The organism is Glutamicibacter sp. NPDC087831 (assembly GCF_044742845.1).
Taxonomy (GTDB): domain Bacteria; phylum Actinomycetota; class Actinomycetes; order Actinomycetales; family Micrococcaceae; genus Glutamicibacter.
Map to the genome: position 1 here is coordinate 227,235 of NZ_JBIUVH010000002.1, position 57,216 is coordinate 284,450.

A 57,216-nucleotide genomic window follows, 5' to 3' on the forward strand; every position below is an offset into this window, starting at 1 on the left:
GCCCAACCCGCGGCCACCGGAGACCACGCGTGCCGCGGAACGCAGCTCGGGACGGGTGGATGCCGTTTCGGCCGTTCTCAGTTCCTTGACCTCGACCTCCGGCTTGGCGCTGGCGGCTACCTCCAGCGGGATCGCGCTCGCCGGTTGGGCCTGGGCACGCTCTTCGATGCTGCCCACGCGCACGGTGATCACCGGCGCGCCGAAGGTCGGGGCGCTGTGGGTCGAATACGCGCCGCCGTAGATCGAGTGGGCTGCGATGATTCCCTGGTCATCACGCGAAACACCGAGCGCATCGACGCTCAGCGCCAAGCGGTGGCGCACCGCGAAGCGTGCGGCCACTTCGCGCGAAGCCAGGGTATGCCCCAGCAGCACGGCTTGTGGCTGGATTTGCCCGAAGGCCTGCTGCAGCGCGTCAGCCATCGGCGCGGTCAGCACCGGAGAATCGACGGCGGCGGTGAGTACCTGCGCGGCGCCAGACTCGCTGGCTTGCGCCGCCAGTGAATCAAGGGATCCGGCCGGAGCGGCGAGAAGCGCTACCGGGGTGCCCACGGCAGAGGCGGCGCCGAGCAGTTCCGCGTGGTTCTTGGCCAGCGTTCCAGTGGCCGTGGTCTCGAGGAAAACAAGAATTGAATCAGAAGCAAAGGAAGTCATGGTTTTCTTTCCGCTCACACCAGGTTGTTCTTGACGAGGAATTCGGCCACTGCGTTACCGGCATCGCCGTCATCGGCAATGACAGTTCCGGCGGTGCGGGGCGGGCGCTGGGCCACCGAAACCATGATGGAACGCGCAGTATCCGCAGGCAGGGACTCGACGCCCAAATCGGCCAGGGACAGGGACTCGACCGGTTTCTTCTTCGCGGCCATGATGCCCTTGAAATTCGGGAAGCGGGCATCTGGCAATGCCTCGGTGATCGAAGCGACCGCTGGCAATGGAGCGCTGATCTGGGCGGCAGCGCCATCCAGCTCGCGCAATCCGCTGATCGCGCCGTCGGCAATTTCTACCGAGGACAACGAGGTCGCCGCCGGAAGATCAAGCAGCTCGGCCAGCATGACCGGGAGCATGCCCGCGGAGCCGTCGGTGGACATGTTGCCGGTGAGGACCAGATCGTAGCTGCCTCGGCGCAAAGCCGCCGCCAGGACCTGCGCGGTGAGGACCAGATCGGCGCCGAGAAGCTCCTCGTCGCTGATATGCACGGCGCTGGCAGCACCCATGGCCAAACCCTTGCGCAGGGTGGCCTGAGCTGAATCCGGGCCCATGGTCAGCACGGTGATTTCAGTTCCAGGGTTCGCATCAGCATGCTTCAGCGCAACTTCCAGGGTCCGCTCGCCGATTTCATCGAGCACCACTTCTGAAGCGGCACGGTCGGCCAGGCCGGTCTCCAGATCCAGCAGGCGGTCCTCTCCGGTATCTGGGACTTCTTTGATCAAAACCGCGATCTTCATTATTTTCTCCCTCTTATCGCAGTAGCATCTGCCAGGACAGCCGATGGCCGGAAATCACCAATGATCCGGGGCTTCGCGGACCACTGAAGCGGCCCCCGCCGAAACTACTAGGAAATCCAAGTTCATTAATAGGCCACGGCGCAGATTTTCTGCAGAGCTGAAAGCATTGTGTCGCAGGCTACGTCTGTCTTTGCTGTTCATCTTGTCGGATTCAGCGCCATTGGTCAATGAAAGTGGACAAGAAAACAGCAAGTGAGCACCTTGAACACCAAAGGTCCACGGTCCGGCGGGGTCATCCGGGCATGCTTCCACGCAGGTGAGCCGCATCGCGCTATTCGCCCGGCTTCGGGCGGGCACCGTAGGCTTTAACCAGAGACCAATTTCGGAACCAAAGGACGGCTCATGGCCAGCAAAAAGCGTCAAGGCAAGAAGAACTCGGGCGCAGGAAATCCTGCCAAGGCGGCAGCGCGCGGTCGCAGCGTGTTCCTGATCCAGGCTGAACAGCAGATCAATGCGCTTCGCCAGGACTACACAACTTGGGTAGCGCAGCAGGTTCCTGCCTTTTCGCCTGAACAGGCGGCGCAGGCAGCGGGCATGCAGCTGGACGTCATCGGGCAGATCGCCGGCCAGTACGCCGAGAACGCCCGCAGCTCGAACCTGTTCGACCTGGACATCGATGTCTTCGGCGAGACTCTGGCCGAGCACCTGGGCAACCTGCCGGAATCCTTGGCTCCGGAGCCGATCTTCACCACATGGCTGGAATACTTCAGCTTCATCGAGCAGCGCATGCTCTGGCAGGGCCCTGCGGAGAACCTCGAAGCCCTGCGCGAGATGCTGGAAGATACGCTCAATGGTTTTGCCGAGGGCGACGCGGAGCTATGCGGATTGCTGCGCGAAACCAGGTTGTTCAGCCAGGTCAAGGCCTATGCCCAGGCGGTGGCCGAAGGCGTGGACATGGAGGACTTCAGTGCAGCAGCCGAAGCGCCGCGCGCCAAGGTATTGACTGCCGTTGGCCTGGATGCCGAAACCTTCGACCCGGAAGGCCCGGCGCCACTAGCCTTCAACTACATCTGGAGCGCCGGCCGGATGTCCGTCGTGGAGTCGGAAGGATCGGTGTTGCGCACGGATCCGGACGCCTACGAATTGCTGGTTGCCGGCGAGGAAGCGGGCAGCGCGCAGCTGCTCTTCGAGATGGCTGTCGGCTGCGTCCAGGCGCACCTGAACCCGACCTTCGATGTCACCTTGCGGGATGAAGCCCATTACCTGGTGCTGCGTAACCTGCTGGTCACCGCATCCACCGGCCGCGAAGGGGACTTGGAGGGCCTGCGCCGCAACTGCGGTCCGAAGATCTACGATGCCGTGCTTCCAGAAGCCCGCATCGCCATGGATTCCTTGGTCGGCTACGGTCTGATTTCCAAGGACGGCGAGCACTACAGCATCGACGAGCGCCTGGTTCCGGTCATCTCCGCCGGCATCTCAGAGGTCGAGGCCTTCTTCGAAGAAGCCGAATAAGGCAGGGGATGATACCCGCAGCGGCACCAGTCTGCGGGTATCATCCAACCTAGGAAGATATTCGCTAGTAGCAAGCAGGCAATCGCTAATGGGCAAGAAAAATAATCGGCCAATGAGCTGGCTGCCTGCAGCCAGCGGGATCCTCTTCGCGGTGCTGCTGCTGATCGTGGATCCGCTGATCGCGGATGCCCCATGGTGGTCCGAACCCGACCTGTGGGTGCCCTTGGCGTTCCCGCTGCTTCCATGGCTGGCAGTTGCCGGCGTGATGGCATGGCTGGGAAGCGCAACCGAGCGCTGGCTGCACGCTCTGGTGTTCAGCTTCAGCGCCCTGGCCGCCGGGGTGATTCCCGGCCTTTTCTGGACGCTACTGCTCTTTGACGCTTTCCCGGATTCCGCCAGCCCGCAGCTTCCCATGGCCGTCTCGCTATTCTCGGGTGCGGTGGCAATTGTGCTGGGTGCAGTTGCAGGCGGGCGGGCAATTTTCAGGGGTTTCAGGAAGGCCCGGCTGGCCGCCGTGGCGAACTAGGCGGCGGAGCGAAGCCCCTGGAGGCTATCGAGCCTGGTCGTCCTGCCGCGAGGCAGCGATGGAGATCAGTTTCCGCAGCACCTCCAGGTCGATGTCCTCCAGCTTTTTCACGTACACGCAACCGGCTCCCTCGGTGTATTTGCCCAGCTGCGGCAAGAGCTGGGCGCCCTCGGGAAGGTCCTTCAGCCCGTAGAGCGAGAGCTGGGCCTTGCGCGGCGAGAAACCGGTCTTGGGCCAGATGCCCGTGGTGCGCGCATTGGCAGGGGAGATGTAGGTGTAGCTTCCGTAGCCCACCATGCTCGGTCCCCACATCACCGGCTGCTCGCCGGTGGCTTCGCGGAAGATGCGGTCCAGTTCGTGGCCGTCAACCCGGCGCTTGGCCGGGGTTGCCGCCTCAATGAATTCCTCCACGCTGGCCTCAGTTGGAAGGGTCTTCTGACTTGTTGGCAAGTGATGCCTCCTCGGGTGCTCCAGGTGATTCGGCCTGGAAAATTGTCGACAGCTTGCGGTACTGGCTGGTGCCCATGGCCAGCAGCGCCACCACAATCATGATCAGCCCGCCGGCCAGGAATATCAAGGCGATGCCGCGCGCCTGGCCTTGCCCCACCAGCCAGCCGAATCGGTCGTCGCCCGCTGGCGAGCGCATGAAGGGGATGACCAGGTACTGGGCTATCGGCGCGATCAGGAAAGCGGTAATCGGCGCCGCGGCGGCTTCCATCATCTGGGCGAAGCCGAACACCCGGCCCTGGCGGCGGAAGGTGACCACCTTCTGGATCACCGTTTGCTCCGAGGCTTCCACCGCCGGGATCAGCATCATGTAGAGCCAGATGCCCAGCACATAGAGCCACGTCCATTCGCGGATGGTGAAGATCGCGCCGAGGAATCCCATGACGGCAACCAGCAGGAGCATGGTGCGGATCGGGTTGGCCCCCAGGCCGAACTTGGCGATGGCCAAGCCGCCGATGATGAAGCCGGTGGATGCCAGCCCGAAGGTGATGCCCCAGGCTTCGACCGGCATGATGGTCAGCCCGTAGGGATCCATCAGCGCCATGTAGGTGCCGCCGATGAAGTTGTTGAACATCGAGAAGATGATCAGCGCGAATAGGCCAGGGATGGCCATCACTGTAGTGAAGCCCAGGCGCAGGTCGCTGGTCTTGGTCCGCCCTTCCTCCTTTTCCGGTTCCTCCTCCGGGATGGAGATGCCCAAAAGGTGCAGCATCGTGACCACGACCATCACGATGGCAATGGCCAGCGTCCATCCCATCCCCAGCAGCCCGATGGACAGCCCGGAGAACACGCTGGTGATGATGAAGGCGATGCCCTGCACCGTGCCTACCAGTCCGTTGGCGTTGGCATGGCGCTCGACCGGGATCAGCAAGGTGACCGTCGTGGACAGCGCGATGCCTCGCATCTGCTCCACGATCGCGCCGAACAGGATGACCAGGCAGAAGATCCAGAACTGCCATCCTCCGATATCCAGGATGTCCTTCGTGGGCAGCCAGAGGTAGATCAGCCCAGCCAGGGAAAAGGCCACAGCGGTGATCATCGCGGAGAAGACGAAGACCGATTTCTTGCGGTGGTTGTCCACGATCGTCCCGAAAACCATGGAGAACACGGAGATCAGCAGCATGAATGCGCCGCCGATGATGCCGGTGGCCATGACGTTCTCGGTCTCCAGGTACACCCAGAAGGTCAGCGCGAACCACAGGTAGCTGGTGGTGAGGTTCGCGACGGCGGTGTTGACCAGTATGTGCATGAAAGAGCGCTGGCCCTGCGGCGGAACTTCGGGGTTCTGGCCGTGGGCCGGCGGGAGATCAGGGGGTCCTTCATCGCGCATGGGCAAGCCTGCTTCGAAAAAGTGGCTGGTGGTCGTAGCAAAAGAATACGCCGATGCATTGATAGGCAACAGGTGTGAATTCAGACGATCGAAAACATAGTAGTCAGATGCCTAGCCCAAGCCTAGGCATAACCCTAGTGTGACCGCCCGCACTTTCTGCCAAGGTTGAATCCATGCAAACCGGCTGCAGCGGTTTCCCCTTTAAACGAGCATTGAATGGACGGAGCACACCACGCCATGACCGAGACCCTGAACGAGGTATCCAGCCTGCTGGATAACGCGCTGGTTGACAGCCCGGAAACCGGAGAGTTCCGCGCCAACCGAAATATCTTCACCGACGAAGAGATTTTCGAGATGGAAATGAAGCACATCTGGGAAGGCAACTGGGTGTACCTGGCCCACGAGTCCCAGGTCCCGAACATCGGCGACTACTACACCACCAACATCGGCCGCCAGCCCATCATCATCTCGCGCAACAAGCAGGGCGAACTCAATGCGCTGATCAACGCCTGCAGCCACCGCGGAGCCATGCTCTGCCGGCGCAAGACCGATAACCGCACCACCTTCACCTGCCCGTTCCATGGCTGGACCTTCAACAACTCCGGCAAGCTGCTCAAGGTCAAGGATTCGCGGGGAGCTGGCTACCCGGAGCAGTTCAACAAGGACGGCTCCCACGATTTGACCAAGGTCGCCCGTTTCGAGAACTACCGCGGTTTCCTCTTCGGCTCGCTGAACGCCGATGTCCTGCCGCTGGAAGAGCACCTGGGCGAGGCCACGAAGATCATCGACATGATGGTTGACCAGTCCGAAGAAGGCTTGGAAGTGCTGCGCGGCGCCTCGACCTACACCTATGACGGCAACTGGAAGCTGCAGGCGGAGAACGGCGCCGACGGCTACCACGTCTCGGCCACCCACTGGAACTACGCCGCCACCCAGGCCCGCCGCGCCAACGGCGAATCCTCCAACGACACCAAGACCATGGACGCCGGCGGCTGGGACAAGCAGAAGGGCGGCTACTACTCCTTCGAGCACGGCCACCTGCTGCTGTGGACCGAATGGCTGGACCCGGCCAACCGCCCGCTGGCCGAGAAGCGCGACGAGCTGGTTGCCAAGTTCGGCGAAGCCAAGGCCGACTGGATGATCGGCATTTCGCGCAACCTGTGCCTGTACCCGAACGTGTACCTGATGGACCAGTTCGGCTCGCAGATCCGCGTCTTCCGGCCGATCTCCGTGGACAAGACCGAGGTGACCATCTACTGCTTCGCCCCGGTGGGCGAATCGGACACCGCGCGCGCGGCCCGCATCCGCCAGTACGAGGACTTCTTCAACGCCTCGGGCATGGCCACCCCGGATGACCTGGAAGAATTCCGCTCCTGCCAGAAGACCTACCTGGCCACCTCGGCGCAGTGGAATGACCTCTCGCGCGGCCAGGCCCACCAGATCACCGGCCCGGATGAGAACGCGGACAAGGTGGGCCTGAAGCCCATCTCCTCCGGAGCGCGCACCGAGGACGAGGGCTTGTACCCGATCCAGCACGGCTACTGGCTGCAGACCATGCGCCAAGCCGTGGATAACGAACGCGAAGCACAGAACTAAGGTCGAAGGGACAAGACAGATGAGCACCATCGCACTGACCGAGGCGCCGACTTCCAACGGCGCAGTCACCACCGCGGATATCGCGCAGTTCCTCTACCAGGAAGCCCGCTTCCTCGATGACCGCGACTTCGACCGTTGGCTGGACTGCTACCACCCGGAAGCCACCTTCTGGATGCCGGCCTGGGCCGATGACGAGCAGCTGACCGAAGATCCGCAGCGCGAGATCTCGCTGATCTACTACGCTAACCGCGGCGGCCTGGAAGACCGCGTCTTCCGCATCAAGACCGACCGCTCCTCGGCCACCTCGCTGCCCGAGCCGCGCACCGGGCACAACATCACCAACGTGGAGATCGTTGCAGTGGACGGCGACAAGGTGGACATCCGCTTCAACTGGTTCACCCTGTACTACCGCTACCAGAACGTGGACACCTACTTCGGCACCTCGTTCTACACGATCGACTACTCCGGCACTGCGCCGGTGATCACCGCGAAGAAGGTCGTCCTGAAAAACGACTACATCCACCACGTCGTGGACATCTACCACATTTAAGCGACACCCATTGGGCGGCGGGGCCAGTGCAGGCCCCGCCGAATCGCCCATCCCCGAATCCTGTGAAATGAGCATGCCATGTCCCACCAGGTAGCCCTCGCCTTTGAAGACGGAATCACCCGCTTCATCAAGGTCGGCGCGAACGAAACCGTCGCCGATGCCTCCTACAAAGCCCGCATCAACATCCCGCTGGACTGCCGCGACGGCGCCTGCGGCACCTGCAAGGCCTTCTGCGAGTCGGGCAAGTACGACGGCGGCGACTACATCGAAGAAGCCTTGACCGACGACGAGGCAGAGGCCGGATACTGCCTGCCCTGCCAGATGGTCCCCGAATCCGACCTCGTGCTGCAGATCCCGACCACCTCGGATGTCGCCAAGACCTCGGCCGCCTCCTTCGAATCCACGCTGAGCGAGATCCGCCGCATCTCCGAAACCACCTACGCCTTCAGCCTCGAGGTGGACAAGCGCGAAGACCTCTCCTTCCTGCCCGGCCAGTACGTGAACATCGAGGTGCCCGGCTCCGGCGGGCAGACCCGTTCCTACTCCTTCAGCTCGGGCCCGGAAGTGGACATCGTCTCCTTCCTGATCCGCATCACCGATGGCGGTCTGATGTCCACCTACATGCGCGATACCGCGCAGGTGGGCGACCGCATCACCTTCACCGGCCCGATGGGCAGCTTCTTCCTGCGCGAACCCAAGCGCCAATCGCTGCTGCTCGCCGGCGGCACCGGCCTGGCCCCGCTGCTGGCCATCCTGGAGAAGCTGGCCGGCATGGACAACCCGCACCCGGTGCACCTGATCTACGGCGTGAACACCGACATCGACCTGGTCGAACTCGATGTGCTGCAGGACTACACCCAGCGCATCGCGGGCTTCAGCTTCGACACCGTGGTGGGTGACCCTGACAGCGCTTCACAGAAGAAGGGCTACGTCACCAACCACTTCGAGCCGCAGCACCTGGCCGAGGGCGACGTGGATATCTACCTTTGCGGCCCGCCTCCGATGGTGGAGGGCGTGCGCCGCCACCTGGAAGCCGAAGGCCTCAAGCCGCAGAATTTCTACTACGAGAAGTTCGCGCTGGCCGTCGTTCCGGACGCCGAGCCTGCCGCCCCGGCTGCCGAGGCGCCCGCCGCGCAAGCCGCCGCCGACCAGGGCTACGAAATCGGCGAGGAATTCACCGTCACCAATGACGCCTTCCACGAATTCCTGTTCAAGGCCGTGGGCAACGAGCACCTGCTGCAGGCCTACCGCCGCCTGGACGTGCCTGCGCTGATGGCCGCCGTGCTGCGCCAGGAGCACTGGATCGACGGGGCCGTCGACGCCGACCACCTGGGCATTGTCGCCGCTTTCGAAAAGCAGGACATCGCCGCTGCCCGCGCGGCGATCACCGCGCACAACCAGCACGCCAAGGCCACCATGGCCGCCGCTTCCAAGGCAGCGGCCCAGTGAGCGCCGGGCTGCCCGAGTCCTTCCATCCGGGCCGCTTTGCCGGCAAGGTCGTCATGGTCACCGGCGCCGCCCAGGGCATCGGCTGGTCCGTGGCCCGGCGCATCGCCGCCGAGGGCGGGGAAATGGTGCTCGTGGACCGCGCGGCGCTGATCCACGAGGTGGCCGGGGCTCTGCGCGCCGACGGCGCCACCGCGTTGAGCGTGACCGCCGACCTGGAAACCTACGAGGGCGCGCTGGCTGCGGTCACCGCCGCGAAGGACCAGTTCGGACGCATCGATGTGCTGGTCAACAACGTGGGCGGAACCATTTGGGCCAAGCCCTACGAGCACTACGCGCCCGAGGAGATCGAAAAGGAAATCCGGCGATCGCTGTTCCCGACCTTGTGGATGTGCCGTGCGGTCTTCGAGGAAATGGTCCAGGCCCGATCCGGAACCATCGTGAACGTCTCCTCGGTCGCCACCCGCGGCATGAACCGCGTCCCGTACGCGGCGGCCAAGGGCGGGGTCAAGGCCATCACCTCGGCGCTGGCCATGGAGGGCGCCGAGTTGGGCATCCGCGTGGTCGCCACCGCGCCGGGCGGCACCGAAGCCCCTGAGCGGGTAGTCAAGCGCGGGCCGGCGCCCACCGGCGAGCAGGAAAAGGCCTGGTACCAGGCCATCGTGGACCAGACCGTGGACTCCACCTTGCTCAAGCGCTACGGCACCTTGGACGAGCAGTCGGCGCCCATCGTGTTCCTGGCCTCGGATGAGGCCTCCTACATCACCGGTTCCACCCTCGCGGTGGCCGGAGGAGACCTCGGCTAGCGGCAGTCCCGGCACCACAAACGCACCACCATGGAACAAACGGCTCGTGATCACGGGCCGTTTGTTCCATCCAGCACCATTCCGGCCGTGCTTCCAGCGCCGGGCACGTATTTTCCGGGGAACAACGAGGTTCCCCGGTCACCGCAAACGAACGGAAAAACACGTGAATACCAGCCCAATGACATCCAGCACTGCCGCCAATGGCGCCGTGCGCTGGGTGGTGGTGATCGCCGCCATCGCCCTGATCTTCGACGGCTACGACCTGGTGGTTTTCGGAACCATCGTCTCCACGCTGCTGGCGGACCCCAGCCAGCTCGGCCAGCTCGATGAAGCCGCCGCCGGATTGCTGGGCAGCTACGCGCTGCTCGGCGTGATGGTCGGTGCGCTGTCCACCGGCGCGATCGGCGACTACATCGGCCGGCGCAAGGCGATGATCACCGGCATCATCTGGTTCTCCGTCGGCATGGGCCTGACCGCGTTGGCCCCCGACACCCTGTGGTTCGGCATCCTGCGCTTCCTCACCGGCATGGGCGTGGGTGCGATCGTGGCCACCGCTGGCGCGGTGGTGGCCGAGTTCGCCCCGAAGAACCGCCGCAACTACTACAACGCGATCGTCTACTCGGGCGTGCCGGCCGGAGGCGTGCTCGCCTCGCTGCTGGCCATGGTGCTCAGCGACGTGATCGGCTGGCGCGGGCTGTTCCTCATCGGCGCGCTGCCGCTGCTGTTCCTGCTGCCGATGGCCTGGTTCAAGCTGCCCGAATCCCCGCAGTGGCTGCTCTCCCGCGGCCGCGTGGCTGAAGCCCGCGAGGTGGCTGCGCGCACCGGAATGCTGCTGGAACTTCCCAGCGACGCCGATGCCGGGCAGCTGAAGGCCGAACGTGTGGGCTTCGCCGCGCTGGCCACCAGGCGCTACGCGCTGCCTACCGCACTGCTGGGCATGATGAGCTTCGCCGGACTGCTGCTGACCTATGGGCTGAACACCTGGATGCCGGAAATCATGCAGCAGGCAGGCTACGGCAAGTCCCATTCGCTGCTCTTCTTGCTGGTGCTGAACCTCGCCGCGGTCTTCGGCGGGCTGCTGGCTTCGGTGGCCGCCGACCGGGTCGGCCCCAAGCAGGTCGTGGCGCTGACCTTCTTCCTGGCCGCGCTGGCAATGGTGCTGCTGACCCTCAAGCTCCCGCTGGGCTTGCTGTTGTCCCTGGTGGCAGTGGCAGGTGTGGGAACCATCGGCACGCAGGTGCTGATCTACGGATTTGTGTCGAACTACTACCACAGTGCCGCCCGCGGGGCCGGGGTGGCCTGGTGCGCCGGATTCGGCAGGCTGGGCGGGATCTTCGGCCCGCTGCTGGGCGGACTGCTGCTTTCGGCGGGAGTTTCCCCGGGAACCGCATTCTATGTCTTCGCCGCAGTTGCTATCGTTGGAACGCTGGTCACCACCTGCGTCCCGATGACCCGTTCGGACGCGCAGCGCAGCGCGCAAGAAGAGCTGGCTGCCGCGGGAGCAGGGAAGTAGCAGCACATCGAAACGCAACGCGGCGACGCAGGAAGGCTGGTGAACGCCATGCTCAGTGCCCAGCAGGGCCAGGATGCGCTCATCGGCCTTTCCCGCGAAGTCCAGCAAACTGGCAGTACCCTGGCCGTGCTGAAGGGTCCGCGCGGCAGCGGCAAGAGCACCATCATCAAGGCGCTGCTAACCCGGTTGGCCAGCCAATCGGTGCAGCTGGTGACCGCTTCGCGCTGGGAAACCGCGCAGCCCGGAGCCGCCTTGGGCCCGTTGCTGCAACGCAGCCACGCAGGCTCGGCCGGGGCGCTGGGCGAGGCCTTGCTGGAATACCTGCGCAGGGAGGCGCCGCAACCCCGTGTGCTGGTGCTGGAAAATGCGCAATGGGTCGATGACCTGAGCTTCCAGGCGCTGCACTACGCCTGGCGCCGCTTGCGCAATGAACCGGTACTCATCGTGCTGGTGATGCGCGACCAGAACCTGGCCAGGCTTTCACCGGAAACCCGGGAATTCCTGGCCGACAGCCAATTGAAGATCCTGCAGCTTCAAGTGCCCGATCCAACGCATGCGCGCGAGATTATCTGCGCCAGGACGGGGATCGACCTGCCGCCCATGGCCGTCGAGCAGCTGGTGGACTACACCGAGGGCAACCTGCAGGTGGTCATCGAGCTGGCCCAGGAGAATCCGGAGCACAGCTGGGAGCAGTTCGACCGCTGGCCGCCTGCCCCTCACGCCCTGTCGTTGCACGTCATCGAGCTATTGGAGGGGTTGGAACCGCGGGCGCGGGCGCTGCTGGAAGCGGCTGCGGTGCTCGGCGCGCAGGCCCGGATCGACAATATCGCCAAGCTGGTGGGCGAGGATGATCCGCTGCTGCCGATCCAGCAGATTCTCGACTCCTCGCTGGCGCAAACCCACGGCCATAGCGGGAAGGTGCGGCTCGGGTTCGAGAACGCATTGACCCAAATGGCTGTCTACCATCAGATCCCGCTGAGCACCCGCATCCGGTTGCATGCTTGCGCCGCGGACATCGTCGAGGACCAGGGGGCCAAGCTGGGCCATCGGGCCGATGCGAGCATCCTGCCCGATGGCCGCTTGTCGATGGAACTGCAAGACTACGCGCGGTCCCAAGGCAAGCGGGGCGAGTGGTCTTCGGCCGCTACCGCGTACTTCAGGGCCATGCACTTGTCCCCGGAACCGATGCGCCGCGACTCCCTGCTGCTCAACGCAGTGGATGCGATTGTCGCCGCCGGCGAGCTGCCGCGGGCGCAAACCTTCGCGCATCAGCTTTCGAGCTTGGAAAGCAGTCCGGAACGGGACGTGCTTTCCGGATACATCTCGATCCTGCAAGGCCGCGCCAACACCGCGCAGCGCTGGCTGTCCAGTGCCTGGCAGAACGCGGTCCAGCATCAGGACAACGATGTGATGGCCGCGATCGCCCAACGCCAAGTCCTCGACTCGCTGTGCCGTTTGAAGGGGCAGAAGATCATTGACTGGGCTGAGCAATCGCTGCGCCTTGCCCAGGTGGGCAGCCCGCTGGCCATTGAGAACGCAGCCATCCAAGGGCTCGGCCTGGCAATGATGGGCCGGGCTGATGAGGGGGAACAGGTCTTGATGGACCTGCTGGCCACCCTTCCGGCGGGAGCACAGCGCCAGCGCGCGGAAATGTCACTGGGCTGGGTCTACCTCGCGACCGATCGCGTGGAGCTGGCCCGGCACGAGCTCTCCGCAGCCAGCTCCACGGACTTCAGCGATGGTTCCCTGCGCATCTCGCTGTGGGCCAAAGCCTGGTCGGCGCGCGCTGAATTCCTCATGGGCGACTGGGACCAAGCGCTGGAGACGGTTCGATCCGCGCAGTCCCTGCAGGAGCGTTCTGAAATCCAGATCCTGCGTCCGCTGATCCAGCTGACCGCGGTGCAGATTCACGCATTGCGCGGCAATTGGGAGCAGGCGGATCTGCACCTACGCAAGTCGTGGGCACGCACCGGAAGCTATGCCATTATGGAGATGCCTTACCGGATGGCGCGGGCCGAGATTGCCCGGGCGCAGGCAAACCATGAAGAGGTTGTGCGGACGCTGGAACCATTGCTTCGGCTGGACCGTACGCAGGGCATCGACCAAGCAGGTTTCTGGACCTGGCAGGATACATACGCCATGGCGCTAATCCGTTGCGAACGCCTGGATGAAGCAGAAAATTTCGTACAGCCATTGCTGGAGAGTGCTCTCGCTTCAGGCCACCAGAGCGGAGCCGCTCGATTCCTGAGCGTGCAAGGCACCTTGCTGGCAGCCCGCGGTGATATCGACGCAGCCCGTTTGGCCTTTGAAGATGCCATCCGCCGTTTGGAAGGCATCGGGTCGGTCTACCACCGGGCAAAAATTGATTTCTACTACGGGCAATGCCTGCGCCGAGCCGGCAAGCGAGCCGAATGCGTTGCGCCGTTGACCCGCGCGCTGGCGATTTTCACGCACTTCGATGCATCCGTGTACATCGACCGCTGCACTCGTGAGCTCCAGGCAAGCGGAACCGGGATGCTGCGCAGGGAGAGTGCTGACTGGTCGACGCTGACGGCGCAGGAACAAGCCGTGGCCAAGCTGGTTTGCGAAGGTGCAAGCAATCGACGTGTCGCTGAAGAGCTGTATATAGGAACCAAGACAGTGCAATACCACCTGACCAAGATCTACACGAAGCTGGCGGTCTCAAACCGTACTGAGCTTGCTGCGCTGGCGCGTTTCGACCTTGAAGGATAGTGCCTTCCGACTGAAAAAAATTTTCATTCCCGAGGGCAGCAGAACCATGCGGAGTTCGAGTTGACCTACGCGCTGTGACTGTAGATTTTTTTCATTCAGCACGAATCGCTTGAATCGAACGCGGCCGGGATTCTTGATTCAGGCCGCGTCCAGCATTGCAACCAGACTCAAAGCCGTTGCTCCTGCGAAGTATGGGTGGTGTGGTGGTGCTAGTGACTGAAAAAATTTATCGCTCGAAATCCAAATCAGGTACTGGCTCTAGCTGGTTTCGGTTCCGGGCAGGCCCTCATCTTGGCCGAGCCCCAGTACTCGCCGCACTTCGGGGGTCAATTGCACCTCGCAGGCCGCAGCCTCCTGGGGACGTTGAGGACAACGATCGTTGACATGATCAAATTTCTCCACGTTGTCCACGCTCTCGGGAACCGTGATTGACCGCAGCCCGTGCGGAGATACCCACGTCTTGGAGCCATCCGGGCAAGCGAAGACCTTCCAGCCAAGCGCGTGCTTGTACATCTGATGCTGCTTGCACAAGAGATGAGTGTTCTGCCGGGTAGTGTGGCCGCCCTGCCCATACGCTTCGATGTGATCAATTTCCGAACGATCGGGCAGGCGGCGGCAACCAGGGAAACCGCAATGCTGGTCGCGGTAACGCAGCAAATCGCGCAACCCCTGGGAAGGCCGATATTTCTTGGGCTCCACATCAATTGCGGCTCCCGTCCACGGGTCGGTCAGAACGCGCTGGAACGACGGAGCATCCGCGGCGATTTCCAACGCTACGCCGATTGGGATCGGCCCGTAACCTTCCAAATCAGCGAGGGCGCGAGCGGGATTCGCGAGCATTTCAATGGCTGGGATCGTGATGGCAACCCGTGGCTTCAGCGGCATGCCTTCCATTCCGGGCCAGCCATGCAGATACACGTCCGCAAGCACATCGGCTTCAACCTGCGTTTGCGTGCGCAGATCCTTGGAATCAGTGATCTGGGCGGCTGCCTGCTTTATCGAGTTGCGAATCGAATGGATGACATCAGCGCGGTGATGCAGCTGCAAGGTAGCCATGCCATTCTCCTCATTCCACACCTTGAGATTACGGGCTGCGAATGCGTTCTTCTGCCGGTTCTCTGCCGAATTGGGATTCATCCGGTCGTGAAAGCGACGGGCCCGCTGGTAGACGGTCTCGTCGCAGGCTGTTCTTGCCAGAGGCAGCAAATTTTCCTCCATGCGGCCGACCTGCTCCGGGGAAAGGTCTTGCGAGTATTTGACGATGTCGTGGGCGGCCTTAACGGTAATCTCACCTGCAGCGAGCGCGGCAAGGGTGGCTTTGCAGGCGTGGCGCAAGCCCTTGGCATGGAACATCCGCTTGCTGGCTTTACGGACGGATTCGCGCAATGCGACAGCTGACTCAGCTACGAAATTGGAGTTGATGACCTGCTCGCTGCCACGGTCTATGCCATAGTATTCGGCACTCTTGCTGGCTTCGGCTTCCTCGTCTGGGGTGTGGGCATGCTCGGTGGCAATCAGGTCATTGAAGGACGCGCTGACCTGCTCGACTCCGTCTGCCAGTAAAACGCAGATAGCGGCTTCAGCGCTGCTCATCAGGCGTTGGAGTTTCTTCAGGCGTTCCAATGCGTCTCCGGGCCCATCCACGGGGCCCGCATTGAATAGTTCGTCGGCAACCTGCTTGATGGGTCCGAAGAACAACTGGTGCTCGCGATGGGCGTCGAGCGCTGACGCTCTGTGCGACTCCATGCGGGTGCCCGGCGGGCGCAGTGGAAGGCGATGTTCATCGTCGTGATCGTCTAGATATGCGGGAATAGTCATAGTTAACGTTCGCGCAGATTATCGACAGTATCTTCTGGTTCGAAACCAATTGTGGATAAGTTCTAGAAAGTTTATACGAATGCGATTAAGCGTGATTCCGGCGCGAAAATCGCTAGATCAGGGAAGGCAGTAATGGGTGCCGTGCTAGTTGCTAGTTGGATGCAGGGGGCGCGGCGGGCGGGTGAAGGCAGTTCGGATGCCAAAGGCTGCCATGGCTGCGAGTATGGCAAAGGCGAGGACGCTGGCCATGTACAGGGGTGCGGCTAGATCCGCGGCGGCATCGGCGTTCCAATCGGCAAAGGTGTCGCCCACCGAGTTCATATTGGCGAAGGAAGCGAAGAAATAAGCCGGTGCGCCTAAGGCAATGATCAGGCTCCAAGCTCCGATAGCCGCCCAGGCGGGCAGCTTGCGTCCGGCGGAAACTACCGGAACGAGCCAAGAAATGGCGAGGGCGGTTCCAGTGGCTGCGAAGACCCACCCTCCAAGCGAGTCGTAATTCTGGTCCATTGAGGCCATCTCGGAAATGGTTTCATCGAGGGAGAGTCCACTTGCTGCGGTCACGGCCCAATTGTTCATGAGCAGTGAGCCGTAAGCCGCGTAAGCCACGATCATGGCGAACCCGGAGATGGCTAGAAGTTTACGCATGTCAGTAGCCTAACAGTGCACTAGTCAACTCGGTGGGATAACCAATACGCGTATGAGTTGGGCGTCCATGCTACTTCCTTGCACGATCAAGCTGTCCTGAGGCCAGCTGCCTGTATTCCAGTGCAAGAATCCGTGAATCAGATGCCCTTAGTCGGTAAGGTGCATTATGTGCCGATCGGGAGCCCAAAGCGATCGCGCGAGCGATACCACCCAGCGCCGCAATGAGGCGCCAACCGTTAGAAGGAGACTAGGGATGATCTTCACCAAAAAAGGCGACGCCGCAGTTCTGGCCAAGCTCAGCACAGCTCCAGCACCCTATCGCGAGATTGCCGAACGGCTTCACACCATAATCATGCAGAGCGCACCATCGCTGGAGCCGATCGTCCGCTGGGGACTTCCGTTTTACGTCCGGGATGGCAAAGACGTCTGCTACATCAAGCCTGACAAGGACTTCGTAGCTTTCGGTTTTGGAGAAGTCGTGAATCCTGCCTACGAGGAAGGCTCCCACATGCATCCAGTTGCATGGACTATCACCTCGCTGGATTCTGCAACGGAAGACAGGATCCGGGACCTGGTGAAGAAGGCCGCGGGCTGATCCCGAGCAAGCTAGCTGGCCGCAAGATGAACAGTGCGCCCGCTGCAGGCAGCCGCATTGCCTGGAGTCCGTCCTCAAGTGCGCCGAAGGTCCCGGCAGCGTCATTGCTGTCGGGACCTTCCGCTTCGCGTCGGTAGTACTGAGGGCAAAAGCCTAGGCGGCAAGCATCGAGGTGCCGTGCTCCTCTTCTGGCATCCATCCGGTCCAGGCCCAGTGGTTCTGGGGTTCGCTGGCATCGGCAGCTCGGTGCGCGATGGATTGGGGTTGGAACTTCCCGGCTGGATCGTTCAGTGTTGAAGCATTCATGCTGCGCTCCCATTGGATTGGCGGGTGTTCGCCCGTTCGTCGAGGTTCCGGGTACGGCAACGGCGGGGGTCCGGCCAATGCTGCCGGGACCCCCGCCGTGTTGAGGCGCGCTGGGGCTTACTTCACAGGGTCGAGCACGAAGTCGTAGGTGACCTGCTTGCCGTTGCCCGATGCTGCTGGGTGCACGTCGAGCATCAGTTCCGGCTTCACCGCGGTGGCGATGTCGTCGTCGTTGTGCGCATCGCCCGGGAAGTACAGCTGGGCGGTGAGCAACTCGTGGCCCTCGGCGGAGACCTTCAGGTGCAGGTGCGCTGGGCGCCACGCGTGCCAGCCGGCGGCGGCGATCAGCTGGCCGCAGGCGCCGTCGGTCGGGATCTGGTACGGGGCTGGCTGCATGGTGTTGATCTGGAAGTTGCCTTCCTCGTCAGCAATGAAGGTGCCGCGCAGGTTCCACTCGGGGATGCCAGGGGCGAACTGCGAGTAGAAGCCCTGTTCGTCTGCGTGCCACAGCTCGATCTTGGCGTTCTTCAGCGCCGAGCCGTCGGTGGAGCGGACCTGGCCCTGGAAGAGCAGGTTGGTGCCCTTCTCGTCCTCGCGCATCGAGATGGTGGCAGGGGTGTTCTGCGAAGGCGCTTCGGGCACGTAGTAAGGGCCTTCGATCGAGCCCTTGTTGCCTTCGCGGTGGTCGGTGGCGACCTCTTCCACCGAGTGCTCCAGCCACACGTCCAGGAACAATGGCCATTCGCCGTCGTCGCCAACCTTGATCAACCATGCCTTCAGGGCATTGAACTCGTCGTAGCTCACGCGCTCTTCGAGGATGATGTCGTTGGCGGCCTTGACGAGCTTGGAAGCAAGCATGTTCACGCGCTCGGTGGAGGTCGCGATGCTGCCGAGCTTGCCGGAGTTGCGGAAGCTGTCGGTGGCGGCGTTGCCGGACTTGGCTGCAGTTGCGTCTGCTGGAGTTTCAGTGGTCATGGTGACTCCCCTAAATTATGTGGTGTGGCGGATGCGGATCCATACTGTGACCCCCATCATCCCGGGTGATTGATATTCAATGTAGTGCAGCGTCTATGCCAAGTGAAATACTCATTTGTCGGCCATTGGAACGTTTTGAATATCAATGCTTGTGGGCTGGGACACGGAGGGAATCCGCCGGTCCGGAAAAGTCCTAGGCCAGCGAATTCGGATGCTTGGCCAGCGCGGTGACCTTGATCTTCATGTACGGGTACATCGGGAAGCCGCTGAGGATTTCGTGCAGTTCGTCGTTGGATTCGACGTTGTACAGCGAGTGGTTCGCGTACTCGCCGACCACGCGCCAGATGCCCTGCATCTTGCCGCTGCGCTGCAGGCTTGCGGAGTACTCCTTTTCCCGGGCCTGGAAGTCAGCGACTTGCTCATTGGTCAGGTGGTCCGGGAAAACAACGTCCATACGGGCGAGGAACAACATGGGGATCTCCTTTAGTTCGAGGTGGAAAGCACGTGGTCCTGGCGGTAGCGCGCCAGCTTGGATTCGTCGATGGCGGCGCCCACGCCGGGCACGGTGCGTACCGGAATGCGGCCGTTGACGATCTGCAGCGGCTCGGCGAGCAGGTCATCGGCCATGTCCAGGAAATTGGACAATTCGCCGGCGCGGCGGCTGGTGGCTTCGAAGGCCGCGCCGAAGGTCACCGTGGCCAGCGAACCGACCTGGGTGTCGATCTGGTTGCCCATGGTGACATCCACGCCCAGCCCGGTGCACAGGCCCAGGATTTCGGTGGCTTCGGTGAAGCCCGAGCGGGCGGTCTTGATGCAGATCGCGTTCGCGCCGCCGGAGAGCAGCTCGCGCGAGGCATCGCCCGCGGTGGGCGCGGACTCGTCGGCGACGATCGGGATCGGGGAGCGTTCGACCAGGCGGCGTCGGCTCATCGCTTCCTTGGCATCGCACGGCTCTTCGAGCATGGTCAGACCCAGGCCCTCGGTCTGGCGCAGCACCTCCATGGACTCGTTCGCGCTCCAGCCGCGGTTGGCGTCCAGGTAGAGCTCCACGTCCTCGCCCAGCCCTTCGCGCAGCACGCGGCAGGCCTCGATGTCCGGGGCGAGCGGGCGGCGGCCGACCTTGAGCTTGAAGGTGGTGATGCCGTACTGCTCGCCGAAGCGCAGGGCCTCGTCGAGCAGCGCCTGGGCGGGCTTGAAGCCGAGCATGTGGCTCACGCGCATCGAGTCGGTGAAGCCGCCGAGCAGCTTGTGCACCGGCGTGCCCAGCGCCTGGCCGATGGCGTCCCAGACGGCGATGTCGATCGCGCCCTTGGCCACCTGGTTGTGGATGGTCCTATCCAGCACCTGGCGGATCTTGGCGCGGTCCATGATCTCCAGGCCGATCAGCTGCGGGGCGAAGACATCCTGCACGATCGCGACGATGGACTTCTGCGTCTCGCCGTAGGTGTACGGGCGCGGCGGGGCGTCGGCGGTGCCGATCACGCCTTCGTCGGTGTGCACGCGGATGAGCACGTGCTCGGCGGTGTGCACCTCGCCGCTGGCAAAGCGCAGCGGGTGGTTGTAGGGGATGGCGTAGGGGATTGTTTCAATCCGCTGGATTCGCATCGGGGTCCAGCCTTTCTAGGGGGTTGAGCAATGTGCAAAGTTCCAGGAAGTTGCGCACCAGCGCAGACTCGTTGCCGGCCTTCCAGGCGATCGCCAGGTCGACGGCCGGTGCGTTGCGCAGCGGCCGGAAGGTGATCCGGGTGCTGTGCGGCAGGTAGTGCGTGGTGGGCAGCAACCCGATGCCCAGGCCCGCGGCGACGAAGGTGAGCAGGGTGGAAGTCTCGCTGGCCACCTGCGCGATCTGCGGGGCGAAGCCCACTCGGCGGCAGGAGTCCATGATGATGTTGTTCACCGCGGAGGATGGCGGGTAGCAGATGAACTTCTCGCCAGCCAGCTGTTCCAGGTCCAGCTCATCGTGGGCGGCGAGCGGGTGGCCCAGCGGCAGCGCCACGGCCAGGTGGTCGCGGTCCAGCAGCATGTAGTCCACCTCGGTGCCGCGCACCGGCGGGCGCAGGATGGCCAGGTCCAGGCGTCCCTCGACCAGTCCCTCGACCATCTGCGGGGTGAGCATTTCGCCCTGCACATTCAGCTGCAGGCCCGGCATCTGCTGGGAGCTGGCTTCGATGAGCTTGGGCATGATGCGCGAGGTGGCGCTGCCGGTGGAACCCAGTCGCAGCACGCCCAGCGCGCCTTGGCCCACGGTGCGCACATCGCGGGAGAGCTGGTCGAGCTCTGCAAGCAGGATGCGCCCGCGGCGCAGCAGCAGCTCACCGGCGTTGGTCAGTTCCACCTTGCGCGTGGTGCGGATCAGCAGCTGGGTATCCAGGGTCTCTTCGAGCTGCTTGATCTGCTGGGAGAGCGGGGGCTGCGCGATATGCAGGCGCGCCGCTGCGCGGCCGAAATGGCGTTCTTCGGCGACGGCGACAAAGTAGCGAAGTAGTCTCGTGTCCATGGTGCTCCGATCGTCGGACCGCGCGTCGAATGCGCAGAAGACGCTTGCTGGCAACTCTAACGCGGCGGTCCAAGAGGGTGAAATACTTATTCTGGGTCGATTGAGAGTCTACAAGTATGAATGACTGGGCCGCACTGTATTCGACGATTGATTTACAGACCTGAATCATGCCGGGAGGCACTGGACTGCCACGGACCGCCACGGCCCCATGTCGCCACTTGGCCACCAGCATGGCTCCTTCCTGGCGCTTGGCAGCGGGACAGCTCGCGGCTAGGGTGTGAATGTGACGCTGGGCACATGTTTCGTGTCCGCGCCAATTCCGACGAGGCGATCCATGAAGGGGTACGCAGATGAAGGCTTATGCCCAGGGCGAGAGCGGACCGCAGCTGATCGAAGAGACGATCGGAGCCAACTTCGAACGCACCGCTGCCCGCTTCGGCCCGGCAGAAGCACTGGTGGAAGCGGCCAGCGGACGGCGTTGGTCATGGAGTGACCTGGATGCGCAGATCAACGCCCTGGCCAAGGGCCTGCTGGCCGCCGGCCTGGAGGCGGGAGACCGGGTGGGCATCTGGGCGCCTAACTGCGCGGAATGGGTATTCGCGCAATACGCCACCGCGAAGATCGGCGTCATCCTGGTCAACGTCAATCCTGCCTACCGCACCCACGAATACGCCTACGCGGTCAACCACTCCGGGGTGCGCCTGCTGCTGGCGGTCTCCGAATTCAAGACCAGCAACTACCGTTCGATGGTGGAGGCGACCCGCGCCGACACCCCGAGCCTCGAACGCGTGGTCTACGTGGACACCGGGGACTTCGCGCAATTGCTGGCCGAGGGCGAGCAGGTCAGCGACGAGGAGCTGGCCCGGCATCTGGCGGCCACCAAGCCCGGGGATCCGATCAACATCCAGTACACCTCGGGCACCACCGGCTACCCCAAGGGCGCGGTGCTCAGCCACCGCAACATCCTGAATAACGGCTACCAGGTCACCGGCATGATCGACCTGGACGAGCATGACCGGCTGTGCATCCCGGTGCCGTTCTACCACTGCTTCGGCATGGTGATGGGCAACCTGGGCTGCACCTCCCGGGGCGCGACCATCGTCATCCCGGCCCCGGGCTTCGAAGCCGACACCACGCTGCGGGTAGTGGCGGAGGAGAAGTGCACGGGCCTGTACGGGGTGCCCACGATGTTCATCGCCATGCAGAACCTGCCCAATTTCAAGGTCTTCGACCTCTCGTCGCTGCGCACCGGCATCATGGCCGGATCCATCTGCCCGGTCGAGGTGATGCGCCGCTGCATCGACGAGATGGGCATGGACGGGGTGTCCATTGCCTACGGCATGACCGAGACCTCGCCGGTCTCCTGCCAGACCCGCAGCGACGACGATATCGAGCGCCGCACCTCCACCATCGGCCGGGTGCACCCGCATGTGGAAATCAAGGTGGTGGACCCGGTGAGCGGGGAAACCCTCCAGCGCGGGGAAACCGGCGAATACTGCACCCGCGGCTACTCGGTGATGCTCGGCTACTGGAACGACGAAGACAAGACCCGGGCGGCCATCGACGACGAGGGCTGGATGCACACCGGCGACTTGGCGGTGATGCGCGAGGACGGGTACTGCACCATCGTGGGCCGCATCAAGGACATGGTGATCCGCGGCGGGGAGAACATCTACCCGGCGGAAATCGAGGAATTCCTCTACAAGCATCCGGATATCGAGGACGTGCAGGTGATCGGGGTGCCCGATGAGAAGTACGGCGAGGCGATCTGCGCCTGCATCCGCATGAGGGACGGCCGCGAACCCCTGGACGTCGCGGCCATCGGCGAATACTGCACCGGGCATCTGGCGCATTACAAGATCCCCGCCTACGTGCAGATCCTGCAGGATTTCCCGACCACCGTCACCGGGAAGATCCGCAAGAACCAGCTGCGCGAGGATGCGGCGAAAGTGCTCGAACTGTAGCCAAATGCCACCAGGCAGGGGCGCAAGGCACAGCGTTGCTTTGGGTGGAGGTGACCTTGGACATAAATACTGCGTCGATGATTTTTCCGACTGCTAGTTTTCCAAGTAGCTTGCCTTGGGCAAGCCCGGCATGATTCGCTGATCCAGATCAGGTCCAGGCCAGGGGTTGCCAAGGAATCCGAACGTGAATGGGGCGCGTACTTGCAGAAACATTTCAGCCGCTTAGTGGGCATCGCTGTCATTTTGATCGTCGTTCTCGCGGCCTCGCTCTTGGCCTGGGCGTTGAGCATGAGCGGGAAGCCTGCGCTGATGTGGAACCCGATCGAGGTCCATATCGGAAAACTCTGGACTACTTTCTACAGCACCGAGCTGCCGGATCTGTCCATCCTCGCTTTCGCCGTCGCCGCAGCAGTCTTCCTGGTGCTGCTGGTGGTCCTGGGCGAACGCTTTGTCACCTGGCGCTATCGCCGGACGCCGATCCAGAAATCGAGCCGGCCGCTGGCGCCCAAAGCGGTGATGGCCCGGACGCGGGGCATCTACGCCGGGCCGGTGACCGTGACCGTGCTGATCCCGGCGCACAATGAAGAAGCCTCCCTGCCGTACACCCTGAAAGCACTGGAAGAGCAGAGCTTTGCCCCCTCGAGCATCATCGTGGTTGCCGACAACTGCACCGACCGGACCGTGCAAGTTGCCCGCGAGCACGGGGTCGAGGTGTTCGAATCGGTGGAGAACAAGCACAAGAAGGGCGGCGCGCTGAACCAGGCGCTGCACTCCATCCTGCCCGGGATGGGCGATAACGACTGCGTCATGGTGATGGATGCCGACAGCCAGATCGGCGCGGACTTCCTGGCAACCGCCCGGGACCGCTTCACCTGGGACCGCGCGCTGATGTCCGTGGGCGGGCTGTTCCACGGAGAAGAGGGCCATGGGCTGATCGGCCAGTTCCAGCGCAATGAGTACACCCGCTACCAACGCGAAATCGGCCGTCGCGACGGCCGGGTCTTCGTGCTGACCGGAACGGCCTCGGTATTCCGCGCGACGGCCCTGCGCGAAGTGGCTGCGGCGCGCGGGAGCATGCTGCCGGGCACCTGCGGCGAGGTCTACGACACGGAGGCTCTGACCGAAGACAACGAACTGACCATCGCGCTGAAAACCCTCGGCGCGCTGACCACATCGCCGCAGGACTGCACGGTGGTCACCGAGCTGATGCCCAACTGGAAGATGCTGTGGGCGCAGCGGCTGCGCTGGCAGCGCGGCGCCTTGGAGAACCTGGGCGCGTACGGAGTCACCCCGCAGACCACGCGGTACTGGGCCCAGCAGATCGGCATCGGCTACGGCGTGATCGCGCTGTTCAGCTATTTCGCGCTGATGATCATCATGCTGGTCTCCATGGACAACTGGGTGTGGTTCCCCTTCTGGATGCTGCTTGGAGCGCTCTTCGCTGTCGAGCGCGTGGTCACGGTCTGGCACGGCGGCTGGAAAGCCAGGATCATCGCCGCGCTGGTGATTCCGGAATTGGTCTATGACGCCTTCCTGGACCTTGCGTTCCTCAAGGGCGTAGGGGATATCGCGTTTGCCCGGAGCGCGGATTGGAAGCACGTCGACCACGCGGGCGCCGCACGTAAGGAAAGCACCTCATGATGAATCACCTCGTCCAGATTCCACATGGAATCATTCTTCCCGAGAGCGTTCTGCTCAGTGATTGGTTCGCGGTGCTCGCTTCGTTCGTCGCGATCAACACCGTGCTCTATCTGGTCCTGGGACTGGCCAAGCTGCTGCCGGTGATCCGGATCCGCAGCTCGCGGGGACGGGAACGGCGCTCAGAAACCCGGAATATCGATCCCGAGGCGTCCGTGTAGCTCATGCATCGCAGCTGGCAACCCCGCAAGCTCTATGCCCGGGCTGAAATAGAAGCCCTGCGCATAGTCGAAGTCCAGCTTCCGGGCCAGATCCAGATGTTCACCGGTTTCGATCCCCTCGACCAGAGTTCTGGCACCGATCTCGCGGGCAGCGGCCAGCAGGATGCCAACGTGTTCGCGAGCCTGCGTCGATGCCAGGTAGCGGATGAAAAGCGAACGGTCCAGCTTCACAATGTGCGGCTTCAGCCGGAGGATGCGCCCCCGCGTTGCATAGCCGATGCCGGCATCGTCAACCAGCAGCAGGCAGCCGAGCTCATCTGCATGGATGCGGGCGGCATCGCAAACTTCCGGCGCGGACTGCTCGTGCAGTTCCAGGCCCCAGAGCAGCCGGGGATCGAGTGCCGGCTCTGAGTGCGCGAACGCCCTGATCGCTGGACCCGAAGCATTCATGGTGAGCAGCAGCCCGTCGGGCAGGCCTTGGCTGGATTCGACAATGCGCTCCAGAGCGCGAAGCTCAAGTTCTACCAGGTTGCCTTCGGTCCGGGCCGCGGAGAAATGCTCGTCAGGGCTGCGCCCGTCGCTGAAGCGCGCCAGTGCCTCGAAACCCAGCAGCGTTGTGGAACGCAGGTTGATCAATGGCTGGAATACGAACTTCATGGACTACCTAACCTGGCGGTATGGGCTGGCAACTTGATTGCTGATTAGGCTGTTGCTACGAATGAGATCTTACCGCGCCACTGGCCGGGATCACGCGGTTAAGATGAATTAAAGAGAAAGCGGGTGATGGCATGCCGAGGACAATGGATCGGCGGTCAAACGACGACGGAATTTGGTGGAGCCGGTTCCTGCCAGCCAGGCTCCGCCGCATCAAGCGATTGGAAGTGGCTGTCACAGGGATGGTGGCAGTTTTCCTGCTGCTTTTCTATGTGGTCAACCTGGGCAATGATTTCAGCTCTCCGCTCTTCCAGAAGCTGGCGGTAGCCAGGGTTGCCGGGGCGCTGGGGCTGGTGATCGCCGTGTGGTGGATGCTGGATCGTTTTCCGTTGTGGATCGCCTATCTCGGGGCCCTGGCCGAACTGTCGGCCTTCGTGGTCTTCGTGGGTTTTTCGCTAAACCATGAGCAGATCGTCTTCAGGCTCCAGGAATTTCCGCTCATCGCACTGTACATGTCGTGGCTCTTTCCCCCGGCCGTCACCCGGTGGACCATCTACCCGATCATGGCTTTCACGATTCCCTACTCGGTGTTCTTCGGCCCTGCTGTGGGCACCGAGCACCAAAGCGGGCTGTTGAACGTGCTGAGCTTGGTCTTCTTCACCGTCGCCGGGATGTTCGTCGGCCTCTACGTCAAGCGCCGGTTCCGCCAGCAAACCCAGATCGACGCATTGACCGGGGCCTTGAACCGCGTCGGGCTGGCCGTGCGCGGCGATGCCGCCTTGCTCTCCTCCCGGAAATACCGCAGGCCCCTGGCTGTGGCGCTGCTGGACCTGGACGGATTCAAGGAGATCAACGACCAAGGCGGCCACGAAGCCGGGGATCTTGCCTTGAAGCAACTGGTGCGGCATCTGCGCAGTGCCACGCGGGCCGGGGACCTGGTCAGCCGCTTGGGCGGCGATGAATTCGTGCTGGTTTTCCCTAATACGACCCGTGGCCAGGCTCAGGTGCTGATGGAGCGCATCGAGCTTACATCGCCGCTGGCGTGGAGCTTCGGAACGGCAGAAGCCCGCACGGATGACAACTTGAGCACGATGATTCTCCGTGCCGACCGGGACATGTACTCCTCCAAGCGCCTGCGGACGGCCGAACGCGGAAAGAGCGCGGAGGGAAGCTGAGCTCCGTGCCCTAGTTCAGCTTCCCGCCCAGGCGGTCCTGCATCTTCTGGCTGGCCTCGTTCAGGCCGCGGATTTCCACGGTTTTCCCGTAGTTCTGGTACTTGGTGCGGATCGAGTCCAGGGCGGCGATGGTCGAGGCGTCCCACAGGTGCGAATCGGACATGTCGATGATGACCTTCTCGGGGTCCTGCGCGTAGTCGAACTGGGTGTACAGGTCGTTCGAGGAGGCGAAGAACAGTTCGCCGTTGACCTTGTACACGGCGGCATCCGGGGTTGCGCTGCGATCCACGGTGACCATATGCGCCACGCGATTGGCGAAAAGCACCATCGCCGAGAGGATGCCCGCCCCCACGCCGATGGCCAGGTTGCTGGTGATCACGGTGAGCGCCACGGTGATGGCCATGACGAAGGTTTCGCTCTTGGGCATCATCTTCAGCGTGCTCGGTCGGATGGAATGCCAGTCGAAGGTGGTCGCCGAAACCACGATCATCACCGCCACCAGGGCCGCCATCGGAATCTGCGCGACAATGTCGCCGAGCAGCACCGCGAGCAGCAGCATGAAGATGCCGGCGAAGGCGGTGGAGATGCGGGTGCGCCCGCCGGAGACCTTCACGCCCACCATGGTCTGGCCGATCATCGCGCAGCCGCAGATGCCGCCGAAGAAGCCGGTGACGATATTCGCGGTGCCCTGTGCCCAGGACTCGCGGGTCTTGCTTGACGGGGTATCGGTGATGTCATCGACCAGCTTGGCGGTCAGCAGCGATTCGAGCAGCCCCACGAAGGCCACCGCGATCGCGTAGGGCGCGATGATCTGCAGGGTCTCCAGGTCCAGCGGCACCCCGGGCAGGTGGAAGATCGGCAGCGAATCAGGCAGTTCGCCCTTGCCGCCCACGGTCGGAACGGCGACCTTGGCAAAGATGGTGATCGCGGTGAGCACCACGATGGCGATCAGCGGAGCCGGAACCGCCTTGGTGATCTTCGGGAAGAAGCACACGATGGCCACGCCCAGGATCACCAGCGGGTAGACCATCCACGGGACATTGCGCAGCTCGGGCATCTGCGCCCAGAAAATCGAGATGGCCAGGCCGTTGACGAAGCCGATCATCACCTGGCGCGGGATGAAGCGCAGCAGCTTGGCCACGCCCAGCAGCGCCAGTGATACCTGGATGATGCCGGCCAGGACCACCGTGGCGAAGAGATACTCCACCCCGTGGGTGCGCACCAGCGGTGCGACCACCAGAGCCACCGCGCCGGCAGCTGCCGAAATCATCGCCGGGCGCCCGCCGGTGATCGCGATGACCACCGACATCGTGAAGGACGCGAAGATGCCCACGCGCGGGTCGACTCCGGCGATCACGGTGAAGGCGATGACCTCGGGGATCAGTGCCAGGGAGACTACCAGGCCGGCGAGCAGCTCTGTCTTGAGCAATCGCGGGGACTTCAGGGTGCGCAGCACCGACTGTCGTTGCAGGGGCGTCAGTTCAGCGGTCGCGGTACTCACCGGGGCTCCGTTTCGTCAGATGTCCCAGGGAAGGGAAATTGGGAACCCGTCTACGTTATCGCACCTATGCCCGATTGGGCTCAGGGCTGCAGATCGGACGCAGGCGCTGACCGTCATTCGGGAGGTACGCGCTCGCCGGTTGGGAGAATGAACAGATTGCTCAACAGTCAGAGCCCAGGCCTGGTACTCTCCACGAGGTCTTTACTGAGAAAGCACCGTTTCCTGCCAAATTACGCTGCGGAGCCAATCAATCCACGGTGGGTTGTGGTTACGACTACTGAATGTTCCTATCGACGAGATTTCCATTCCGCTGTCGAAGTTTCGTGGTGACGAGCGGTGCATGCTCGAATCCACATGGAGGAAGGTCGGTACTTTGTTCGCACGGATTTCATCAGTGCTGCGCGGTCCTGCGAATCGTTACTTTGGTGCCGGTGAGGGGTGAATATCAAAATTGCCGTCACAACCCTGCTGTGGGTCTAAGTCGGAGAAATTGAAGCGCACGGTAGGCACAGCCGACTTTTTTAACTGCTGAACCAGATCGTATGGCCTCCATCGGCATGCCACATGACCGGAGGCCAAATGCAGTGTCTGAATCACAATATTGAATTGTAGGCTCGATGGCTCGTCTGCTGGTCTGACAGTCGGTTGCATGAGCAATGCTGAAAATTTCAGCGATGTTCGGTACGGGTCAACCTGTCTCCTTTGGTGCGGCCATCATCACGCTGAGAAGCCACGCCTGGTTTGCCCCCTTTTCACGTTCGGCAACTTCACATACTGGCGTAAGGAACTGGATGCTTATCACAAAAGCTCGCCGACACCGCGAAGGTTTATTTCACCGAGGCTGACTCTGTGCAGATATTGACCCGGTGCTTCTTGCTCAGCGGTGTCCCGACTGCAATATAGGCCTGTAGGCTGTGGGGACTCCATGATTCCGAAGATTGGATTCCCATCGCCATCCTCGTCGTACGGCAATAAAGTAGTATGCGTGAGATACAGAATGCCGCCCCCTGTCAGTTCCATGCCTTCAGTATTCTGGACCTTCCGAGCTTCCCAGCTGACTTGAGTTTCTGGGTACTTTTCCTGAATCTCATAGCATTCACGCTCACTGGCCACGATCGCAATTATTGGCTCTATGTGTTCTAGATCTGGAAACGGGCTGGGTTGTTTACCGTAGACAACGAAAACCATCAGTTCCTCTGAATATTTCGATCTAAGACGATTCTTGATTTTTGTCAGGATATTGCTTAGAGGCGCATCGAACCCCCTTCTGCACAGGAGCATAAGCATCAGCATAGTAAGTCTTGCCATTGTAGACAATTGTTCCGAGGGTGCGACCTGACCAAGTGGTCGTTTTTGCAGATTTACATGTCAGCGCGTGATTTGTCTGCTGGAAGACAGTCGGGTAGTAGGTGCCATTATGTTTACCAGCTTTTATCTTTTGGGCTGGCTGGCCAATCGCGCGACCACCCTTGACCCACCACGCAAGCCGCTTAAAACGTGCCTGGGAAGAATGGTGGATCGCAGTGACTTTCTTGGTGCAATAGGTAGTGGATTTGAAGCCACCCGTCTCGTACTTCCCGGATTTTCTGGTGTGAAAACCTTCGGCCACGATCTTGCAAGGCCCATAGTTAACCTTTGCCATGGTCCCCACGTTGAATCCCGCTTGACGCAGTTCATCCATCATGTTCATTTTGGCTACTGCTTCGGCAGGTGATGCCGCTTCAATGTAGTTGGATTCTGCAGAGGTCTTTTCGGAGAAAAAATCTTTCGTTGAAAGGGCGTATTCCGAGGACTGCTGCAACGTGTAGGTTTCGCCAACCGGAGTTTCAACAGCTTGCGCCGTCCCTGGCGATACAGTCACCAAATACAATGCAAGGGGTAATGCGACAAAGGAAAATTTCATCATTATGGTCTAAGTTGAATATTAAACATTTAGATATGAATGGGACGTTTTTATTATCGATAGTAGTGTAACCGATTTTCGAGAATCTACCATTGGTCCAAGTCCGCACATGGAATTTAGGTTCCACGGCCGCGGGGTGCGGTTATTAGGAACTTTGGCCATTCTGATACCCCTGGTAGCCCTGATCGCAGCTCTCCTTCCATGCCGTAATCATGATGCCCAAATTCTCCTTCGCACGGTCGATGCCGTTGGTTACGAGATCTTGGGCCGCGCCTTCGTATTTCTCGATGGTTAGACATAAGGTTCTGCTTACAAGGAGCCCATAACCGTCAGCCGGAGCTGCGATATAGGAGTCAAGCGAAATTAATAGTCACAATTCAGTCACTCCGGATGTTTTAAGCCCGACGTTAATGCATATAGGACAGGCTCGACTTAGCCCCTCAGCCGACCGATTCACATCGGGGTCACTAAATCAGGTCGCAGATGGCACCTAGATCGTAAGACTTGTGGACGGACCAGGCTGTTGCCGAGGACCGCGGATAAAAGTATTGAGAAATTCAGGACATGATAGCCCCGGGGGGCGAATCGGGGTTAGATTCACGAACGACTTTCAATGCCAAAATGTATACCCTTTTCGATATGTCCATCCATGAAAGCGTGTGTGAGCGGAGCCAAAAGTTGCAGGTGAGCGAGCTGCGATCGACCGGAACAAGTGTTTGCCGAACGTGGGGTATCGTCATGGTAAGTAGTGCCTCCGAGGTGGAACAAGGGCAAGGCGCTATTGAGGCCAGAGGGCGGGTCGTTGATCCAATCTGTTCAATAAAGGGCGAGTAGCTCTGTAGGGCAGCTCACTTAAAGTGGGCACCCAACTACCCGACTATCCGCCGGCCGGTTAAAATCGTAACCCCGGCGAATTGCTTTGCCGGGGTTACTCGATCATCACTCGCACCTTCATGAGGTATTTACCACTGTAGGGTGCAAAGCTATGCCGGCGCTGAGCGCCAACTGCAGGTTTGGGGAATTGCTTCAACTCCATGAGGGCGGGCCGCAGGGCCGGCGGACTGCTGGACACGAGCAAAAAGGTTTTGGATACAGAAACTGGCACTGTCGCAAGACCGACAGTGCCAGTTTCTACGTCATCACTCGCACCTTCATGAGGTACTTAATACTCTAAGTTGGCATTCTGTGGATGCGGTAAGCATGCACTGCGCGTAGGCCATGGATCCCTGGAGGTGAACTAGATCTTCTCCGGGGCGGGCTTGGCCAGTGCCGGGATGCACAGGGCGATCAACCCCGCCAGCAAGGAGATTCCCGCACCGAGCCACAGGGTCATGTGGAACCCGGCTTCGGAGGGCAGCACCGTGCCGTGGAAGTCGGTGGTCATCTGGGCCAAAACCAGGCCAATCACTGCCGCACCCGAGGTGGTACCCAGCGAACGCATCAGGGTGTTGAAGCCGTTGGCGGCACCGGTTTCGCTGCGTGGCACTGCGCCCATGATGATGGCTGGCATTGCGCCGTAGGCCAGGGCCACGCCAGAGTTGATGACCAGGCTGGTGATCAGCAGGCCCCAGAGGCTGCCCATGCCAATCTGGCCCACCGCGTAGCCAGCGGACATGATGAAAATACCCAGCACCAGGGTGAACTTTGGGCCCTTGGCGCTGGTCAGTCGACCGCCCACAGGGGAGAGGAAGAGCATCATCAGGCCGGCTGGAGCCATCCAGAGGCCGGCGGCCAGTACGCCCTGCCCCAGTCCGTAGCCTGCCTCGGTAGGCATCTGCAGGATCTGCGGCATCACCAGCGAGCTGGAATACATGCCGAAGCCCACGAAGATCGAGGCGATATTGGTCAACAGCACCCGGGGTATTGCGGCGGTGCGCAGGTCCACCAGCGGTGCACTGGTGCGTAGTTCCCATACTCCCCACAGCAGGAAGACGATGACCGCGCCGATCAGCAGGCTCAGTACCAGCGGGGAAGCCCAGCCCCAGGTGGAGCCCTTGGAAACGCCGAGCATCAGGGCGATCAAGCCGATGGCCAGGCCGATGGCACCAAGCCAATCGAAGCGGGTTTTCGCGCCGATGGTTGGAATTGCCGGAATGAACTTCAAGATCAGTGCGGCCACCACAACGGTAATCGCCGAACCGAAGAAGAACAGCACGCGCCAGGAAGAGAACTCGATCAGCGCTGCGGAGAGCGGCAGGCCGATCGCACCGCCCACACCAAGGGTGGCTGAAACCGTGGCGATGGCTGCCGGCAGATGCGCCTTATCCACGAGGTCGCGCAACATTGCGATACCCAGAGGGATCATGCCTGAACCAAAGCCTTGCAAGGCCCGGCCGATGATCATGACGGTGACATTTGGTGCCAGGGCACAGATGATTCCACCGAGGATCAGCGGGATGGCCAGGATCAGGATCATTCGGCGTTTGCCGAACATATCACCGAGACGACCGGAAATCGGCATCACTACGGCAGCTGCCAGCAGGGTCGCGGTGATGATCCATGCGGTGTTATCCGGTGAGGTGCTGAAGATTCCAGGCAGCTGGGGGATCAGTGGGGCAACCATCGTCTGGGTGAGCGATGAGGCGATGCCTGCCGTGGCGAGGATGCCGACGGCGAGTCCGGATTTCGGATGTCCGGTGGGGGTGGGGTTGGGCACAAGAGCCTTCCGGGATAAATGTGTAAGCTACATACTGTATGTATTTTACACATTGGAGAAGTTCGGAATGAAGCGCCATCTGGAACAGATCGAATACGAGCAGCTCATGCTCAGCCGCTACACCATCGCGCAGCAGCGCCAGTTCGGTGGTGTCGATCGCAGCGTGTACCTGCTGATGAGTCGCATTCAGGCCCAGGGTCCGCTGAGTATCGCGGAACTAAGCCACGGGCTGAGGTTGGACAACTCCACCCTGCAACGCCAGGTAACCCATGGAATCGACGATGGCTACCTAGAACGCATCGCAGATCCCGATGGCCATATTGCGCGTAAGATCACGCTGACCGACCTGGGGTTGGCGAAGCTGGAGCATGCCCGCGAAGTAACCCTCCATGCCCTGGATCGAATCCTGAATGAGTGGGAGGCTGAGGATGTTGAGCAGTTCGCCGGCTACCTGCAGCGCTTCAACGCTTCCATCGAGGAGTACCGCGACTCCCAGCGGGACTAATCACGAACTCGGTTAAAGAAAGATTCCCGCCGGGCAATATCCGACGGGAATCCTTACGATCATCACTCGCACCTTCAAGAGGTGTTCTAAACTCTAATGCCGCTTTCTGTGCCATTCCTTTGGCAGAGCTAGCTATTAGCGATGCACGTGAAAAGCATCTGCGAGCCAGACAAATGCACATAAGCAGGCCCCGAACTTCGCTCGAACTACAGTCAAAAGACCATAGGTGCAGGTCTCAAGAGTGCCTAGGCTGATGGGTATGACTTCAACCCAGCATTCGATGCCCTGCAAGGTGGCCATTGTGCCCGACTCCTTCAAGGGAAGTGCCCGCGCCAGCGGGGTAGCCGCGGCCTTGGCACGAGGCTTCAGCAAGGGTGCGGCTAGCCGGTCGCGGGCGGTCGAGATTACCGCGGTGCCCTTCGCCGACGGCGGCGAGGGAACCCTTGAAGCGCTGATCGACACCTGGGGGACCGAGGCGATCGCACTGGAGACCACCGACGCCTTGGGGCGCCCGGTCACCTCCCGGCTGGGGCTTTCGGCCGACGGGAAAATCGCGGTGGTGGAAGCGGCCGAAGCAGCCGGGTTGCCGCAGGTGAGCGACGTGCCACGGCAACCACTGGATGCCACTACCTATGGGTTGGGCACACTGGTATCTCACGCGCTGGACCTAGGGGTCGCCCGGATCATCCTGTGCCTAGGCGGTTCAGCAACCACCGATGGCGGAACGGGTTTGCTCAGCGCACTGGGCGCAAAATTCTTGGACGCCAACGGGGAGCAGCTTCCCGCAGGGGGCGGGGCACTGAACCAGCTGTCGCGGATCGACGTTTCGCAGCTGGATGCCCGGGCCGGGCAGGTTAACTGGCAAATCGCCTGCGATGTCACCAACCCGCTACTGGGCGCCAAGGGTGCGGCTGCGATCTTCGGTCCGCAAAAGGGCGCCAGTGAAAATGATGTCCAGATTCTGGATCAGGGGTTGGCGCAACTGGCCGATGTTTTGGAAGCCAATACCGGCCGGGCACTGCGTGAGCAGCCGGGCATGGGGGCTGCCGGCGGGATTGCGGTGAGCCTAGGGTCCTACTTCGAGGTGGAGCTGGTGCCGGGCTGGGATTTGGTGGCCAAGGTACTTGGTGCCCATGAAATTCTGGCCGACGCTGACCTGGTGATCACCGGTGAAGGCCGGCTGGATGCGCAATCCTTGGACGGCAAGGTAGTTTCCGGGGTGCTGCAGGCTGCCGGTGAACAGGCCGAGGTGATCGTGGTGGCCGGTTCGGTGCAGCTGTCCGATGAGCAGCTGGAGGCCTCGGGAATCCTGGCCGCGTACTCGATTGCGCCAGGTCCGGCCACGCTGGCAGAACTTTCAGCAAACACCATGGAGCTAGCCGAGCGCACAGCTTTCAGCGTGGCCCGAACCTTCCTGCGCTAGGCGCTAGAAAATATCCAGCTTGAGCAGGCCGGCATCCAGAATAATCTTGGCCGAAGCCTCATAGTGGGTTCGCAAGCGCGCAGCCAAGGCAGGTGCATCCCGATCAAGTGCCGCCTGCAGCAGGGCCTCATGCTCGGCCTCAACATTTCGGTGCGTGGCACCCTGCGAAGCGGCCGCCCAACGCCGGTAGAGCAAGGTGGAATTGGCCAGGTTGGCCGACAGCTCAAGGATCGGCGGGCAGGCGCATGGAGCCAGCAGCAGCTGATGGAAATCGCGGTGCGCCTTACCCCATTCAGGGGTGAACTGCTCCGGGTTATCTTGTTGCCGGCGCGGTGCCTTGGACAGCCTGTAATGCGTGGCAATCAGCGCGGACTCCCACTCCAGATCCCCGCGGGTGATGGCCAGATTGACCGCCAATTCCTCGGTGACACAGCGCAGCTCGGTCTGATCCTGCAACTGCTGCAGGTTCAGCTCCGGTACGAAAAATCCACGGTTGGGGATCGCCGCCACCAAACCCTCACCGGAAAGCCGAGTGACGGATTCGCGGATAACGGTGGTGCTGGTGGAAAAACGCTGGGCCAGATGCGGGGGAGCAAGGCGCTCGCCGGGCATCCACGCGCCATCAAGGATGGCTTCGCGGATGCCGGACAGGGCAGCTTCTGCTGGCCTAGCCACGAGTTCCTTGCTTGGCGGCACCGAAGGTGCGCAGCACGGTGGCCTTGGCGCTGAGCGCTTCCAGAAGTTGGTCGACCTCGCGTGCTGGTGCAATGCCTGCTACATAGTAGTCTGGACGCACCAGCAGTACGGTACCGGTGGCGGTATCGAAGACCCGGTTGATGTCCTTGGCCCTCACGCTATCGCCGTCCTGATTGGTGAAGACCAGCTGGGATCCGGCAGCCACCTCAATGGTGTTCCAGCCGGCCGACAGCAGCTCGTCGAGCATCACAGTGGCGCCATTGACCTCAAGGTTTGGCTGCGGAAGCATGCGACCGGCAAAGTTCTGGGCCAGGTGCGGAACCCCGGAAACCGGTGCGGCGACGGTGCCGGTGGTGTAGTGAGGCTGCTTGAGGAAGCGCATGCCGGTTAGCCAGCGGTTCAGCGGTGGGATGATGCGGGTGCTGGTGACCACGGCATCGCGCACGCGGGTGATCACGGGGTTGGTGTTCATCACTACCCAGCCGATGCGCTTGGAAAGCTTGACCATTTCCTCGGCATGCGGGCGACGCTCGGTTTCGTAGTCATTGATGAGCACTTCGCTTGCTTCACCCTTGATGACCGCGGCCAGGCGCCAGGCAGCACCCACGGCGTCGCGGATGCCGGCGTTCAGCCCCTGCCCGGCGAAGGGCGGCATCAGGTGCGCGGCGTCGCCGGCCAACAGGATGCGTCCCTTGCGGTAGGTGTCGGCGATGCGCTGGTGTGCGGTGTAGACCGCGGCGCGGCGTACGGAGACCACGTTGGTGTCCTGGAATGGTGCGACCAGGGCGGTGATGGATTCGGGGGTGATCATCGCGTCGCCATCTTCGTGATCGAAGAGCATGAATTCATAGCGGCGGCGGCCACCGACCCCGGGGACCACTACGGCCGGGCGCTGCCCGTTGCAGTGGAAGGACGCGAAAGGTTCGGGGTTGCCGGGCACATCCAGCAGATCCACCACGATCCAGCGTTCGGTTTGGGTGGAACCCTGCAGGCCGATGCCCAGTTCGCGGCGGGTGAAGGAGCGACCGCCGTCGCAGGCAAGTACCCATTTGGCTTTGAACTCGAGGGCGGTTTCTTCGCCTTCTGCTACTGCGTAGGGGTTCTGCCCGGTGTCTGCTGCCTTGGAGCCGTTGAATCCGGTGGTGGCTTCGCCGGTGCGGGTGGCGTGCACGATCACGTGGTCGGCATGCTGTTCGATCCTGGTGGCCGCGGTGGCGTAGTGCAGGCCCAGGTTCTGGCGCAGTGTGGCGGCCTCGTAGAGCAGGCCTTCCATGATTGGCTGGTCGAACTGGCTCTTGCCGGGCTGGCCTAGGCGGGGTGTGCCGGGGCGAACGTCGGCAATGACCTTGCCGCCCAGGCCGAAGTAGCGGGCACCGGTGTCCACGAGCATCTGCGGTCCCAGCTCATCCATGATTCCCAGGTGCGCCATGACGCGCAGGGTTTCATCGGTGGCGCTGATGGCACGTGGCTCATCGCCACTGCCCGGGTTCTTCTCGATCAATGCAACCTGCAGGCCGGTATCTGCCAGCAGGTTGGCGGCGGTCAGGCCGGTGGGACCCGAGCCGATGACCAGGACGTCGATTTCATGAGACTGTGCCACTGCCCGCTACTTCCTTTGTGCTTCGTGTATTAACAGTGCGCGGCTGCGCGTCAGGCGGTGGCGCCGGCGGTGGCCTGTGCGCCGGCCAGCAGCGTAGCCTCGTCGGCCACGGTGTTGCGCAGGATGCCCAGGCCGGTGATCTCGACCTCGACGACGTCGCCGTGGTTGATCAGGCCCTCTGGACCGTAGAACAGGCCCACTCCGCCCGGGGTGCCGGTGACGATCACGTCGCCCGGGTTCAGCTGGGTGAAGCCGGTGACGTAGTTGATCAGGGTGGGGATGTCGAAGACCAGGTTGGATACCGGGGCGTTCTGGCGCACTTCGCCGTTCACGCGGGTTTCCAGTACGGCGGTGGTGATGTCGCCCAGATCGGCTGCGGGAACCAGGTACGGTCCGAAGCCGCCGGTGCCCGGGAAGTTCTTGCCCGGGATCCACTGGCTGGCGGCCTTCTGCCAGTCGCGCACCGAGAAGTCGTTGTAGCAGGCGTAGCCGGCGATGTGGTCCCAGGCGTCTTCCTTCTCCACGTGGAAGGCTTCCTTGGAGATGACCAGGGCCATTTCGCCCTCGTAGTCGAACTTGGTGGTGGAAGTCGGCTTGACCGCAGGAGCCAGGTGGCCCATCTGCGAGTCGGCGAAGCGGGTGAAGACGGTCGGTGCGGTCTGCCCGGTCTTGCCCGACTCTTCCTGGTGGGCCAGGTAGTTCACGCCGATGCAGATGATCTTGCCCGGGTTGGTCACCGAGGGCAGGAAGTCGATCTCGGCCTCGGCAATGGTTGGCGCGCCGGACAGGTCCAGCTGGGTGCCGAAGATGCCCTTTTCGATCGCGTCGCGGGTATTGGCGGCCAGGTTCTTGCCGGTGGGGCCCAAGTCGTAGACGGTGCCGTCGATGGACACGCCCCAGGTTTCGGTGCCGTCAGCTGCCTTGAAGGATACGTACTGCATGGTGGTGCCTTTCGGGTGTTCTAGATGAAGGTTTTCAGTTCGGTGACAGTGGGAATGCCGAAGGTGCGGAAGTCCTCGGTGCGGCGGTTGGACCACATGTTCCACCAGTTCTCGTCTTCGCCCCAGACAATGGGATCGCGCTCATCGTCGTAGATCTGCTCCAAATCGGTGTAGAGCTCCACGACCGCGCCGGAGGTTTCCACGTAGTAGGCGGCGATGTTGTGGCCGGCGCCGTGGCGGACCGGGCCCCAGATCAGTTCGCGGCCGGCCGCGCCCAGGCGGTCGCCGAGCTTGGCGAGGTCGCCGATCGACTGGACCTGCCAGGCGTGGTGGTGGAAGGTGCCCTGGCCCTTGATCAGCGCGATGCCGTGGTGATCCGGGTTGCAGCGCATGAAGTAGGCGAAGTCATCCCCGATGACATCCGAGAGGCGGAAGTCGAAGATCCGGCGCAAAAATTCCATCATGCCGCGCACGTCGCGCGGGTGGAAATTGATGTGGCCGTAGCGGTCCGGGCCGAAGGAAAGCAGGCCGCGGTCGTTGTGCTGCATGCCGGTGTAGACCTCGAAGATCCAGCCTTCGGGGCCGATGAACGAGAAACCGTCCTGCACGCCGGCGGAGAGCGGGGTTTCGGAGACGATTCTGAAGTTCTCGTTAGCTACGCGCTTGCGGATCTCGCGCAGCGCGTCGCCGTTCTGCGCGATCAGGCCCAGGGAGTGGATGCCGTTGACTTCGGACTCGACGTAGGTCAGCTCGTGGTGCACTGAGTTCGCTGCGAGGTAGGCCTCGTTGCCGGTGCGTTCGGTGACGCGCAGGCCGAGCAGCTGCGTGGCGTCGAAGATGGATCCTTCGATGTCATTGGTCTGGATGGACACGTGGCCCATTTCCCTGATTAATCCCCAAGCCATGGTGGATCCCTTCTGTAGACGATAAAAATATTATGATCTAGATAATTAGATTATTCACATTAAGTTAGATTGTCTAGTGTTTTCGGAAAAAGACTCGCGCGCCTGCCCGAGCAGACCTGCTGGTCCGCAAGAACAGGCGCGCAAAGACTAGGCCAAGACCGGGCGTCTGGTGCTGAACTGACGCTGAATTTCGCGCTTGATCAGGCCTGTTTCCCCCAGTGCTGTCAGCGATTGAGCACCCTTCTGATGCACAGCAAGAGCGTTATTATCGCTGGTAGCTGCGGTTCCCAGGCGGATAAATGACCCTAGGGCATCACCCAGAACCTTCGCCGTTTGCTCGAAGAGCTCATCGGCCACGCCATCGAGCATCGGGGCATCCTGCCAGTGCTCGCGGTTGCCAAAGAGGAACGGCAGCTCTAAGCAGTGGGCCGAACCAGCGTGAGGCAACGGGGAGCGAACTTCGAAGCCCAGGAGCTGCACCTGGATGCCGGCAGCGGCTGCCGCATCGGCCAATTCCACGGCATAGAGTTGAATCTGGTGCAGGCTCATCGCCCTAACCATGAGTGACTTGGCCGTTGCTTGCGGTTCTGCGGCAATCAGTGCGTCGAAGACTTCTTGCGGTTCATTGAAGTTCCCTGCAATAAACCCGCGCACACTATCGAGGGTGAATGCCTGCTCGGGGGCCATGCCAATGAAGGCACTTGCCTCATCGGCGGTGTAGGACAGCAATAGCTGCTTCACATGCAGGCGTTCGACTGCCCGCGCGGTATCAAAAAGATCCGCCGGAACGGACTCATCGGCACTCGGGTAGAGGCCCAAGCCGCGCCCGGCCCAAGCCTGGGCCAGTGCTGTGCCGGCAGCCAAGAGCTGCTCGGAGCTGGCCTCGGCCAAGGCGGTGCCATTAAGCGCTTGGGCCATCACCGCATTGCGTTCCTGCGCCTGGGTTTCACCCATCGGAGGCTGGAAGGACAGCGAACCAACGTAGAGCCTGTCGAACAGTCCACGGGCTGCCTCAAGCTGGGCCAATGCGAAGGCCCAGAAGGCACCTGCGGACTGGCCTGCCAGGGTGACTTCCTGCGGGTTGCCACCGAGCTCAGCAATATTGCGCTGTACCCATTCGAGGGCCAAGAGCAGTTCTTCGGGCGGCGTATTCCCGCCGCCCACCTGCTGGTTGTGGGCCAGCAATCCGATGCGGTAGTTGACCACGGCCACCACGCAGTTCTGCTTCTCGGCAAAGTCCTGCGCGTCGTACCAGCGCACGGTGCCGGCGCCGGAAACGAAGCCGCCGCCGGGAAGGAAAACCATCACCGGAAGGTCCTTGGCATCCTGCGGAGCAAAGACTGCAACCTGGAAAGCATCCTCGGACTGGGGCAGTTCCTGCAGGGCAGGGCCCAGCAGCCAGTCGAGCGAACCTGGGGCCTGCGGGAAAATTGCCGGCTGCGCTGCGGTGAGTCCGGTGGCTTCACTGGGGTTGCCGAAGCGCCCGGCGCTGCGCTGCGCGTAGCTGTAAACCCCCATGCCTAGCCGATTTCCGTGTACTGCGACTGGTCGACCGCGCGGGTGATGTTCCAGTACTCGACGATCGGGTAAGGCCAGATCTGCGAGACGCGGCCGAACTTGTTCTTGTACCAGGTGTGCACCTCGGGGTGGCCCCAGGCCTTCTGCGCGTTGGCGGCATCGAGATCCGCCACGAACGCATCGAGCACCTCCTGCTTCAGGTCCAGTGCCTTCAGATCCTTCTCCAGCACAATGTTCAGTGCATCCAGGATGTAGGTCAGGCCGTACTCGATCATCGAGAACAGCGAGCCGTTGACCACATGCCCGGTATTCGGTCCGGAAACGATGAACAGGTTCGGGAAACCCGGCACGGTGGCCCCGGCAAAGGCGGTGGCGTTGCCGCCCCAGTATTCGTGGATGTCCTTGCCCTCGCGGCCGGTGATGCGCAGCGGCTCGAGGAATTCGGAAGCCTGGAAGCCGGTGGCGTAGATGATGACGTCCAGCTCGTGCAGGGTGCCGTCGCCATCGATGATCCCGGCCTCGGTCATTTCGCTCATGCCCGAGGTGACCAGGGTGGTCTGCGGCTTCTTCAGGCTCTTGGCCCACACGCCGTTATCGCGCAGCATGCGCTTGCCGCCCACGATGTAGTCCGGGGTGACCTTGGCCAGCAGGTCCGGGCGATCGGCGTACTGCTCCTTGAGCATCTCGGTCAGCTGCTGGCGCACGCTCTCGTTGACCGCGGACACTGAACCTTCCTTGGTCCAGTTAGGATCCGCGGCGGTGGTGTGCTGGCGGCCCTCGACGCCCAGCCAGTGCTGCCAGAAGCGCAGCCACTGGCCGTACTGCGGCAGGTGCTCGACTAGCCAGGTCACCGATTCGGGCATGTCCTCGTAGTAGAACGGGGTAGGCAGCATCCAAGGGGAGGAGCGCTGGAAGATCTTGAGCTCTTCGACCTCGTCCACGATGGCTGGGACGATCTGGTAGGCGCTGGCGCCGGTGCCGATGACGGCAACTTTCTTGCCCTTCAAATCGATGCCCGGCTTCCATTCGGCCGAATGCACGTGGATGCCGGCGAACGTGTCGTGGCCCGGGGTATCGGGGAACTTCGGGCGGTCCAGCTGGCCGACGGCGGTCAGGACGGTATTGAAGCGGCGTTCCTGGACTTCGCCGCCGTCCACGATCATGGACAGTACCCAGCGTCCGTCTTCTTCATCCCAGGTAGCCGAAAGCACCTCGGTGCCCATCTGGATGTTCTGCGTGATGCCGCCGCGTTCTGCGACGTCGCGGGTGTACTTGTGGATCTCGGGGCCTTCGGAGAACTGCTGGGGCCAGTCATCGCGCTGCGCGAAGGAGAATGAATAGGCGTAGTTGGGGGTATCGAGGCGCACGCCCGGATAGGTGTTCTTCCACCAGGTACCGCCCACTTCGTGGCCCTTCTCGAAGACGGTGTAGTCCAAACCGGCCTGCTTCAGGCGGTAGGCGGCAGCCATGCCGGCCACGCCCGAGCCGATGACGGCCACGGTGAAGTCGCGGGTGGGAGCAACCTGTTCCTTGGTGAAGGCCGGTGCGCCGCTCACTTCGGGAACCAATGCCATGTCGTGCTTGAGCATCTGGTGGTAATCGGTGGTGGCCTGGTTGGTGATCCAGTCCAGGATCGTGGTGGCCTGCTCGTCGTCCAGGGTCTCCACTGAGGTGATTTTTTCATCGCGGATCCGGCGCAGTGCTTCGAAGGCCAATTCGCGGGCCGCTTCCTGAGCTGCGGCGTCCATGCCGCCGTGCGGCTGGCCCACGGTATCAACCGGCGGCTGCGGTGGACGCAGCTCATCACGAAGGATCGAGTAATCGCCGGTTGCCGCGGCCAGGGCCACCATCAGTGGCGGCAGGTCGGTGCTTGCAACGATCTTGCGCAGCTGCTCGTCGCTTTCGGTGATAGCAGAGTAGTTTGCGCGCCAGTACAGGTCATCTACCTGTTTGGTGGCGGCGGTCTCGATCAGTGATTCGCTCATTGGTTACTCCTAGCAAGTCTTTTCGGGCCGTGCGCGACAGGGCCGGCAGGCGCGTGATGTAACCAGTGTCACCTCTTGGTTATGCATAAGTCAACTAAAAATGTATTCTTTGCCGACTTTGGTATGATTTGTGTCATGGCGAAACGCACCGATTCAGAGACGATGTCAAAGCACATCCGCGACACCCTGCGCACCGATATCCTGGATGGGCGCTGGGAACCAGGTGCCCGGCTGCAGCTCACGCATCTTTCTGAGCATTACGAAACCTCGAGTACGGTCATTCGCGAAGCGTTGACCCGGCTGGTGGGGGACAAGCTAGTCACCCTTCGCCCTAACAAGGGATTCTTCGTCCCCGAGCTGTCGCTGGCAGAACTGACCGACATTGTGGAGATGCGTTGCGTCAACGAGCAGCTGGCGATCTCGCTGGGCTTCGAGCGTGCACCGTTGGAGTGGGAGAGCGAGCTGATGGCCGCGCACCACACCCTGGAGCGCACCCCGCGCCGTTCGGACGAAGACCCGGATAATCACACCCCGGCATGGAATCACGCGCACCAGAACTTCCATGACAAGCTCGTAGAGGCCTGTGGTGTTCCGCTGCTCACCGAGGTGACTCGCACCCTGTCTGATTTGATTCAGCTCTACGGGCGCTGGGCCGGGCCGGCAACTCGCGACGCCAAGCGCGATCTGGATAAGGAGCACCGCGACATCCTGAACGCCGCATTGGATCGCGATGCCGACTTGGCGGGGCAGCTGTTGCGCGCCCACTACGAAACCACGCTCAGCGCGGTGAAAAATGGCGGCGAGGTGGGCTTGGCCTGCTTGCCGCACGTCAAGCTGCTCAAGTAGCCAGAACCTTCACGGCAAGTCCGCACCCGGGTCGGGATGGGCGGATCTGCGAGCCTGTTTTGCGGCGCCTCCGCGGCAACCCAGCTTCAGACGTCAGAATCGCGATTTTCGCGTGGGAATGCGCCTGTTCGAGAAACTGGAGCGCAAGGATTCTACGGCTTGGAGAGCCTGGCCTTCGCCGGTTCCGATGTTTTCTTCAACCCAAGTGAAGTAGCGATGGGCTTCATTCAGGATTCCAGGAATGAAGTCGCTGGGGTCAACGCGGTGCTTCAGCTGGTTCACAGTGAAAAGCGTCGACCGTCCCCTCGCTTCCAGGCGAAGTGGTACGGGCTGGCCTGGAAACAGCCGTTCAGCCGAACCCGTTTGCAGGTACTCCTCGACAAGTTCAATCAACTCGAACCAGATTCCCGTCACTTCACCCCACAGCTCGCCCGGAATCAAAACGATCCCGTGGTACGACAGGGAGAGGAAACCTTCACTGCCGTACGGGTTTCTGTTCAATCGATCCCGCCAAATGCCGGCGGCGCGTTCAGGCTCCTGGAACATGCTCACCAGGTAGTTTTCGGGATGCGCGACGAAATCGTCGAGGTCCGTCACCGTGTGCGGAACCAAGATATACGGTTCGCTCTGTACGGCTTGCTCTTTCATCTCACCTTGATTCGTGCCGAGGGCCGGAATGGATGGCTCGGCCCCATGCTGGCGAGCAATTGGTGCGTGGCGTTGTTCCCGTTGCCATACGTTGCATTCGCTGGCTTGTCCCACTGGTTTTCAGTCTACTTTGCTCCTGCTTGATAGGGGGCAGGCACTGGATTGCGAGCGTCATTGGCGGTCAGGCTTGTCGAGTTGCCACCTGTTCTATCCGAATTGCGCCCACTACCCTGTCCTGCCAGCTCCGCTGGGATATTATCGGGATACGGCCTGCATCTTGGCAAGAAATCCTCTTGCCGCTGGTGCGGCAAGGGGATTGTTGCGGCTCAAGCGCCAATGCCTAGCTCTGGACGCTTGAACGATCCTCGCGGAAGCGTGCAGGCCAGACGCCCTGCTTGCCCGGGGCCAGGACGCCCGCTGGATCCAGCGCATCCTTGATTTTCTCCTGCAGGCGGCGTGCTGCGTTGCCGTTGAAATCGAAGCCGTCGGCAATGCGGTCCATGTAGTCCACGTGGCTGCGGTACGGTGCGTAGCCGCGGGCGCGGGCAGCATCGAGCAGCTCGGAGTACAGGGCGCGCGCACGGGTGAGCATCTCTTCGTTGCCGCGCTCGAAGAAGATCATCGTCACATGAACCATATGGCGCGGATACAGGTGGTACCCGATGTACAGGTCGAATCCGTGCTTCTCGTAGAGCTTCTTGGCTTCCTGGTAGAACTCGGCCACCAGTTCGCCACGAGCCGGGATGATCGGCGCAGCGTCGATGTGTCCGCCGTTTTCGGCGGCCCAGCCCACGGTGGACAGCGGCTTCAAGGTCGGGACGCCTGCCATCTGGGTGCGGTCCTGGGTGGCGATGTCCTCATGCTGCAAGGCCAGGCCCTCTTCGCCCGAGTAGAACCGGGCGTCAACGCGGGCACCGGGGATCACGCTGATCCGGTCCTTGACGATCTGCAGTCGGCGTTCGCATAGTTCACGGTCGCCGTAGAAAGCGAACTTGCAGTTCCACTGGCCAATACCGAATTCCTGGCGCATTTCTTCCAGGCGCCAGTCCGGAATGGAGCCTTCGCCGTCCCAGAAGTCGGCACGGGATCCGCGCATGGTCGCGGCGCGGACGACGTTGCCGCACAGCGCGTTGTTCTGGATGATTTCCTCGCGGCGCAGAGCCGTGAGGATGTCGATCAGCTGCGGCAGGTGCGCCTCGTCATCGACGAAAATATCGCCATTGACGTAGGTGTGCGGTGCTGGCATCAGCCACAGGCCGACCTGGGTAACCACTCCGTAGTTGGACTGGGTGAACAGCCCATCCAAGGTCGGGCCGAAGCCTCCCTGGAAGATCGGGCCCAGCTCGGTGCCGTCCATCGCTCCCATGCCGGTGCGGACCAGGTCGCCATCGGGCATGACTACTTCCATGCCGCACAGGGACTTCACGTGGTCGCCCAGCGGGGTCATGCCGTAGCCGCGGTCGAGCATATTGCCCATCACCGAGCCCCAGCCCAGCGCCGGCACCGACATCCACACCTTCAGGCCGCGTTCCTTGATGTATTCGAAGAGGTCGAAGAAGGTGACGCCGGGCTCCACCACGGCGTAGCACAGGCGGTCATCTACGGTGATGATGCGGTTCATGCGGCTCAGGTCCAGCGCCACCATGCCGGTATCGCGTGGCTCCGGGCCGCCGTAGCCCAGATTCTTGCCACAGGAGAAGGTCCACAACGCGACCTCGTGCTCGGTGGCCAATTTGACGATGCCTTGGACTTCTTGGGTGTTGGCCGGGCGGACACCGGGCCACGGGGCACGGCCCGGGTTCAACGGGTAGGGATCAAGATAGCCCTCGGAATCTCCCAAGGGAACAACGTTTTCTGCGCCAACGATTTCCTTGGCTGCCCGAAGAAATTCTTCACGACGATCCATGATTCACCCTTCTACTGGCCACCGGCTAGCGCCGCGGCCTCACTGTCTTAATCTAAAAATCTTGTTTTGTTTGCGGTCATCATCAATAAGCTTGATGTCATGAGCCTTGTGTCCCACCCGCAGCTGACCTTGCGCCAGCTCTGGCATTTCGTTGTCGCTGCCGAAGCCGGAACCATGGCCGAAGCCGCCCGGCGACTGCACCTCGCGCCCTCGGCGATCTCCATGTCCATCGCCGAACTCGAGCGCATCGTCGGTGCCGAGCTGGCCGTCAAGCGCCGGGCCAAGGGGCTGACGCTGACCGCGAGTGGCAAGACGGTGCTGCTCCAGGCCCGCGAGCTGCTTGACCGGGCCCATGATCTGGAGACCATGGGGCAAGGAACCCGCGAAGAGCTTGCCGGCCCGCTGACAGTTGGCTGCTTCATGCCCTTGGGCCCGGTCATCATTCCTCCGATGCTCAGCGCCTTCGCCCAGCAATGCCCGAAAGTGGAGGTCGATTTCCTGGAGGGGTTCCACCAGGAAATGCAGGATGCACTGCTGGATGGTTCCATCGATGTCGCCTTCCTCTACGGATCGGAGATCTCCCCGGCCCTGCGTTCGGCCACCGTGGCGATAGCCGAAGCACAGATACTGCTGCCTTCGGGGCATCCGCTGGCGGGCAACCCCTCGGTGTCGCTTCGTGAAATTGCCGAGGAGCCGCTGGTCCTCTTCGAATCCGAGCCGATCACCCAGCGCATTCTCGGCCTGTACCAGGGCAGCGGGCTGGAACCGATGATCCGGCACCGCTCGCGTTCCTATGCGACCGTGCGCTCGCTGGTCAGTACCGGCCGCGGGGTGGCTGTGCTGTTCCAGCAGCCGGCCCTGGAAGCACCCTATGAAGAGCTGAACGTGGTGCTCAAGCCGCTGAAACTCGATGACGAAAATATCGCCGTGGTTCCGGTTTCGGTGGCTTGGCCCCGCAGTTCGCGGCTGAACTCCCGTGCCCAAGCCTGGGTGGAAGTCGCCGCGGAACTCTTCGAGAATGCGGGCCGGCGCAGCTAGCGGCTAGACGCGCGTGCGGATCGAGGACGGGTAGGACAATCCGAAGTTATTCCGCAGGGTGGTGCCCTCGTATTCGGTGCGGAAGTAGCCACGATTCTGCAATTCAGGGATCAGCTTGTCGCAGATGAGCTTGAAGCCGCCTGGGTTGAACGGGGCGTTCAGGTTGAAGCCGTCGCAGGCCTTGGAATCGAACCAGTCGATCATGCGGTCTGCCACTGCCGAGGCGGTGCCGGCCATCCACTGGTGTCCGGTGGAGCGGGCCAGGTCAACGATCAGCTCGCGCAGGGTCATGCCCTGGTCCACCGACTTGCGGCGGTAGATCTGGTAGCGCGAACCCAGGGCGGGGTCATCGGAGAACCACTCGGCGGGAATCTTCTCGTTGAAGTCCAGCGAGGACAGATCCATCTTCAGATCGGCACCCACCTGCACGCGGCCGTTTTCCAGGTGGATGTGGTTGGCCAGTTCCTCGGCCAGCTCATCTGCTTCGGCCTGGGTGTCGCCGAGGATCGGCAGGATGCCCGGGATGATCTTGATGTCGTTGGGGTTGCGGCCCTTGGCAGCCGCCATCGCCTTGAACTTGGCGTAAAACTCCACCGATGGTTCCTTCAGCGGCTGCGCGGTGTAGATGCCATCGGCCACCGAGGAGCCCAGTTCCATGCCTGGTCCCGAGGAGCCGGCCTGCACCAGCACCGGGCGGCCTTGCGGGCTGCGCGGCATGTTGATCGGGCCCTGCACCTTGAAGAATTCGCCCTCATGGTTGATCGGATGGATCTTGTCGGTGTCCACGTACCATGCCGACTCCTTGTCGTTGGTGACGGCGTCGTCTTCCCACGAATCCCACAACTGGTTGGCTACCTCGACGAACTCGGTGGCGCGGCGGTAGCGGGTGGCCGGATCCGGCGCGCAGTCCATGCCGAAGTTCTGGAAACCATCGGAGCTGGTCACGATGTTCCACCCGGCGCGGCCACCTGACATGTGGTCCAGTCCGGCCATCTGGCGGGCCAGGTTGTAAGGCTCCGAGAAGGAAGTGGAAACGGTTCCGATCAGGCCAATGTTCTTGGTGCGTGCTGCCAGTGCGGAAAGTACCGAGATCGGCTCGTAGAAGCCGTTCATCTTAATATCGCCGCGCATTACGGTGTTGGCATGGACGATGTCGCCGAAGAAGATGGCGTCCAGCTTGGCGTCTTCAGCCATCTTGGTCAGGTCGTAGACGAATTCCAGGTTGGCCAGCTCTTCGGAGCGCGAGCCATCCATGCGCCACGAATCCTTGTGGTAGCCAGCGGGGAGCATGAAGGTCGTGAGCACCATGTGCTGGGGGTTCTTGGGAGTCATTGAAACTCATCCTTTCCTGCGGATGTGACGGGAAGCACTGAGTCCATGGTTTCAAGAGTCTCTAAAGTCGTAAATGGAGAACTTTTGCGCCATAGCGTTCAGAAAAATTGATGTTTGGTGTTAAAAGCTGGTCCGCGTATCAACTGATACGCGGACCGGTGCCGGGGTTCAGGCGTTCAGCTTTGCGTTGGACGGCGCTGACGCGGCTGCCTTGGGAGGCAGGGCGGCGCCTTCCGGGCTGATGCGGATGGCGACCAGTCCGACGATCAGGATTGCCACCCAGAAGATGCCTACGGCGGTGATGCCGAAGCTGACGGCCAGCGCGGTGCAGATCATCGGGGTGAAGCCGGCCCCAAGGGTCGAGGAGCCCTGGTAGGCCAGTGAGGCGCCGGTGTAGCGGACATCAGCTGGGAACAGCTCGGAGATGTAGGCGCCGATCGGTCCGGCCAGGATGCCCTGGATGACGCCGTTGCCGACGATGACTGCAACTGCGAAGCCCCAGCCGGTGCCGTTGCTCATCAGGAAGACTGCCGGGAAGGCCCAGAGGATGCCGGCGGTGCCGCCGATGGTCAGGATCATCTTCCGGCCGTACTTGTCCGAGAGCTTGGCGGCCAGCAGGCAGATCACGATGGTGACCATGGCCGCGTAGCCCTTGGTGTTCAGCACAAAGGAGCGGTCCACGCCCTGGGCCGCTGCTTCGGAAACGCCCCACGAAGTCAGCACGCCCTGGCAGGTGTAGAAGCCAAGGGAAGCGATCAGGGTGATGATGACGGTGCGCGAATGGTTCTTCAGCACCAGCGAGATAGGAGTCTTGCGCTCCTGCTTGCGCTCGGCGGCCTTGGCATCCAGCTCCTGGAAGACCGGAGTTTCTGCGACCTTCAGGCGGATCACCATGCCGATGATGATCAGGACTGCCGAGAAGATGAACGGAATGCGCCAGCCCCATTCCAGGAACGCATCACCGGTGGAGAAGGAGATGAAGGAAACCAGGAAGGTGGCCAGCAGGCCACCGGCCGGTGCGCCGGCGTTAGCGAAGGAAGCTGCGAAACCGCGCTTGGAAGCGGGTGCATGTTCCAGGGCCATCAGGGTGGCGCCGCCCCATTCGCCGCCAACTGCGACTCCCTGGACCACGCGGAGCAAGACCAGGATGACCGGGGCAGCTGCGCCAATGGTTGCGGTAGTCGGCAATAGGCCAATGGCAACGGTGGCTACGCCCATCATCATCATGGAAAGCACCAGCATCTTCTTGCGGCCAAGGCGGTCGCCGAAGTGGCCGAAGACAATGCCGCCCAGCGGGCGGGCAATGTATCCGACGGCCAAGGTGCCGAAGGAGGCGAAGAGTGCCAAGCCCGGGCTCAGGTTGCCGAAGAAGACCTTGTCGAAAATCAGCGACGCCGCAGTGGCGTACAAGATGAAGTCGTAGTACTCGATGACGCTGCCCAAGAAGCTGGATCCGAGAATGCGGCGCAAATCCTTGGTGTTGAGGGAGTCGCTTGGCTCCATTGCCGGCACTGGCTGGTTCTGTTGCGAGTCGGACACGTCGAGAACCCTTCCTGATCGCTGATGTGACTTAAGCCATAGTGGCTCATTTCACTAACCTTGTCCACTTTTTACGCATTTTAAGACGGATAATATTTTCTTTGGCCCTTGAAAACCGCGTAATCTTGCGGGTTTGGAAAAATTCTTCGGCCCAGAGCTTGATCTGGGTCACATGAGTTATATAAACTGATGCACAGAATATATTTTTGAACCCGCTCAGCGGGACGCCCGATAAGGAGCAGCGAAGATGAGTGCACGCACTGGAGAGCAGTACCTGGCAGGGCTCAAGGATTCCCGCGAGGTCTGGCTGGGCGATCAGCGCATTGACGTTACCGAGCACCCGGCATTTGCCGGCTCGATCAACGGCATGGCCGCCTACTTCGACTACCAGCACAAGTACGCCGATGACTGCCTGATGAACGACGAACAGACTGGCGAACAGCACAACGTCTCCCTGCTGCGTCCCAAGAACGCAGAAGACATCGCCCGCCGCCACCGCGCGTTCGACCGCCTGGCCCGCTACTCCAATGGCATGCTCGGCCGCACCCCCGACTACGTCAACGTGGTGCTCGCCGGCCACGCCTCGCGCCCGGACATCTTCGCCAAGTCCGGCGACCCGGTCTACTACGAGCGTCTGGAGAACTACTGGCGCCATGTGCAGGAAAACGACCTGGCGCTGACCCACACCATCGTGCACGCGGCCATCGACAAGTCGGTTGGCGAACTGCAGGGCATCAATGAAGAGCTGACCTTGCGCGTGGTGGACCGCACCGCTGAAGGCCTGATCGTGCGCGGCGCGAAGATGCTCGCCACCCTGGGCCCGATCGCCGACGAGCTCTATGTCTACCCGGCGGTGCCCATCCAGAAGGGCTACGAGGAATACGCGCTGTCCTTCGCGATCCCGGTCGCCACCAGCGGCGTGGTCTCGGTCTGCCGCGACCACTACGGCGTGGACCAGCCGGTAGTGGACAAGCCGTTCTCCTCGCGCTTCGACGAGCAGGATGCGGTCATCATCTTCGACGACGTGCTGGTCCCTTGGGATCGCGTGTTCATCGACGGCCAGCTCGATGTCTACAATTCCCTGAACGCCGGCACCGCCACCGGCAACACCCAGCAGCAGACCGCCATCCGCGCCTCGGTGAAGCTGGAGTTCGCCTACGACCTGTGCGTGCAGATGGCCAAGGTCACCGCCACCGACAACAAGCCGGACACCGCATCGATGCTCGGCGAGATCTATTCCTACCTGCGCATCGCCCGCGCCGTGATCCACTCGGCCGAGGTCAACGCGTCCGAATGTGGCGGCGGGGCGTTCTTCTGCCACGACGACATCTCCGCGCTGCGCACCATGATGCCCATCTGGATGGCCCGCGTGAACGACATCATCAAGTCCATGGGCAGCCACAACCTGCTGGCCACCCCGACCGCGGCCTCCTTCGAGGACCCGCGCCTGGGCCCACTGCTCAAGAAGTACCTGCCGGGAGCCAACGGCATCGCGCCGGAGGAACGCGCCAAGATCTTCCGCACCGCTTGGGACTTCGCCGGATCCGCCCTGGGCAGCCGCATCGAACTGTACGAGCGCTTCTACCTGGGGTCGGTCAGCCGTGCCCGCGGGCTGGATCACCGCAAGGCGCAGATGAAGGGCGAGACCGGTGCCTTCGAGGCGATGTTCGCCGAGGTGGGCATCAGCCCGGTGATCGCCGAGCAGGCCGCACTGGACCTGGACGCCGCGGCAACGCGCGCCTAGGGAAGCAGGAAAATCATGGCTAACCCGACGCCCGATGTGCTCGATGCGCTGCTCGAGCACCTGCTGGAAACCCAGTACGGCCAGCTGCCGACGGCCACGATCCAGCGCGTGAACCAGCGCCTGCTGGATTCGGTGGGCGTTGGGCTAGCAGGGCACCGCGCCGACGACATTGCCGGACTCATCGAAGCGGCGCAGGCCTGGGGCCACGGCGATGAAGCAACCGTGCTGGGTACCGGAATCAAGCTTCCGGCCACCTCCGCGGCCTTCGTCAACGCGGCCCTGATCCGCTCCTTCGACTTCGAACCGGTGGAAGCCGAAGGCCCGGCCGGCAAGCAGGTCGCCGCCCACATCTCCGGAACCACCGTGGCCGTCGTGCTGGCCCTGGCCGAAGCCACCGGCGCCACCGGAGAAGAAGCACTGGCCGCTCTGGCGCTGGGCGATGACCTGGCAGCCCGCCTGGCCATCGCCGGCGGCTTCGACGTGTACTCGGGGCAGGATAATACCGGCACCTTGAATGCCCTGGCCGCCGCTGGAATCGCCAGCCGGATGCTGGGCCTGGACAAGGCGCAGGCACGCCATGCCATCGGCATTGCGGTCAACCAGGCTTCGGGCAATGTGGCGGCGATCTTCGATGGGGCCAACGGCTTCAAGCTGCCCATGGCCTTCGCCGCCCGCGCCGGAATTTCCGCCGCGCAGCTGGCCAAAGCCGGCATGAAGGCGGCGGATGATCCGCTGACCGGCAAGCACGGCTACTTCCAGCTGTTCGGCATCGACGCGCAGCCGGAACTGGCGGTGGCGGATCTTGGCGTGAGCTTCCATGGGGACTGCACGATCAAGCCCTTTGCCAGTTGCCGGGCCGCGCAGCCTTCGCTGCAGGCCTGCGCGGAACTGGTGGCCGACGGCACGGTGGGCTACAAGGACATCGAATGCCTCACCGTCCACCTGAGCGAGCGGACCCTGAACGGATTCGTCGGGGCGCGCTTCGAGGCGGGGGACACCCGCACCGTGGCAGCCCTGTTCTCGGTGCACGCCACCGCGGCGATCGCCTTGATCCACGGAACGGTTCGCCCCGAGCACCTGACCGCCAGCGCGCTGGCGGACCCGGAGCTGGCGCAGATGCTCGGGCGCATCGAGCTAGCCGGCACCCTGCCCAACAGCCAGCGGCTGACGGCGGAGATCACTGCACGGCTGCGCAGCGGCGAGGTGCGCCACGTGCGCGTGGAGCACCCGGACGGAAACATCTTGCGCACACCCCTGGAGCATGACCAGGTAGTTGAGAAGTTCTCGAAGAATCTCGAGTTCTCGCATCCAGAACTGGCAGCACGCAAGGACGCGTTGCAGCACCAGCTCGAACACCTCGCCAGCGCACCGGATCTGACTGATCTGATGGCGGCGCTGGACCCCGCTAGAAACTTCACCCCGAATTACCAGGAGCAACTCCCATGAGCATCACCAACCTTGAATCGGTCACCCCAGTAGACATGAACACCTTCCGCAACGTCGTCGGCCACTTCGCCTCCGGCGTCACGGTGATCACCACGGCCGTGGACGGCCAGCTCTACGGCACCACCGCTTCGGCAGTGTCCTCCCTGTCGATGGAACCGCCAATGATGCTCGCTTGCCTGAACCGCTCCAGCTCCACCCATGACCGGGTAGTTGAAGCAGGCGTCTTCGGCATCAACATCCTGGCCGAGGACCAGGGCGCGCTGGCCTTCCACTTCGGCCGCAAGGGCGAGGACAAGTTCGCCACCGTGCCGCATACCCTCTCCGCGGAGGGCATCCCGCTGATTGACGGCGCATTGGCCACGATCGTATGCCATGTGGCCGAAACCCCGACCGGCGGTACCCACACCGTCTTCCTGGGACTGGTCAGCCACGCTGAAGCCCATGACCGCGAACCGCTGGCCTACTACCGCGGAACCATGGGCCGCCTCGAGCCCACCAAGGAGTTGGCTGCCTACCAGGCCACCCGCACCTGGGTGCTGCTGCGCACCAGTCCACTGGGCGAAGACCTCGACGTGGATGCCATCGCCGCGGCTTCCCGGGCCGACGCTGATCATGTAGCCAACGCGCTGGTGAAGCTGGAAAGCGAGCACCTGGTCTTCCGCACCGAAACCGGAAAATACCAGCCAAAGCCGATTACCGCAGAATTGACCGATTCGGCCTACGACTCGCGCGCCACCATCGAGTCCGGGGTGATCGCCTCGCACCTGGGCAAGATTTCCGAAGAGACCATTTCCAGCCTGCGCGAGATCACCGCGAAGCTGGCTGACCTGCGTGAGACTTCGGAATCCGACCTGGAAGAGTTCTTGGCCCTGAATGTCGCCTACCACGATGCTCTGGTTGGCGTTGCCGGCTCCAGCCAGCTGGTGGATTCCTTCCGCCGTTTGGGAATTGGCACCGTCTGGCGCCAAGCGCTGACCGCAGAGCAGTGGTCGCGCCAGCTGGACCACCGCCACGTTGCAGAATTGACCGAAGCGCTGGCTGCCGGTGACGCGCCAGCGGCCCAGGCAGCGCTTGCCGCGCACACCGAGTTCGGCAAGGCGCTGGCTCGTGAAGCAGTGGCCCGCCATGGCGGCCAGGTTTAGGCATTGAGGCGATAGCCACTGTGGAAAGGCGGCAGGTTGGAAGATCCAGCCTGCCGCCGTGGCTTTATAAAGCGTCGAAGTGCGGGCCTATTGGGCTGTGGCCCCGACAAAGAGGCGCAGCTTCCACTGGCCGCCGGTCTTGGCCCACACCGTGCGGTTGGCAGTTGCCAGATGCTTTTCGACGCCTCCGGAAATCAGATGCATTTTCATGCTGCCTTCGACGACCACCACGTTGCCCTCCTGGGTAACGGACTCGAAGTCGTGGCTGAGCGCCAAATATTCGACGGCTCCGGAACCGAGCAGTTCCAGCAATGAGTCGCGGTCATCGACACGACCGGTGGAGTGGGTGTACTGCAAATCCGGCTCAAGCAGGTTCCCCAAGGTTTCGAGGTCACGGGCGAGCATGGCCGAAAGGCGCCGTTCTTCTGCGATGCGCAGTTCCGATTCAAGTGCCGCAGGGTCAATAGTCGTCAACGGTGATGGCTCCTAAGTAGCGTTTGGTTCGTAGGCAATCTACCAATAAGCAGTGGCGATGTGCGGATATTAGCGAGTGCTTTTACTGGGTGAGATGGAGTTTCAGGGTTGATCCCAGAAGTGGAAACTATCAGCCGAGGGTATGAGCCGGGCACGGGATAGTTACCTCGCATCGCTGATTCCCCGGGCCGCGGAAATTTCTACGATGGAATCATGCTCAAGAAAAAGTACCTCGCCACTGGCGCGCTCGCCCTTCCCTTCGCTCTCCTGCTCACCGGCTGCAGCGGTTCTGATCTCTTCGTCGACAAGTACGATGAATCCACCACTCGAACTGCCAAAACTTCAGAGAAGGCCGTGGCCGATGGCGTGCTGCCCGACTGGGTTCCGTCCGGCGGCACCGACGTTCAGCTGGTCCAGCGCAATACCGGCGCTGAACGCATCTTCATGCTGAACTACGACGGCAAGCTGGACAGCGAACAGTGCAAGGCGCTGGAAACCGTTGGGAATCCGACCGAAGCCGAACTGGCCAAGGCCTACGCTTCTGACCCGCGCACCAAGAACCTCGAGCCTGACGAGATCTCAGCTACCCGCACCTTGGATGCCGACTGGTGGCCAGCCGATGGCCAAAGCGAGACGACTGATCTGTGCGGGCGCTTCTGGGTCCATCAGTCAGAGGGCAAGCTCTATGCCTTTGCTCCGGACATGGTTGCCCAGGTCCAAGCCATCGAGAAGGAGCGGGCCGCCAAGGAAGGCAAATAGAGGCTGGCCGCCACTAGCTGGGCTGCAGGCCGCGAACCAGGAAACTGGTTCGCGGCCTGCAGCTTGTTGCTCATGCGGATCAGAAGCGGATCACGCTGCGGGCGATGGACCCGGTTTCCTGCTTTGCATAGGCTTCGTTGATCTCGTCGAGCTGGATCTCCTGCGCCACCAGGTCATCGAGATTCAACCGGCCCTGCAGATAGAGCTCGGCGTAGTAGGGAATGTCATTGCGGACCGTGGAGGAGCCCATGTAGATGCCGTGGAGATTGCGCTGCGGGATCAGCAGGTCCAGCATGATATTCATTTCCAGCGGCTTGCCCTGGGGAATGCCGATGAAATACACGTGTCCGCCGGTTTTGGCGACTTCCAGGGCCTGGCGCTGCGTGGGGGCAATGCCGATGGCTTCGAAGGAATGGTGGACTCCGCGGCCGGTGATGGCGCGGATGGCGCTGACCACGTCTTCCGTGCCGCCGTTGATGACATGGGTGGCTCCGAATTTCTTGGCCAGCTCCAGCTTCTCTGGCTGCAGGTCAATGCCGATGATGGTCTTGGCGCCGGCCAGCTTGGCTCCCTGGATGACATTCAGGCCGATGCCGCCCAAGCCGATGACCGCGACGGTTTCCCCGGGGGAAACCTTGGCGGCGTTGAGCACCGCGCCCACGCCGGTGGCTGTCGCGCAGCCAAGCACAGCAGCCTGCGCGAATGGGATTTCCTTGGGCACCCTGACCAGCTTGTTCTGGTGCAGGACCGTGTACTCGGCGAAACCGGCCACGCCGAAGCCTTCTACGCGCTCGCCGTTGCGCGTCAAGCGTGCCGGGGTATCCGGTCCGCGCAGCGCATGCTGGGGATTCAAGCAGCGGTAGGTCGCTCCGTTGACGCATTCTTCGCAGCTCCCGCAGAAGCTGATTTCCGTGGCGATGACATGGTCTCCCACTTCGAAGTCGGTGGCTTCGGGGCCTAGCGCGATGACGGTGCCGGCCATTTCGTGGCCGACCACCATCGGCAAGGGGCGCCCGCGGTCTACGGTGGCAACTATGTGATCCGAGTGGCACAGGCCTGCGGCTTCGACCTTCACCAGAACTTCTTGCCCCCGCGGCTCGTCGACTTCGAGTTCCTCGATGCTGAAACCTTCGCCGATGGAGTTGATGACCGCTGCGCGCATTGCAGATCCTTCGTTAGATTCTTCTTCTAAAAATGCATTATTTCTAATAGTATATTTTTATTAGTGTTCTGCGTCACCCCCTTTGCGCGACTATTTTCCGGAGGAAGCATGAAAGCAGCAGTCGTTTCTGAAGTTGCCGGCTCTTTTGATGTCCTGGACATCAGCATTGACAACCCCGAAGCCCATGAAGTCCTCATTGACGTGAAGGCCAGCGGCCTGTGCCACTCGGATTTGCACGTGGCGACGTCGGACATCGGCTTCCCCATGCCAGCGGTGCTCGGCCACGAAGTCTCGGGTCTGGTCGTGGGCGTCGGTTCGGCTGTCACCTCGCTCTCGGTGGGGGACCGCGTGGTGACTTCTCCAGTGCACAGCTGCGGGGTCTGCAAGGGATGCCGCACCGGCAAACCCTACCAGTGCCGCGTGCCCTCGCACACCGACCGCACCGCGCAGCAGAATCCGCGATTGTCCCTGGGTGGGCAGCGGCTCACCCAGTTCATCGGTGTTGGCGGCTTCGCGGAACAGGTGCTGGTGCATGAGAACACCGTCGTAAGGGTTCCGGACGCTATCCCGTTCGACCGCGCGGCGCTGCTTGGCTGTGGAGTGGTCACGGGTGCTGGCGCGGCTATTAATACCGCGCGCATCCGTCCAGGCGATACCGTTGCCGTGATCGGCGCCGGTGGTGTCGGGCTGAACGTCATCCAGGGCGCGAAACTGGCTGGCGCGACCCGCATCATCGCTATCGACCTGCAGCCGGCCAAGCTGGAGCTGGCCAAGGTCTTCGGTGCCACCGACGTCATCAACGGCGGGGAGGGCGATGCGGTGGAAACCGTCAAGCGGATTGCTGGCGGGGGAGTGACGCATGCCTTCGAGGTCATCGGCCTGCAAGCCACCAGCGAGCAGGCGGTGGCCATGCTGGAAATCGGCGGCACCGCGTACCTGATTGGCGTTCACAAGCCCGGCGCGCAGATCAGCATCACCCCATTTGGAGACCTGATGGGACGCCAGAAGGGCATCCGTGGCGTGGCCATGGGGTCGAGCAACATCCAGGTGGACATCCCCATGTACGCCGAGTTGTATCTGCAGGGCCGTTTCAAGCTC

50 protein-coding genes (2 of these 50 running past the window's edge) are annotated in these 57,216 nt (G+C 62.2%); 22 read left to right on the forward strand and 28 right to left on the reverse strand.

The window, feature by feature from the left end; all coding sequences use genetic code 11:
- Both ACIOJF_RS07520 and ACIOJF_RS07525 read right to left on the reverse strand, forming a co-directional pair.
- Positions 1 to 651 carry the 5' portion of an electron transfer flavoprotein subunit alpha/FixB family protein gene (locus tag ACIOJF_RS07520; RefSeq protein WP_105656496.1) on the reverse strand. The gene continues 330 nt to the left of window position 1, outside the view, so only the first 651 of its 981 coding nucleotides appear in the window; the start codon lies at positions 649 to 651; the stop codon falls past the left edge of the window.
- A gap of 14 nt (positions 652 to 665) precedes the next feature.
- On the reverse strand, positions 666 to 1,442 hold the full coding sequence (locus tag ACIOJF_RS07525) for an electron transfer flavoprotein subunit beta/FixA family protein (RefSeq protein WP_105656495.1): 777 nt from the start codon (positions 1,440 to 1,442) through the stop codon (positions 666 to 668).
- Between the two features lie 402 nt (positions 1,443 to 1,844).
- Between ACIOJF_RS07525 and ACIOJF_RS07530 the strand changes: the two genes are divergently transcribed.
- Both ACIOJF_RS07530 and ACIOJF_RS07535 read left to right on the forward strand, forming a co-directional pair.
- Positions 1,845 to 2,954, forward strand: a complete 1,110-nt coding sequence (locus ACIOJF_RS07530) for a hypothetical protein (protein WP_105656494.1) — start codon at positions 1,845 to 1,847, stop codon at positions 2,952 to 2,954.
- A 112-nt stretch (positions 2,955 to 3,066) separates the two neighbouring features.
- Positions 3,067 to 3,480, forward strand: coding sequence for a hypothetical protein (locus ACIOJF_RS07535; RefSeq protein ID WP_105656493.1), 414 nt, complete (start codon positions 3,067 to 3,069; stop codon positions 3,478 to 3,480).
- A 24-nt stretch (positions 3,481 to 3,504) separates the two neighbouring features.
- On the opposite strand, the gene ACIOJF_RS07540 is transcribed toward ACIOJF_RS07535, so the two are convergent.
- Positions 3,505 to 3,930 (reverse strand): DUF1801 domain-containing protein, encoded by a 426-nt coding sequence (locus ACIOJF_RS07540; protein ID WP_105656492.1) that lies wholly within the window; start codon positions 3,928 to 3,930, stop codon positions 3,505 to 3,507.
- Positions 3,899 to 5,317: an MFS transporter gene (locus tag ACIOJF_RS07545; protein WP_105656491.1), complete on the reverse strand. Its 1,419-nt coding sequence runs from the start codon at positions 5,315 to 5,317 to the stop codon at positions 3,899 to 3,901. The genes ACIOJF_RS07540 and ACIOJF_RS07545 overlap by 32 nt, the downstream gene beginning before the upstream one ends.
- Before the next feature lie 237 nt (positions 5,318 to 5,554).
- Here ACIOJF_RS07545 and benA point away from each other — a divergent pair, with 237 nt between their 5' ends.
- From benA to ACIOJF_RS07575, 6 genes are all read left to right on the forward strand, one after another.
- Positions 5,555 to 6,913: a benzoate 1,2-dioxygenase large subunit gene (gene benA / locus ACIOJF_RS07550; protein WP_105656490.1), complete on the forward strand. Its 1,359-nt coding sequence runs from the start codon at positions 5,555 to 5,557 to the stop codon at positions 6,911 to 6,913.
- Positions 6,914 to 6,932: 19 nt separating this feature from the next.
- Entirely contained in the window at positions 6,933 to 7,463 is a 531-nt protein-coding gene (benB, locus tag ACIOJF_RS07555; protein ID WP_105656489.1) for a benzoate 1,2-dioxygenase small subunit, read from the forward strand.
- Between the two features lie 78 nt (positions 7,464 to 7,541).
- Positions 7,542 to 8,912, forward strand: a complete 1,371-nt coding sequence (gene benC, locus ACIOJF_RS07560; RefSeq protein WP_402741419.1) for a benzoate 1,2-dioxygenase electron transfer component BenC — start codon at positions 7,542 to 7,544, stop codon at positions 8,910 to 8,912.
- Positions 8,909 to 9,715 carry a 1,6-dihydroxycyclohexa-2,4-diene-1-carboxylate dehydrogenase gene (locus tag ACIOJF_RS07565; protein WP_286134080.1) on the forward strand — a complete coding sequence of 269 codons (807 nt, stop codon included), beginning with the start codon at positions 8,909 to 8,911 and terminating at the stop codon, positions 9,713 to 9,715. The genes benC and ACIOJF_RS07565 overlap by 4 nt, the downstream gene beginning before the upstream one ends.
- A gap of 178 nt (positions 9,716 to 9,893) precedes the next feature.
- Positions 9,894 to 11,228 (forward strand): MFS transporter, encoded by a 1,335-nt coding sequence (locus ACIOJF_RS07570; protein WP_402741420.1) that lies wholly within the window; start codon positions 9,894 to 9,896, stop codon positions 11,226 to 11,228.
- Positions 11,229 to 11,276: 48 nt separating this feature from the next.
- A complete protein-coding gene (locus ACIOJF_RS07575; RefSeq protein WP_402741641.1) occupies positions 11,277 to 13,961 on the forward strand; it encodes a LuxR C-terminal-related transcriptional regulator in 2,685 nt (894 codons plus the stop codon).
- 258 nt (positions 13,962 to 14,219) lie between these two features.
- Here ACIOJF_RS07575 and ACIOJF_RS07580 read toward each other — a convergent pair whose 3' ends face one another.
- Both ACIOJF_RS07580 and ACIOJF_RS07585 read right to left on the reverse strand, forming a co-directional pair.
- On the reverse strand, positions 14,220 to 15,779 hold the full coding sequence (locus tag ACIOJF_RS07580) for an HNH endonuclease signature motif containing protein (protein ID WP_133833879.1): 1,560 nt from the start codon (positions 15,777 to 15,779) through the stop codon (positions 14,220 to 14,222).
- Between the two features lie 144 nt (positions 15,780 to 15,923).
- Positions 15,924 to 16,424 carry a hypothetical protein gene (locus ACIOJF_RS07585; protein ID WP_105656484.1) on the reverse strand — a complete coding sequence of 167 codons (501 nt, stop codon included), beginning with the start codon at positions 16,422 to 16,424 and terminating at the stop codon, positions 15,924 to 15,926.
- A 253-nt stretch (positions 16,425 to 16,677) separates the two neighbouring features.
- Between ACIOJF_RS07585 and ACIOJF_RS07590 the strand changes: the two genes are divergently transcribed.
- On the forward strand, positions 16,678 to 17,019 hold the full coding sequence (locus tag ACIOJF_RS07590; protein ID WP_332486432.1) for a DUF1801 domain-containing protein: 342 nt from the start codon (positions 16,678 to 16,680) through the stop codon (positions 17,017 to 17,019).
- Positions 17,020 to 17,172: 153 nt separating this feature from the next.
- On the opposite strand, the gene ACIOJF_RS07595 is transcribed toward ACIOJF_RS07590, so the two are convergent.
- The 5 genes from ACIOJF_RS07595 to ACIOJF_RS07615 form a co-directional block, all read right to left on the reverse strand.
- The gene (locus ACIOJF_RS07595; RefSeq protein ID WP_332486434.1) at positions 17,173 to 17,325 is read right to left on the reverse strand and encodes a hypothetical protein; all 153 of its coding nucleotides are present in this window, start codon (positions 17,323 to 17,325) and stop codon (positions 17,173 to 17,175) included.
- 117 nt (positions 17,326 to 17,442) lie between these two features.
- Positions 17,443 to 18,300: a catechol 1,2-dioxygenase gene (gene catA, locus ACIOJF_RS07600; protein WP_402741421.1), complete on the reverse strand. Its 858-nt coding sequence runs from the start codon at positions 18,298 to 18,300 to the stop codon at positions 17,443 to 17,445.
- Positions 18,301 to 18,493: 193 nt separating this feature from the next.
- A complete protein-coding gene (gene catC, locus ACIOJF_RS07605; protein WP_105656482.1) occupies positions 18,494 to 18,772 on the reverse strand; it encodes a muconolactone Delta-isomerase in 279 nt (92 codons plus the stop codon).
- Positions 18,773 to 18,783: 11 nt separating this feature from the next.
- Positions 18,784 to 19,905 (reverse strand): enolase C-terminal domain-like protein, encoded by a 1,122-nt coding sequence (locus ACIOJF_RS07610; RefSeq protein ID WP_402741422.1) that lies wholly within the window; start codon positions 19,903 to 19,905, stop codon positions 18,784 to 18,786.
- The gene (locus ACIOJF_RS07615; protein ID WP_105662373.1) at positions 19,886 to 20,797 is read right to left on the reverse strand and encodes a LysR substrate-binding domain-containing protein; all 912 of its coding nucleotides are present in this window, start codon (positions 20,795 to 20,797) and stop codon (positions 19,886 to 19,888) included. The genes ACIOJF_RS07610 and ACIOJF_RS07615 overlap by 20 nt, the downstream gene beginning before the upstream one ends.
- A gap of 350 nt (positions 20,798 to 21,147) precedes the next feature.
- On the opposite strand from ACIOJF_RS07615, the gene ACIOJF_RS07620 reads away from it, so the two are divergent.
- From ACIOJF_RS07620 to ACIOJF_RS07630, 3 genes are all read left to right on the forward strand, one after another.
- Complete coding sequence (locus ACIOJF_RS07620) at positions 21,148 to 22,761, forward strand: AMP-binding protein (RefSeq protein WP_402741423.1); 1,614 nt, start codon at positions 21,148 to 21,150, stop codon at positions 22,759 to 22,761.
- Positions 22,762 to 22,962: 201 nt separating this feature from the next.
- Positions 22,963 to 24,402 carry a glycosyltransferase gene (locus tag ACIOJF_RS07625; protein ID WP_286134078.1) on the forward strand — a complete coding sequence of 480 codons (1,440 nt, stop codon included), beginning with the start codon at positions 22,963 to 22,965 and terminating at the stop codon, positions 24,400 to 24,402.
- Positions 24,399 to 24,620, forward strand: coding sequence for a hypothetical protein (locus ACIOJF_RS07630; RefSeq protein ID WP_286134077.1), 222 nt, complete (start codon positions 24,399 to 24,401; stop codon positions 24,618 to 24,620). The genes ACIOJF_RS07625 and ACIOJF_RS07630 overlap by 4 nt, the downstream gene beginning before the upstream one ends.
- Here ACIOJF_RS07630 and ACIOJF_RS07635 read toward each other — a convergent pair.
- Positions 24,582 to 25,277, reverse strand: a complete 696-nt coding sequence (locus tag ACIOJF_RS07635; RefSeq protein WP_402741424.1) for an EAL domain-containing protein — start codon at positions 25,275 to 25,277, stop codon at positions 24,582 to 24,584. The two genes, ACIOJF_RS07630 and ACIOJF_RS07635, sit on opposite strands and share 39 nt — an antisense overlap.
- Before the next feature lie 224 nt (positions 25,278 to 25,501).
- Here ACIOJF_RS07635 and ACIOJF_RS07640 point away from each other — a divergent pair, with 224 nt between their 5' ends.
- Entirely contained in the window at positions 25,502 to 26,449 is a 948-nt protein-coding gene (locus tag ACIOJF_RS07640) for a GGDEF domain-containing protein (protein ID WP_166650757.1), read from the forward strand.
- A 10-nt stretch (positions 26,450 to 26,459) separates the two neighbouring features.
- Here the strand turns inward: ACIOJF_RS07640 and ACIOJF_RS07645 are convergent, their stop codons facing one another.
- From ACIOJF_RS07645 to ACIOJF_RS07660, 4 genes are all read right to left on the reverse strand, one after another.
- Positions 26,460 to 27,950, reverse strand: a complete 1,491-nt coding sequence (locus tag ACIOJF_RS07645) for a SulP family inorganic anion transporter (protein ID WP_105656477.1) — start codon at positions 27,948 to 27,950, stop codon at positions 26,460 to 26,462.
- Positions 27,951 to 28,748: 798 nt separating this feature from the next.
- On the reverse strand, positions 28,749 to 29,138 hold the full coding sequence (locus tag ACIOJF_RS07650; RefSeq protein ID WP_402741425.1) for a hypothetical protein: 390 nt from the start codon (positions 29,136 to 29,138) through the stop codon (positions 28,749 to 28,751).
- A 22-nt stretch (positions 29,139 to 29,160) separates the two neighbouring features.
- Positions 29,161 to 29,853 (reverse strand): hypothetical protein, encoded by a 693-nt coding sequence (locus tag ACIOJF_RS07655; RefSeq protein WP_146112960.1) that lies wholly within the window; start codon positions 29,851 to 29,853, stop codon positions 29,161 to 29,163.
- Positions 29,854 to 31,090: 1,237 nt separating this feature from the next.
- Positions 31,091 to 32,509: an MFS transporter gene (locus tag ACIOJF_RS07660; RefSeq protein WP_286134076.1), complete on the reverse strand. Its 1,419-nt coding sequence runs from the start codon at positions 32,507 to 32,509 to the stop codon at positions 31,091 to 31,093.
- Positions 32,510 to 32,576: 67 nt separating this feature from the next.
- Between ACIOJF_RS07660 and ACIOJF_RS07665 the strand changes: the two genes are divergently transcribed.
- Positions 32,577 to 33,014 (forward strand): MarR family winged helix-turn-helix transcriptional regulator, encoded by a 438-nt coding sequence (locus ACIOJF_RS07665; protein ID WP_105656474.1) that lies wholly within the window; start codon positions 32,577 to 32,579, stop codon positions 33,012 to 33,014.
- 259 nt (positions 33,015 to 33,273) lie between these two features.
- Positions 33,274 to 34,437: a glycerate kinase gene (locus ACIOJF_RS07670; protein WP_181148782.1), complete on the forward strand. Its 1,164-nt coding sequence runs from the start codon at positions 33,274 to 33,276 to the stop codon at positions 34,435 to 34,437.
- Between the two features lie 3 nt (positions 34,438 to 34,440).
- Here the strand turns inward: ACIOJF_RS07670 and ACIOJF_RS07675 are convergent, their stop codons facing one another.
- The 6 genes from ACIOJF_RS07675 to ACIOJF_RS07700 form a co-directional block, all read right to left on the reverse strand.
- Entirely contained in the window at positions 34,441 to 35,112 is a 672-nt protein-coding gene (locus tag ACIOJF_RS07675; protein ID WP_402741426.1) for a GntR family transcriptional regulator, read from the reverse strand.
- Positions 35,105 to 36,733 carry an FAD-dependent monooxygenase gene (locus tag ACIOJF_RS07680; protein ID WP_105656471.1) on the reverse strand — a complete coding sequence of 543 codons (1,629 nt, stop codon included), beginning with the start codon at positions 36,731 to 36,733 and terminating at the stop codon, positions 35,105 to 35,107. The genes ACIOJF_RS07675 and ACIOJF_RS07680 overlap by 8 nt, the downstream gene beginning before the upstream one ends.
- A gap of 50 nt (positions 36,734 to 36,783) precedes the next feature.
- Positions 36,784 to 37,674, reverse strand: a complete 891-nt coding sequence (locus ACIOJF_RS07685) for a fumarylacetoacetate hydrolase family protein (RefSeq protein ID WP_105656470.1) — start codon at positions 37,672 to 37,674, stop codon at positions 36,784 to 36,786.
- A gap of 20 nt (positions 37,675 to 37,694) precedes the next feature.
- Positions 37,695 to 38,579, reverse strand: a complete 885-nt coding sequence (locus ACIOJF_RS07690) for a VOC family protein (RefSeq protein WP_402741427.1) — start codon at positions 38,577 to 38,579, stop codon at positions 37,695 to 37,697.
- 147 nt (positions 38,580 to 38,726) lie between these two features.
- The gene (locus ACIOJF_RS07695) at positions 38,727 to 40,097 is read right to left on the reverse strand and encodes a carboxylesterase family protein (RefSeq protein WP_402741428.1); all 1,371 of its coding nucleotides are present in this window, start codon (positions 40,095 to 40,097) and stop codon (positions 38,727 to 38,729) included.
- 2 nt (positions 40,098 to 40,099) lie between these two features.
- A complete protein-coding gene (locus ACIOJF_RS07700; RefSeq protein WP_402741429.1) occupies positions 40,100 to 42,082 on the reverse strand; it encodes a flavin-containing monooxygenase in 1,983 nt (660 codons plus the stop codon).
- Between the two features lie 135 nt (positions 42,083 to 42,217).
- On the opposite strand from ACIOJF_RS07700, the gene ACIOJF_RS07705 reads away from it, so the two are divergent.
- Positions 42,218 to 42,928: a GntR family transcriptional regulator gene (locus ACIOJF_RS07705; protein WP_181148781.1), complete on the forward strand. Its 711-nt coding sequence runs from the start codon at positions 42,218 to 42,220 to the stop codon at positions 42,926 to 42,928.
- A 93-nt stretch (positions 42,929 to 43,021) separates the two neighbouring features.
- On the opposite strand, the gene ACIOJF_RS07710 is transcribed toward ACIOJF_RS07705, so the two are convergent.
- A complete protein-coding gene (locus tag ACIOJF_RS07710) occupies positions 43,022 to 43,690 on the reverse strand; it encodes a hypothetical protein (RefSeq protein WP_332486465.1) in 669 nt (222 codons plus the stop codon).
- Positions 43,691 to 43,916: 226 nt separating this feature from the next.
- Entirely contained in the window at positions 43,917 to 45,482 is a 1,566-nt protein-coding gene (locus ACIOJF_RS07715) for an FAD-binding oxidoreductase (protein ID WP_105656464.1), read from the reverse strand.
- Between the two features lie 99 nt (positions 45,483 to 45,581).
- Here ACIOJF_RS07715 and ACIOJF_RS07720 point away from each other — a divergent pair, with 99 nt between their 5' ends.
- Positions 45,582 to 46,520 (forward strand): LysR family transcriptional regulator, encoded by a 939-nt coding sequence (locus tag ACIOJF_RS07720; RefSeq protein ID WP_402741430.1) that lies wholly within the window; start codon positions 45,582 to 45,584, stop codon positions 46,518 to 46,520.
- A 3-nt stretch (positions 46,521 to 46,523) separates the two neighbouring features.
- Here the strand turns inward: ACIOJF_RS07720 and ACIOJF_RS07725 are convergent, their stop codons facing one another.
- Complete coding sequence (locus ACIOJF_RS07725) at positions 46,524 to 47,852, reverse strand: NtaA/DmoA family FMN-dependent monooxygenase (protein WP_105656462.1); 1,329 nt, start codon at positions 47,850 to 47,852, stop codon at positions 46,524 to 46,526.
- A gap of 168 nt (positions 47,853 to 48,020) precedes the next feature.
- Positions 48,021 to 49,391: an MFS transporter gene (locus ACIOJF_RS07730; protein WP_286134075.1), complete on the reverse strand. Its 1,371-nt coding sequence runs from the start codon at positions 49,389 to 49,391 to the stop codon at positions 48,021 to 48,023.
- A 247-nt stretch (positions 49,392 to 49,638) separates the two neighbouring features.
- Here ACIOJF_RS07730 and ACIOJF_RS07735 point away from each other — a divergent pair, with 247 nt between their 5' ends.
- From ACIOJF_RS07735 to ACIOJF_RS07745, 3 genes are read left to right on the forward strand one after another with little or no spacing between them, the layout of a single operon-like run.
- Complete coding sequence (locus tag ACIOJF_RS07735) at positions 49,639 to 51,135, forward strand: 4-hydroxyphenylacetate 3-hydroxylase N-terminal domain-containing protein (RefSeq protein WP_105656461.1); 1,497 nt, start codon at positions 49,639 to 49,641, stop codon at positions 51,133 to 51,135.
- 15 nt (positions 51,136 to 51,150) lie between these two features.
- Positions 51,151 to 52,581 (forward strand): MmgE/PrpD family protein, encoded by a 1,431-nt coding sequence (locus ACIOJF_RS07740; protein ID WP_105656460.1) that lies wholly within the window; start codon positions 51,151 to 51,153, stop codon positions 52,579 to 52,581.
- Entirely contained in the window at positions 52,578 to 53,723 is a 1,146-nt protein-coding gene (locus ACIOJF_RS07745; protein ID WP_105656459.1) for a flavin reductase, read from the forward strand. The genes ACIOJF_RS07740 and ACIOJF_RS07745 overlap by 4 nt, the downstream gene beginning before the upstream one ends.
- Positions 53,724 to 53,810: 87 nt before the next feature.
- Here the strand turns inward: ACIOJF_RS07745 and ACIOJF_RS07750 are convergent, their stop codons facing one another.
- Positions 53,811 to 54,197 (reverse strand): nuclear transport factor 2 family protein, encoded by a 387-nt coding sequence (locus ACIOJF_RS07750; RefSeq protein WP_105656458.1) that lies wholly within the window; start codon positions 54,195 to 54,197, stop codon positions 53,811 to 53,813.
- A gap of 213 nt (positions 54,198 to 54,410) precedes the next feature.
- Between ACIOJF_RS07750 and ACIOJF_RS07755 the strand changes: the two genes are divergently transcribed.
- Positions 54,411 to 54,956 carry a hypothetical protein gene (locus ACIOJF_RS07755; RefSeq protein ID WP_105656457.1) on the forward strand — a complete coding sequence of 182 codons (546 nt, stop codon included), beginning with the start codon at positions 54,411 to 54,413 and terminating at the stop codon, positions 54,954 to 54,956.
- 79 nt (positions 54,957 to 55,035) lie between these two features.
- On the opposite strand, the gene ACIOJF_RS07760 is transcribed toward ACIOJF_RS07755, so the two are convergent.
- On the reverse strand, positions 55,036 to 56,118 hold the full coding sequence (locus ACIOJF_RS07760; protein WP_105656456.1) for a zinc-binding dehydrogenase: 1,083 nt from the start codon (positions 56,116 to 56,118) through the stop codon (positions 55,036 to 55,038).
- 108 nt (positions 56,119 to 56,226) lie between these two features.
- On the opposite strand from ACIOJF_RS07760, the gene ACIOJF_RS07765 reads away from it, so the two are divergent.
- Positions 56,227 to 57,216, forward strand: the 5' portion of a protein-coding gene (locus ACIOJF_RS07765) for an alcohol dehydrogenase catalytic domain-containing protein (RefSeq protein ID WP_105656455.1). 99 nt of this gene lie beyond the right edge of the window; 990 of the gene's 1,089 nt are visible here — the first part of the coding sequence; it begins with the start codon at positions 56,227 to 56,229; its stop codon lies beyond the right edge, outside the window.

Coding starts and splice junctions, on each gene's coding strand:
- ACIOJF_RS07525 (WP_105656495.1), bottom strand. CDS start 1,442: ATGAAGATCGCGGTTTTGATCAAAGAAGTCCCAGATACCGGAGAGGAC.
- ACIOJF_RS07530 (WP_105656494.1), top strand. CDS start 1,845: ATGGCCAGCAAAAAGCGTCAAGGCAAGAAGAACTCGGGCGCAGGAAAT.
- ACIOJF_RS07535 (WP_105656493.1), top strand. CDS start 3,067: ATGAGCTGGCTGCCTGCAGCCAGCGGGATCCTCTTCGCGGTGCTGCTG.
- ACIOJF_RS07545 (WP_105656491.1), bottom strand. CDS start 5,317: ATGCGCGATGAAGGACCCCCTGATCTCCCGCCGGCCCACGGCCAGAAC.
- benA (WP_105656490.1), top strand. CDS start 5,555: ATGACCGAGACCCTGAACGAGGTATCCAGCCTGCTGGATAACGCGCTG.
- benB (WP_105656489.1), top strand. CDS start 6,933: ATGAGCACCATCGCACTGACCGAGGCGCCGACTTCCAACGGCGCAGTC.
- benC (WP_402741419.1), top strand. CDS start 7,542: ATGTCCCACCAGGTAGCCCTCGCCTTTGAAGACGGAATCACCCGCTTC.
- ACIOJF_RS07570 (WP_402741420.1), top strand. CDS start 9,894: ATGACATCCAGCACTGCCGCCAATGGCGCCGTGCGCTGGGTGGTGGTG.
- ACIOJF_RS07575 (WP_402741641.1), top strand. CDS start 11,277: ATGCTCAGTGCCCAGCAGGGCCAGGATGCGCTCATCGGCCTTTCCCGC.
- ACIOJF_RS07580 (WP_133833879.1), bottom strand. CDS start 15,779: ATGACTATTCCCGCATATCTAGACGATCACGACGATGAACATCGCCTT.
- ACIOJF_RS07585 (WP_105656484.1), bottom strand. CDS start 16,424: ATGCGTAAACTTCTAGCCATCTCCGGGTTCGCCATGATCGTGGCTTAC.
- ACIOJF_RS07590 (WP_332486432.1), top strand. CDS start 16,678: ATGATCTTCACCAAAAAAGGCGACGCCGCAGTTCTGGCCAAGCTCAGC.
- ACIOJF_RS07595 (WP_332486434.1), bottom strand. CDS start 17,325: ATGAATGCTTCAACACTGAACGATCCAGCCGGGAAGTTCCAACCCCAA.
- catA (WP_402741421.1), bottom strand. CDS start 18,300: ATGACCACTGAAACTCCAGCAGACGCAACTGCAGCCAAGTCCGGCAAC.
- catC (WP_105656482.1), bottom strand. CDS start 18,772: ATGTTGTTCCTCGCCCGTATGGACGTTGTTTTCCCGGACCACCTGACC.
- ACIOJF_RS07610 (WP_402741422.1), bottom strand. CDS start 19,905: ATGCGAATCCAGCGGATTGAAACAATCCCCTACGCCATCCCCTACAAC.
- ACIOJF_RS07615 (WP_105662373.1), bottom strand. CDS start 20,797: ATGGACACGAGACTACTTCGCTACTTTGTCGCCGTCGCCGAAGAACGC.
- ACIOJF_RS07620 (WP_402741423.1), top strand. CDS start 21,148: ATGAAGGCTTATGCCCAGGGCGAGAGCGGACCGCAGCTGATCGAAGAG.
- ACIOJF_RS07630 (WP_286134077.1), top strand. CDS start 24,399: ATGATGAATCACCTCGTCCAGATTCCACATGGAATCATTCTTCCCGAG.
- ACIOJF_RS07635 (WP_402741424.1), bottom strand. CDS start 25,277: ATGAAGTTCGTATTCCAGCCATTGATCAACCTGCGTTCCACAACGCTG.
- ACIOJF_RS07650 (WP_402741425.1), bottom strand. CDS start 29,138: ATGGTTTTCGTTGTCTACGGTAAACAACCCAGCCCGTTTCCAGATCTA.
- ACIOJF_RS07655 (WP_146112960.1), bottom strand. CDS start 29,853: ATGAAATTTTCCTTTGTCGCATTACCCCTTGCATTGTATTTGGTGACT.
- ACIOJF_RS07665 (WP_105656474.1), top strand. CDS start 32,577: ATGAAGCGCCATCTGGAACAGATCGAATACGAGCAGCTCATGCTCAGC.
- ACIOJF_RS07670 (WP_181148782.1), top strand. CDS start 33,274: ATGACTTCAACCCAGCATTCGATGCCCTGCAAGGTGGCCATTGTGCCC.
- ACIOJF_RS07685 (WP_105656470.1), bottom strand. CDS start 37,674: ATGCAGTACGTATCCTTCAAGGCAGCTGACGGCACCGAAACCTGGGGC.
- ACIOJF_RS07690 (WP_402741427.1), bottom strand. CDS start 38,579: ATGGCTTGGGGATTAATCAGGGAAATGGGCCACGTGTCCATCCAGACC.
- ACIOJF_RS07695 (WP_402741428.1), bottom strand. CDS start 40,097: ATGGGGGTTTACAGCTACGCGCAGCGCAGCGCCGGGCGCTTCGGCAAC.
- ACIOJF_RS07700 (WP_402741429.1), bottom strand. CDS start 42,082: ATGAGCGAATCACTGATCGAGACCGCCGCCACCAAACAGGTAGATGAC.
- ACIOJF_RS07705 (WP_181148781.1), top strand. CDS start 42,218: ATGGCGAAACGCACCGATTCAGAGACGATGTCAAAGCACATCCGCGAC.
- ACIOJF_RS07715 (WP_105656464.1), bottom strand. CDS start 45,482: ATGGATCGTCGTGAAGAATTTCTTCGGGCAGCCAAGGAAATCGTTGGC.
- ACIOJF_RS07720 (WP_402741430.1), top strand. CDS start 45,582: ATGAGCCTTGTGTCCCACCCGCAGCTGACCTTGCGCCAGCTCTGGCAT.
- ACIOJF_RS07725 (WP_105656462.1), bottom strand. CDS start 47,852: ATGACTCCCAAGAACCCCCAGCACATGGTGCTCACGACCTTCATGCTC.
- ACIOJF_RS07735 (WP_105656461.1), top strand. CDS start 49,639: ATGAGTGCACGCACTGGAGAGCAGTACCTGGCAGGGCTCAAGGATTCC.
- ACIOJF_RS07740 (WP_105656460.1), top strand. CDS start 51,151: ATGGCTAACCCGACGCCCGATGTGCTCGATGCGCTGCTCGAGCACCTG.
- ACIOJF_RS07745 (WP_105656459.1), top strand. CDS start 52,578: ATGAGCATCACCAACCTTGAATCGGTCACCCCAGTAGACATGAACACC.
- ACIOJF_RS07755 (WP_105656457.1), top strand. CDS start 54,411: ATGCTCAAGAAAAAGTACCTCGCCACTGGCGCGCTCGCCCTTCCCTTC.
- ACIOJF_RS07760 (WP_105656456.1), bottom strand. CDS start 56,118: ATGCGCGCAGCGGTCATCAACTCCATCGGCGAAGGTTTCAGCATCGAG.